Raw genomic sequence first — 50,578 nt, forward strand, 5'->3', positions numbered from 1 at the left:
CCCGCCCCCTTCACCACGACCCGCCCGGCAGTCTCCCTGTCCACCTCCCGGACCGCCCGGCACTCCTCCCGCGTCCACCACCCGGACCGAGATTCCCGGACCGACATCCTCGACGCGGCGTCCTCCCTCATCGCCGACGGCGGATTCGTGGCCGTGACGACACGCAACATCGCCGAGCTCACCGGCATGGCGTCGGGTGCTGTGGAACGGCAGTTCGGCAGTCACGAGGATCTGCTCGCCGAGATGTTCCAACGGCTCGCGGCCACGGAACTCGCCGCCGTCGACCACGCCTCCCGGACCCACGGCCCCTCTGCCATCGAACGGCTCACCGCCCTGGTCGGTACCTTCGCCACCCGTGCCCTGCACGGCCGGCACACCGCCGAGGCGCTGCTGTTCGAGCCGGTGGGCGCGCGGGTGAACCAGGAACGGCTGACCTGCCGGCGTCAGTACCACGCACTGATCGTCGGCATCATCGCCGACGGTGTCGGCTCCGGTGAACTCCCCGCCCAGAACCCCACGACCTCGGCGCGGGCCGTCACCGGCACCGTCATCGAGTCCCTCCTCGGGTATCTCTCCCCCACTGTCCCCGTCTCCGGCGACGGCCGGGACGCGAAGGACGCCACCCCCCTGATCGACGAGGTCACGGAACTGGTCCTGCGCCTCGTCGGAGCTCACTGCCGCTAGGCCGTGACCTCGGCGTCGTCATCGGAGTTGATGACCTCGACCGGCTCACGCTTGGCGTCGATCCTGAAGATCACCGTCATGACGAGGGCGATGACGGCCAGCGCCACACCGAACCAGAAGGCGATCTTCACACCGTCGGTGACGAAGCCCAGCGGATCCGGGAGACCCTCCGGCGTGGTGGCGTTGGAGTGGGACGCACCGATGCCCATGATCGCCACGAACAGGGCGGTACCGGCGGCACCGGCCAGCTGCTGCAGGGTGTTGAGGATCGAGGAACCGTGCGAGGACAGCTTCACGTTGATGGAACTCAGCGCGTTGGACATCAGCGGGGTCATCATCATCGCCATACCGGCGTTGAGCACCACACCGTCGAGGATGAGGTACCAGATCGAGGTGTCCTCGTTGACGAAGACCATCAGACCCATCGCGACGGCCAGCAGGGCGGCACCGGGGATGATCAGCGGGCGGGTGCCCTTGGCGTCGTAGGCACGGCCGATGAACGGCGCCATGATGCCCTGGAGGATGCCGCCAGGCAGGGTGACCAGACCGGTCTGCAGGGCCGACAGACCGAGGACCTGCTGGCCGAAGATCGGCATGAGGATGATGAAGCCGAAGAGGGCGCAGAAACCGACGAGCAGGATCGCGACCGACAGGTTGTACTCGCGGGACTTCAACGGGGAGATGTTCATCAGCGGGGCAACGTCCTCGCCGGCCTCCTGCGCCTTGAGCAGCGCAGACTGGCGACGGAAGAACAGGGTGAGGATGAGGACGCCGATGACCAGGAAGATCGCGGACTGGGTCGGGAAACCGTCGGCCAGCTCAGAGAGCTTGGACAGGCCGTAGATCGTCGAGGCGAAACCGAGCGCGGAGAGCACTGCGGAGAAGACGTCGAACGGGGGTCGGCTGGTCGGGGTCAGAGCGCGCATCTGGGCACCACCGAAGGCGAGCGCCAGGGCACCGAGGATGATCATGGTGCCGAAGATCCAGCGCCAGGACGCGATCTCCAGGACGACACCGGCGTAGGTCGGTCCGACCGCCGGGCCGACGGCCATGACGATGGCGACGACGCCCATCATGGCGCCACGCTTCTCGACCGGGATGAGGACCATGATCGAGGTCATCAGCATCGGCATGATGATCGCGGTACCGGCGGCCTGCACGATGCGGGCGATGAGCAGCACCCAGAACTCCGGGGCGAAGGTCGCGATGACGCTGCCGACGACAAAGAGGGACAGGGCCGTGATGAACAGCACGCGGCTCGAGATACGGGCCATGAGGTAGCCGGTCATCGGGATGATGACGGCCATGGTCAGCATGAACGCGGTGGTCAGCCACTGTGCGGTGTCTGCGCCGACGTTGAACTCGATCATGAGATCAGGCAGGGCGTTCGAGAGGGTCGTCTCATTGAGGATCATCACGAACGCCGCGGCGACGATGATGCCGATGAGGAAGCCGGGGCGGGCAGGTTTCTCCGGGACGGATGCTACCGCCGCGGTGGGATTCTGGGGTTCAGACATGGTCCGAGAGGGTCACGCTTTCGTTGCTCGGTCTGGGGCCGTGAACTGCGGCTCTTCAGTGTGGACAGTGCGGGAGGAAGTCACCGGTGACTGTCTTCAGTGCCCGCTCCGGACCGGTCGGAGGGGCAGCGACGAGGAGCCAGCATACACCGGTTTTCACCGGATGCAAACTTGCACCTGAGATGCAAAGACAGACAAAAGCACAGGTGAACATGCGTTTACCTGTGCTCGTCCGGGTGATGTCGGCCACCCCGGCAGCCGTTTCGGAGGCGCCTGTCTCAGGAGCGACCGAAGGGGTTCTCCGGGGAGGACGCCGCGGCGTCCTCGGTAGCCTCCGCGTCCGCCGCGTCCGCGTCAGCGGCCCCCACCCCCGCCTCGATCGCTGCGTCCCCGCCGGACCCGCCCGACGCAGACTCCACGGCCGCCTGCTCCCCGCCGCCCATCGATGCACGGATCTGCTCGAGTCGGTTGGCCGCGGCCATGTCCCTACCGGACTGCTCGATCTCCGCCATCCGGCCGGAGACACTGCTCTCGGTGAGCTCCTGGGCACCGAGGGCATTGGCGTAGCGGGCCTCGATCTTCGCGCGCACCCCGTCGAGGGTCGGCACAGAATCATCGGCCTGGATGCCCTGCATGGACTCCATCGCCTGGTTGGAGGCCTCCTGCATCTTCGCCTGGTCGACCTGGGCGCGCAGCTGGTCGATCTGGGAGAGCTGCTCCTCCAGCTTCGCGGCGGACTGCGCCTGCTGCTGCTGTGCCTGCTCGGCGGCCTGACTGGCCTGCGCGTGGAGCTGCTTGGTCTGCTCGATCTGCTGCTCGACGGTGACCAGCTGGGTGGCGAAGATCTCCGCGGTGGACGCCAGATCGTTGGCCTTCGCCTGATCTCCTGAGGCGGTGGCGGCGTCCGCCTGCTGGATGGCGGTACGTGTATTGGCCTCCAGCGACTCGCGGTCCTTCGCCAGCCGGTTGAGCTGCATCTCGAGCTGGTTCCGGTTGCCGATGACCTTCGCGGCGGACTCGGTGATCTGCCGGTGCTGCTTCTTCGCGGCCTCGGTCGCCTGCTGGATCTGGACCTTCGGATCGGCGTTCTCGTCGATCTTCATGTCCAGAGACTGCATGAGGTACTTCCAGCCCTTGGAAAAAGGATTCGCCATGGTGACTCCCGGTGGTCGGTGGTAAGGTCAGTGCTGTCCAGCATAAACACTTCCTGCACGTCGCGTCAGCGACGATCACCGGCAGTCACCGGGACCGACCGGTCATTCCGGCCGGGAGATCAGCCCTCCTGGGACTGCTGCTCAGCGACCTTCTGGCGGACCTCGTCCATGTCCAGGCCCTCGACCTGCGTGATCAGGTCCTTGAGCGCCTTGGGGGGCAGGGCACCGGCGTCGCGGTAGACGAGGATGCCGTCGCGGAAGGCCATGAGGGTCGGGATGGACTGGATCTGCAGACCGGCGGCGAGCTCCTGGTTGGCCTCGGTGTCGATCTTGCCGAAGACGTGGTCCGGGTACTCCTCGGAGACCTGCTCGTAGACCGGGCTGAAGCGCTTGCAGGGACCACACCACTCGGCCCAGAAGTCGAGGAGGACGATGCCCTCCTTGTCGATGGTGTCCTTGAAATTGTCGTTGGTGATCGTCTGGGTGCTCATGTCTGGTCCTTTCGGGAAAAGCTGTTCAGGTCGTGCAACGCGCGGGTCCGGCGCCCTATTCCGCAGGCGGGGTACGGGTACTCCCGCCCACCGTACCGGCACTTTCCACCGAACGTCGGCGGAGTACGGCCCCACCCACTAGGCTGACCGCACATGAGCGACTCCACACCTCCCCTGCTGAAACTCTGGAAGAAGTTCAACGGCTCCGCCCCGCAGCGCGGCCTGTTCTCCCTGGGTTACGCCCTCAAGGCCCCCTACTTCCGCACCGTCGCCCCGCGTGTCCGCGAGGTCGAGCCCGGTCGTGCCGTGCTGCGCCTCGGCAAGTGGTGGGGCGTGCAGAACCACATCGGCACCTTCCACGTCATCGCCGCCCTCAACGGTGCCGAGGCCGCGATGGGCCTGGTCTGCGAGGCGACCGTGCCGAACACCCACCGCTGGATCCCCCGCGGTATGCGCGCCGACTACCCGGCGAAGTCCACAGGTGGACTGACCATCACCGCGACCCTCGACGACGTCGACTTCTCCGCCATCACCCGCGAGTCCGGCGGTGAACTGCACACCATCACCTTCCAGATACTCGACGACGCCGGCGTGGAGCCGGTCACCGCCGAGATCGACGTCTGGATCACCGCCAAGAAACCCCGCTGACCGCAGCTGACCGCACCCACCCCCTGTCCGGGTCCGACCCGGTGGTGGGCCCGGTATCGGTATCGGCGAGGCCGTCGCCCTCGGGCCCGTACCACCTCATCGACGGCGGTTACACCGCGCTGTAGCTGCGTCTCTCCAGTCGTCGGTGTAGTCTGACCGGCAGTACTTCAGGTTCCCGGGACGCGGTGACGCGGACCGGTGCCACGGCGGTGGGGCTCGCCGTACCCAACCTCGCCACCTCCCGTCCGGGAGGTACCACGACAACAGTCCCTACCGACCGCACGTCCGGTGTCCCTCCGGCGTGCCCGAAGGTAGGAGGACCCTGTGCCAGAACAGCCCCGTCAGCACCATCTGCGGCCCGGCTTCATCCTCATCGTCGTCCTCGGCGGCATGGTCGGCGTCGCCGCGCGCGAAGGGCTCGTTCTCGCGTTCCCCTACGACGACGTGCCCTGGGTCATCGGCGCAATCAACATCGGCGGCGCGTTCCTCCTGGGGTTCCTGCTCGATCTGCTCCCCCGGCTCGGTCCGGACACGGGAGGACGCCGCGCCCTCCGTCTGTTCGTCGGCACCGGCATGCTCGGCGGGTTCACCACCTACAGCGCCCTGGCGACGGACGCCGCGTCCCTCACCTCGGGCGGTCTGCCGGTTGCTGGACTGGGGTACGCGCTGGTCTCGGTGGTTCTGGGCGTTCTCGCTGCGGCGGCGGGCATTCGGACAGCTGCGGCGGTACGCGTCACCCCGCGGGTCGAACTGACCGGGGAGGAGGACGCCTGATGACTGCCCTGCTCTTCTGCGTCCTCTGCGTCGCCGGTGGTGCCGGTGCCGGATCCCGCTTCGTCCTCGACGGAGTGGTCAAGGCACGGCTCGCCCACCGATTCACCGACAGCGACGTCGCCGGCCTGCCGTGGGCGACGTTCCTCATCAACGCCACCGGTTCACTGCTCCTGGGCCTGCTCACCGGGCTGGTCACCGCCGGTGCTCTGCCGGAGGACTGGCAGTCTGTCGTCGGAACCGGATTCCTCGGCGGCTACACGACCTTCTCCACGGCGACGGTGGAGACCGTGAACCTGATACGGCAGAACCGTCACCGGGCGGCGGCGCTCAACGGGGTGGGCGTACTGGTGGTGACGGTTCTGCTCGCGGGTCTCGGCCTGTGGGCCGGGACGCAGCTGGCCGGTTGACTCTGCCGACTAGGCGTTCTTCGTGGCGGAGATGTCGAAGTTCAGCTTGATCTTCTCGGAGACGAGGACGCCGTCGGTCTTCAGCGGGGCGTTCCAGGTCAGGCCGAAGTCGGAGCGGTTGATCTCGGTGGAACCCTCGAAGCCGACGCGGGTGTTGCCCCACGGATCCACGACCTCACCGTCGAACTCGAAGTCGACGGTGACGGACTTCGTGACGTCCTTGATGGTCAGGTCACCGGTGATCTCGAGCTCGTCGTCGCCCTTGGCAGCGACGGAGGTGGAGGTGAAGGTGATCTTCGGGAAGTTCTCGATGTCGAAGAAGTCGGCGGACTTCACGTGACCGTCGCGGTCGGCGTTACGGGTGTCGATGGAGCCGGCCTCGATTTCGATGGAGATGGTGGCGTCGGAGAGGTTCTCGCCGGTGGTGGCGGTGCCGGTGAAGTCGGTGAAGGAGCCGCGGACCTTGGTGACCATCGCGTGGCGGGCGGTGAAGCCGATCTCGGAGTGGGCGGGGTCGATGGTGAAGGTGCCGGCGTAGTCGTTGACGGAGCTCATGGTGTGAACCTTTCGGTTGGCTTTCTGTGATGTTCTGTGACGTCCCACGGTCTCCCGCGGTGATGGGGACCAGTGTAGACCCATTTAGTTGACGTGTCAACCATCAGTCCGATGTGATTGAATGGTGGACATGACCCGCACTGATGACCAGGACCCCCAGGAACCCCGCTGGCTCTCCGATGAGGAGCAGCAGCTCTGGCGTCGGTGGCTGCTGGCAGGTACCCGGATCCAGGCCAGTCTGGCGCGTCAGATGCAGCGTGACAGCGGGATCTCCATGGCGGACTACGAGGTGCTCGTCAACCTCTCCGAAGCCCCCGGTCACCGGATGCGCATCGCCGCACTCGCCGACCGGCTGCAGTGGGACCGCTCCCGTCTCTCCCACCAGATCACCCGCATGCGCAACCGTGAGCTGGTCGACCGGGAGGCGTGTGGCGACGACCGTCGCGGCGCCTTCATCGTCCTCACCCCGACCGGTCTCGAAGTCATCGCCGAGGCCGCTCCCGGCCACGTGAAGACCGTCCGGGAGCTGTTCATCGACCGCCTCTCCCCCGCCCAGGCCACGGAACTCTCCGCAATCCTGGGCGATCTCCTCACCCAGTTCGAGATCCCCCCGGAGTGCCTCGGCGAGAAGTGACTCCCCCGGCTCACGCCCCCGGCGACAGCTCCGAGAAGCGCGAGTAGTGCAGCTGGTGGGCCACCCGCACCGTGCCGATCGGACCACCACGGTGCTTCGCCAGGATCAGATCCGCCTCACCGGCCCGCTCATGGTCACGGTTCTGTGAGTCAGGACGGTTGATGAGGATGACGATGTCGGCGTCCTGCTCCAGCGAACCGGACTCACGCAGGTCGGACACGCGCGGCAGCGCGTCGTCACCACGAGCCTCCACACCACGGTTGAGCTGCGAGATCGCCACCAGCGGCACGTCGACCTCCTTGGCCAGCAGCTTGAGCTGACGGGAGAACTCCGACACCTCCTGCTGACGCGACTCGACCTTCTTACCCGAGCTCATCAGCTGCAGGTAGTCGACCACGATGAGGCCCAGGTTGTGCTTCTGTGCCAGGCGACGGGCCTTCGCCCGGATCTCGGTCATCGTGAGGTTCGGTGAGTCGTCGATGAAGATCGGCGCATTCTCGATCTGGGTGACGCGACGGGTGAGCTTGTCCCACTGCCCGTCATCCATCTTGCCACCGCGCATCGCCGACAGCGGCACCGCCGCCTCCGCCGAGAAGACACGCATCATCACCTCGGACTTGCTCATCTCGAGGGAGAACAGCACCGAGGCCTTGTTCTGCTGGACCGAGACCGAGCGCATGAAGTCCAGCGCCAACGTCGACTTACCGACGCCGGGACGCGCCGCGACGATGATCATCTGACCACCGCGGAAACCGTTGGTCATCTCGTCGAGGTCATGGAACCCCGACATCACGCCACCCTCACCGCCGGCACCGGACGCCAGGTCGTCGAGCTCGTCCATGGTGGACTCCAGCAGGTCCGCCAGGACCATGTAGTCCTCGCTGGCGGACTCGTTGGTGATGTTGAACATCTCCTGCTGGGCGCGGTCCACCACGCTCTCCAGCTCCGCGCCCTCCAGGCCCGAGTAGCCGTACTGGACGATGCGGGTGCCCGCCCCCACCAGACGACGCAGCACCGCCTTCTCGGCGACCAGGTCGGCGTAATAGCCCGCGTTGGCGGACGTCGGCACCTTACTTGACAGCTCGTGGAGGTACGGCAACCCACCGACCTCGTCAATGAGACCGTTGTTGTCGAGCCGGCCACCGAGGATGACCGGGTCGACCTCCATACCCTCGCCGTAGAGCTCGAGTATGGTCTCGTAGATGGTGCGGTGGGCCGGACGGTAGAAGTCCTCCGGCTTAAGACGCTCGACGACATCGGCGATGGCGTCCTTGCTCAGCATCATGCCGCCGAGGACGCCCTGCTCGGCCTCCACGTTCTGAGGCATCTGCCGCATCGGCTCACCGAGACCGGAGAAGTCGGCGTTGCCGTTGTCACGGCCGCGCCCCTTCCCCTTGCCCCGGAAGTTCCCGCCGGACCGGCCGGCAGTACTCCCGCCACCGCCCCCGAAGCTGTCGCCGGGCCCCTCGTCCCAGGCCGACGGCTCGGGCGGCAGCGGGGTATCCCCGAAAGTCGTCGCGAAGTTCTCCCCGGAGCTTCCCCCCGGCACGTCGGTCCCCATGTTCTCCTGTGCACTCATGAGCCCACTGTAGACGCGTCCGAGGGGGTGGTCCAAGCGCGGGGGAAGTGCACTGTGCTCCAGCTCTCCACAGAGTTATCCACAAGCCGTTGTGGACAACTTGTGGACACGGGGTGCATAGCTGGCAATGGTGCAGGTCGCATTGTGGACAACCTGTGGACAACTCCCTCCCGCAAGGTAAGGTGACCATCATTTACGCAGGTCAACGAGCTATGGCGCTGTGGACTGTATGGAAACCGTGCGTGGACAACTTCGCGCCCGTCCGCCGAACAGCAGGTGAACGTAGGTCTGTTTCCATCACCGCAGGTCGCATATGCGCATATTTACCCTACTTTATGCATCGGGCTGTACGTGAGTTGTCCACAGGTACGGAAACCGGCCGGGACGCGCCCCGGGGCCAAAGGGCGCCCTCCCGGAGAACCCCCGGTGGCCCCGGATCACGGACACGTCGAAAACACGACACGGACCTGCCCCGGTGTCTGGCCGGGAAGGTCCGTGTCGTGTGCTGTTGTCGAAGTATGTTCTTCGGGGTCGCCCTCGTTCCCTGGGCGCAGTGGATGACGGAGACCGGGTGTCTGGGCCGGTCGTCCCCGGTTGTCTGGGCCGGGGCCGTCCCGCGCTGCGGTTCACCGTGACGGTGTACTGCGGGGAGGGCGGATAACGGTGGTGACGCCAGTTACTTGGCGACGACCTTGAAGTTCAGGGAAGCGACAACCTGCGGGTGCAGCTTGACGTCCACGTTGTAGGAGCCGGTCGCCTTGATGTCGCCCTGGTTGAGGACGATGGTGCGCTTGTCCAGCTCGCGACCGCCGGCAGCCTTGACGGCGGCGGCGATATCGGCGGCGTTGATGGAGCCGAAGAGCTTGCCCTTGTCAGAGGTGCGGACCTTGACGGTCACACCCTGCAGGTGGTCGATCTCGGCCTTGACCTCGTGAGCGTGGTCCAGGTCGCGGATGACCTTGTCAGCCTGCGCGCGACGGATGTTCTCGACCTGTGCCTCAGCACCCTTGGTGGCGGTGATCGCCAGGCCGCGGGGGAGCAGGTAGTTACGGCCGTAGCCGGCCTTGACCTCGACGATGTCGCCCGGGACACCGAGGTTGTCAACGGCAGCGGTGAGGATCAGCTTCATTGATCCGGTGCCTTTCGTTGTTCTGTGGGTTTGCGGAAGTGTCTGTGAACGCGTTCACACGACAGATCAGAACGGGGGCTCGTCGCCACCGTCGAAACCGGAGGACTGCGGAGCGGAGCTCCAGGGGTCGTCGTCAGTGGACGCGTTGCGTCCGCCGAAGCCGCCCTGGTTACCCTGCTGCGGGGCAGCGGAGCGGTTCTGGTTCCCACCGAAACCGCCCTGGTTGCCCGCGTTGCCCTGGCCGCCCTGGTTGCCACCGGAGTAGCCGCCCTGGTTGCCCTGGTTGCCCTGGTTTCCACCATTCCAGTTCCCCTGACCACCCTGACGGGGAGTCTTGGTGACCTGGGACGTCGCGTACCGCAGAGACGGACCGACCTCGTCGACCTCGACCTCGTACACGGTGCGCTTCTCACCTTCGCGCGTGTCGTAGCTGCGCTGTCGCAGACGGCCCTGGACGATCACCCGGTCACCCTTGGTGAGCGAGTTCGCCACATTCTCGGCCGCCTGACGCCATATGTTGCAGGCCAGGAAGAGAGCTTCACCGTCCACCCACTGGTTCGACTGTGAGTCGAACCGGCGCGGGGTGGAGGCGACACGGAAGTTCGCCACGGCAGCGCCCGAAGGCGTGTACCGGAGTTCAGGATCAGCAACGAGGTTGCCGACCAGAGTGATCGGGGTGTCTCCCTGTGCCATGTGGTGTCTTTCCTGTCTTCGCTGGCGATGATGAGGTGGTGGAACCGGGAATCCGGTTGACCTGCGCCGTGAGGAGCCTTACTTGGCGTCCTTGCGCAGCACCTTGGTGCGCATGATGGTGTCGTTCAGGTTCAGCAGACGGTCAAGCTCCTGGACGGTAGCCGACTCGCAGTGCATGTCGACGACGGCGTAGATGCCCTCGGCCTGCTTGTTGATCGGGTACTCCAGGCGACGCTTGCCCCAGATGTCAACGTTGTCGACCGTACCGTTTTCCTTGCGAACCGTCTCGAGGAACTTATCCAGGGACGGGGCAACGGTGCGCTCGTCCTGGGACGGGTCGATGATGATCATCATCTCGTATTGACGCACGGACCTCATCACCTCCTGTGGTCTAGTGTTTCGGCCGTGCCCCTGTTGGGCGCGGCAGGAGGGTTCGTTGCGTCAGCAACCGGTCCAGCATACTCTACGAGGCCCAGAACACCGCAATCCCCACCGGCACGAGTGTGATGAACACGACCGCGGCGGTGAACAGCCCCCACGTCACCGCCGCCCGCCGCCGTGCCATGAAGCTCTTGAAGGACGCTCCGAAGAGCACGAATCCGATGAAGACACTCACCATCGTGACGATGAGCCCGGCGTCCGACACGGTCAGTTTCCTCCGTTGAGGAAGTCGTCGATCATCTGCCCGACATCCGGCAGTTCACCGCCACCGTTGTCGGCCCCGCCACCGTTGTCCTCCGGCGCCGGAGCTTCCTCTGCCGGACTGTCCTGCGTATCCTGCTGCGGGGTGCTGTCGTAGCCACCCGTCCAGCCACCGGTGCCACCGGAGCTGCCGGTGGAGGTGTCGGCGGACACGCCGCCCTCGAAGTTCTCCGCCGGCTCATCGACCAGCGCGGCGTCCATGAAGGTCTTCCAGATGTCCGCCGGCGACTTCGAACCGTACATGGACCCGCCGTAGGTCATGTCGACCAACGGCTGACCGTTGACGTTGCCCATCCAGACCGCCGTGGCGAGCTGCGGGGTGGAGCCGATCATCCAGGCGTCCTTGTTGGCGCCCGTGTCACCCAGCTGGGCGGTACCGGTCTTCGCGGCGGACTGGCGTCCACCGGCCAGGTCATGGTTGTTGGAGTAACCGGCGATCGGGCCCATGGCCGAGATCACGGCGTCCGCGGTATCCGGGTTGATGACCTGGGTACCCTCCATCCCGGAGTTGTCCAGCAGTACTTCACCGGACTGGGTCTCGACCTTCTCGACGAAGTGCGCCGGGATGTACTTGCCCTGGTTGGACAGGGTCGCCAGGATGGACGCCATGTCCAGCGGACGGGACTGGTACTGACCCAGGGTGATGCCCTCGTAGGGGGTTCCACCGTTCTCTGTGAGTGTCTGGTCGATGCCCGGGATGGACTCGGCGGCACCCAGTCTGTGGGCCATGTCCGCGACGTCCTGGGCACCGTTGTCGAGGCTCTGGGTCAGTCGGATGAAGGACGTGTTCAGCGACATCTTCAGTGCCTGGGCCAGGGAACAGGTACCGCAGGCCTCGCCCGAGTCATTGGTGACCGTGTTGTCACCGGAGGTGACAGGGGAGGAGTCGTACATCGCACTGGTGGGGATTCCCTGCTCCACCGCGGCGGCCAGGGTGACGATCTTGAAGGTCGAACCGGTCTGCAGGCCGGCATTCGCCCAGTCGTAACCGTTCGGGTCATCGCCGCCGTAGTAGGCCTCGATGCCACCGGTCTTCGGGTTGACGGAGACGCCGGCGGACCGGACGTCGTCCCCGTAGGAGTCCAGGCGGGAGTGGACCGCGTCCACCATGGCCTGCTGCTTGGCCGGGTCGATGGTGGTGGTGATCTTCAGACCACCGGTGTTCACCGCCTCCTCCGAGATGCCGTTCGCCGCGAGCTCGGCGAGGACCTGCGACTTGATCAGGCCGTTCGTGCCCTCGGCGATCGAGCCCTGGTCGACGGTAGCCGGGTCGATGGTCTCGGGGTAGACCGCCGCCGCCCGCTGGTTGTTGTCGATGCTGCCCAGCCCGACGAGCCCGTCCATCACGTAGTTCCAGCGGTCCTCGGCCTCGGGACGGTTGGTCCACGGGTCGAGCTGGCTGGGCCGCTGGATGGACGCGGCGAGCACCGCACCCTCCTCGACGGTGAGTTCCTGGACCGGCTTGTTGAAGTAGGCCTTCGCCGCAGCACTGATGCCGTAGGCGTTACGTCCGAAGTAGATGGTGTTGAGGTAGGCCTCGAGGATCTCGTCCTTGGACCACTCCCGCGTCATCTTCGCGGAGATGACCAGCTCCTTGCCCTTACGGACCAGGGAGCGCTCGTCACCGACCACCGCGTTCTTCACGTACTGCTGGGTGATGGTGGAACCACCACCGGCGGAGTCGTTACCGGTGAGCTGGCCGATCGCCGCACGCCCGAAGCCGGTGACCGAGAAGCCGCTGTTCGAGTAGAAGTCGCGGTCTTCGGCGGAGATCACGGCGCTGCGGACATGCTCGGGCACCTCGCCGATGTCGATGTTCTCGCGGTTGCCCTCCGGGGGCACGATGCGGGCGAGCTCCGAGGAGCCGTCCGCCGCGTAGATGTTCGAGATCTGGTTGTTCTGGAGCTCTTCAGGCTGCGGAACCTTCGTCACCGCGTAGGCGGCGAAGAAGGCGACGAGCGGCACGATGATGAGGACCGCGATAACCGAGCAGACGGTCGTGACGACCCGCCGCCACCGCGGACGGCGACGCCGGGTCCGGACGCGGAGATTCTCCCCGGCGTCACCCGACGACGCGGCCGCGCCGTTCACGTCCTCGTTCGAACTGTTGTCGTTAGTCACCTAGCTGGTCTTCCCGTCGATGGCCGGGCCCGTCGTCGTACGCTGTGGGATACTCCACGGGCCCGGATTCTGGCAGAACTTTCCCGGCAACTCCCCGGTACCTGTCCTCCCGGAGAAGATGGTTCCACCCGCACCGCAGGCAGACCTCCACCGTGTGGACGGTGAGTTCCTCACCGCCCCGGAGGACAGACAGAAGCTGTCGTATCTCCGCAAGACTACGCGCTGTGCCTGACTTTTCCCCTATTGCAGTGCCATGGATCCACTGAGTTTCCCGCAGGTCCGCACCACACACCGGACATGTCCGACCAGTGGAGACGCCGAGTACCTCAGCACTGGACCGCGCCTCACGGGTCGCATCACATGCCTCGGCCCGGGAGATTTCGCCGCGGGACAGGGCACGCAGCGTACGACGCCGGTCCAGTTCGTGGTCCACCGAACGATAGGGGACAGGGGAGTGGGTCATACCCACCATTCTAAGGAGCGCCGGACACAGGCCGGGGCACCCGACCGGCACCCCGACTTGATCGGTCAAGCAATCCGGTGAACCGGTCAAGAGCCGTTCAGACCCTTTTCGACGTGCAGGTTTTCACCGGAACGGGTCTATGGTCCAGAGCCATGACCGAGAACACCTCTTCCAACATCAAGCTCGCCATCGTGGGCCTGGGCAACTGTGCCACCTCTCTCGTCCAGGGCCTCGAGTACTACAAGGACACCCCGGACGACGACACCGTGCCCGGCCTCATGCATGTCCGCTTCGGTGACTACCACGTCCGAGACATCGATCTCGTCGCCGCCTTCGACGTGGACGCCGACAAGGTCGGCAAGGACGTCTCCGTCGCCATCGAGTCCGGCCAGAACTGCACCATCAAGATCTGCGACGTCCCGGAGACCGGCGTCACCGTCCAGCGCGGACGCACCCTCGACGGCCTGGGCAAGTACTACCGCGAGTCGATCGAGGAGTCCGCCGAGCCGGACGCCACCCACGACGACATCGTCAACACCCTCAAGGAGACAGGTGCCGACGTGCTGGTCTGCTACCTCCCGGTGGGTTCCGAGGAAGCAGACAAGTTCTACGCGCAGTGCTGCATCGACGCCGGTGTCGCCTTCGTCAACGCCCTCCCCGTCTTCATCGCCTCCGACCCCGAGTGGGAGAAGAAGTTCGCCGACGCCGGCGTCCCGATCGTCGGTGACGACATCAAGAGCCAGGTCGGTGCGACCATCACCCACCGCGTCCTCGCGAAGCTCTTCGAGGACCGCGGCGTGACCGTGGACCGCACCTACCAGCTCAACGTCGGCGGCAACATGGACTTCAAGAACATGCTCGAGCGTGAGCGTCTCGAGTCCAAGAAGGTCTCCAAGACCCAGGCCGTGACCTCCAACCTGCACGGCGAGCTGGCCGGCAAGATCTCCGACCGCAACGTCCACATCGGCCCGTCCGACCACGTCGAGTGGCTCGACGACCGCAAGTGGGCCTTCATCCGCCTCGAGGGTCGCGCCTTCGGCGATGTCCCGTTGAACCTGGAGTACAAGCTCGAGGTCTGGGACTCCCCGAACTCCGCCGGCGTCATCATCGACGCGGTGCGTGCCGCGAAGATCGCGAAGGACCGCGGCATCGGCGGCTCCGTCGACCCGGCCTCCACCTACCTCATGAAGTCCCCGCGCCGCCAGGTCAACGATGACCAGGGCCGCAAGGACCTCGAGGTGTTCATCGCCGGCGAAGATGGCGCTGACCTGCAGCAGGACGTCACCGAGTCCCTCGCCCGTCTCTGACCGACCCGCTCCACCCGCTGACCGTCACACTGTGACGGTCAGCATATTCTTCCAGAACATTCCGCCCCGGTGAACAATTCGTCCGTAGAACAGGTAGGTTAGAGAGCATGACCGTCTCTTCCCTCGGCGTCGCGAAGCAGCTCCGTCCGGTACTCACCCGTCTGTACCTGCTCTACTTCCGCCAGACCGCCACCTCCGCCATCAGCATGGCCCAGCTGTCGATCATGATGAACCTGCAGGACAACGGCCCCCTGCGCATCAGCCAGATCGCCGACCTCGAAGCCATCCGGATGCCCACCGCCTCCAACGCGGTGAACCATCTGGAGCAGATGGGCCTCGTCTCCCGCGTCCGCGACGTCAGCGACCGTCGTGGTGTGCGTGTCCGTCTCACGGACGAAGGCACCCGCCAGCTCGAGAAGATCACCGAGGAGCGCGTCGAGCAGCTCGCCACGCTGCTCAACGGACTCACCGGCGAGGAACTGCAGCAGGTCGAGGACGCCCTGCCGCTGTTCGACCGGGTTCTCTCCACCTTCGGCCCCCACGTCACCGGCACCTCGACCGAGGCCGACGCGGAGACCACCGACGGGGACGCCGCGAAGTAACCCGTGGCCGCCGTGAGCACCACCCGGATTCTCCTGGCCTGGCGTCCCGGCGACGGGACCCCAGGCTCCGCCGGTGCGGACACCGCCGCTGTCGCGGCATGGATGTCCCGTAGCGGACCGCTGTCGATCCGTCCCGTCTGCGTCATCCCGCGCATCTGGCCGGGAAGCCCCGCTGGCGGCAGCGTCGTCGACCCGGACACCCTGGACAGGGTCAGAGACTGGGCGCGCGCCGAGACCGCCGCCTGCCTGGCGGACGCCTGTTCCGCACTCCGTGAGGCCGGTGTCCCCGACGAGTGCATCGACACCGGCGCATCCGGCTCCGACGGGACGGACACCCCGCTGGTCAGCCATTCCGAGACCACGGCCCTGATCACCGCCGCCACCGACTTCGGTGCCGACCTGATCCTCATCGGTTCCCGCGATGACGCCCCCGAAGGGCGGTTCCGGGCCGGTGCCACCGCAGATGCCCTGCTGCACTGCTCCCCGCTGCCGGTGCTCGTCGCGCCGCACCTGCCGACCCTGTCGAGCCACGGTGTGACCCGGGTGAGCTGCGCCTACGTGGACACCGAACAGTCCCAGCAGGCACTGCGCCACGCCGCGGACCTCGCCGCCCGGTGCTCGGTGCCGCTGCGCCTCGTCGCCTTCAGCCCGGTCGGGGCCACGATGTACCCGACCCGCGTCCCCCTGCCCGACAGCGCCGATGCGCTGGAGCGGTGGCGGACCCAGGCGGAGGCCATCCTCGCCCGTGGCCGGAACCGCGCGCTGGAGCGTCATCCGGGGCTGGAGGTCCAGACCGGGGTCGGTACCGGCGACGACTGGGCCGGCGCCATCAGTGACCTGCGATGGAAGAAGGGCGACCTGCTGGTCGTCGGTTCCTCCGTCCTCGGTTCCTTCAACCGGGTCTTCATCGGCCCGTCGACGAACCAGATCCTGCGTCATTCCCCCGCCCCGGTACTCGTCAGCGCCGTGTGACCCCCTGTGGTCGTGGGGTGTGGCTGGGTTACGCTGGAACCATGGATTCGATGGACAGTTCCGAGGACCTGATCTCCCATCTGGAGCAGGAGGACCACCGCGCCACCGTCCGGTTGGCGTGGCGGCTCGGTCTCGGCGTACCAGTCCTCACCCTGCTGACCCTGCTGGTCTTCTGGCTGATCACCGGCGATTCCGTGGCGACCCACATCGCGCCGATCGTCGTGGCCCTCGTGGGTGTGGTGGGGACCTGTGTCATCACCAGCCGCAAGTGGAGCCGCTACCATGCCTGGGCGCCGCTGATGGGCGCCGTGTGGGCGCTGGTGCCGTGGTTCCTCCTGGTGGCCACGACACTCCTGCCGAAGCTCATCCTGGGGGAGTAGCGGGCACCTGCGTCCGGGCCCCTACCTGGCGACGATGTTGACCATCTTGCCGGGGACCACGATGATCTTCGCCACCGTCTTGCCCTCGATGTGCGCCTGTACGTTCGGCTCGGCGAGAGCGGCGGCCTCGACGGCGTCACGGGCGGCGTCCACCGGGACGGTGATGCGGCCACGGACCTTGCCCATGACCTGTACCGGCAGCTCGACAGAGTCGTCGACCAGCCACTTCTCCTCGAAGGTCGGGAAGTCGACGTGGGCCAGTGACCCCTCGTGGCCCAGACGGGTCCACATCTCCTCGGCGATGTGCGGGGCGACCGGGGCCAGCATGAGCACCAGCGGCTCGACCGCGGCCCGGGGCGCAGACGCACCGGCGTAGGCCTTGGTGAGGTAGTTGACGTACTCGATGAGCTTGGCGACGGCGGTGTTGTCCCGCAGGTTCGCGTAGTCGTCACGCACGCCGGCGACGGTGCGGTGCAGGGCACGGCTGTCATCGTCGGTGAGGGCGGCATCTCCGACTGCGACGTCCCCGGTGGCCTCGTCGACCGCCAGACGCCAGGCACGCTGCAGGAAACGCTGCGCACCGACGACGTCCTTCGTCGCCCAGGGGCGGGAGGTGTCCAGCGGGCCCATCGACATCTCGTAGACGCGGAGGGTGTCTGCACCGTAGTTGTCGCAGATCTCATCGGGGGAGACGGCGTTCTTCAGGGACTTGCCCATCTTGCCGTACTCCTGGGTGACCTCTTCGCCGTTGTAGAAGAACTTCCCGTCCTTCTCCTCGACCTCGGCGGCCGGGACGTAGACGCCACGGGTGTCCGTGTAGGCATAGGCCTGGATGTAGCCCTGGTTGTAGAGGCGGTGGTACGGCTCGTAGGAGCTGACGTGCCCCAGGTCGAAGAGGACCTTGTGCCAGAAACGGCTGTACAGCAGGTGCAGCACGGCGTGCTCCACACCACCGACGTAGAGGTCCACGCCGCCGGAGGGCATGCCCTCGCGCGGGCCGGTCCAGTACTTCTCGTTCTCGATGTCGACCAGCGCGTCCGAGTTCGTCGGGTCGATGTAGCGCAGCTGGTACCAGGAGGATCCGGCCCACTGCGGCATGACGTTCGTGTCGCGCCAGTAGGTCTGCTCGCCGTCGCCGAGGTCCAGGGTGACCTCGACCCACTCCTTCGCCTTCGCCAGCGGCGGCTGGGGCTCGGTGGAGGCGTCGTCCGGGTCGAAGCTGACCGGCTTGTAGTCCTCGACCTCGGGCAGCTCGACCGGCAGCATGGACTCGGGCAGAGCGTGGGCCACACCGTCGGCGTCGTAGACGATGGGGAAGGGCTCGCCCCAGTAGCGCTGACGGGCGAAGAGCCAGTCACGCAGCTTGTACTGGATCTTCTCCTCACCGAGGCCCTGCTCCGCGAGCCAGGCGATGGTCGCCTCGATAGCCTCGGCCTTGTTCTTCCCGTCGAGGGTCAGCCCGCGATCGTTGCCCGAATTCACGAGGACGCCGTCGCCGGTGTACGCGGCGTCCTGAACGTCATCCCCACCGGACACGACCTCGTGGATCGGCAGGCCGAAGACGGTCGCGAACTCGTGGTCGCGCTCATCGTGGGCGGGCACGGCCATGATCGCGCCGGTGCCGTAGCCGGTCAGCACGTAGTCTGCGATGAAGACGGGGACCTGCGCGCCGTTGACCGGATTGGTCGCGTAGGCGCCGGTGAAGACGCCGGTCTTCTCCTTGTTCTCCTGACGCTCCAGGTCGGATTTCGCGGCGATGGCCTTCCGGTAGGACGCCACGGCGTCCTTCGGGGAAGCCTCACCGTTGGTCCACAGCGGGTTGGTGCCCTCGGCGTAGGGGGCGTCGGTGACCAGCGCATCCACCAGCTCGTGCTCGGGTGCCAGGACCATGTAGGACGCACCGAAGAGCGTGTCCGGGCGGGTGGTGAACACCCGGATCCGGGCCTCGGACCTGGGTGCGGCCAGCTCGACGGCGAAGTCGACCTCGGCACCGCGGGACCGGCCGATCCAGTTGCGCTGCATGGACTTGACCTTCTCCGGCCAGTCCAGGTCGGCGAGGTCGTCGATGAGGCGGTCGGAGTAGGCGGTGATGCGCATCATCCACTGCGACAGACGCTTGCGGAAGACGGGGAAGTTGCCGCGCTCGGAGCGTCCGTCCGCGGTGACCTCCTCGTTGGCGAGCACGGTGCCCAGGCCCGGGCACCAGTTCACGGTGGAGTTCGAGCGGTAGACCAGGCGGTGCTCGTCGAGCGCCTCCTGCTGCTGCTTCGGGGTGAGGTCGGCCCAGGCGGTGCCGTCGACACCCTCGGCGATGAACTTCTCCTCGAGTTCGGCGATGGGGCGGGCCTTCTGGGCATCCGTGTCGAACCAGGAGTTGTAGATGCGCAGGAAGATCCACTGCGTCCACCGGTAGAAGTCGGTGTCGGTGGTGGCCACGACGCGGCGGCGGTCGTGGCCCAGACCCAGGCGACCGAGCTGACGCTCCATGTTGTCGATGTTCGCCTGGGTGGTGGTGCGCGGATGGGTACCGGTCTGCACGGCGTACTGCTCGGCGGGCAGGCCGAAGGCGTCGTAGCCGAGGGTGTGCAGGACGTTGCGGCCCAGCATGCGGTTGTAGCGGGCGTAGACGTCCGTGGCGATGTACCCCAGGGGGTGGCCGACGTGCAGGCCGACACCCGAGGGGTAGGGGAACATGTCCTGGACGAAGAGCTTGTCGTCCGGCAGCGCCTGGTCCGGGTCAGCGAGGTCCCCGACGGGGTTCGGGGCGTTGAAGGTGCCCTGCTCCCGCCAGGTGTTCTGCCAGCGGGCCTCGATGTCGCCGGCGAGCTCCGGGGTGTAACGGAAGGGGGTGGACTCGCTGGAATTACTCATGGCTGCTCATTGTAATAGACTGCTGGTCATGATCGTTCTCTCTGTCCTGCTGTTCGTCCTCGGTGTTGCGGTGCTGGTCACTGGTCTGATGGGGCTGACGGGGAGACTGCCGGGCAACAGGTGGGTGGGCCTGCGTATCCCGGAGGTCCGCAAGTCGAAGGACATGTGGGTCACCGGGCACCGCATCGCCGGCCCGTTCTGGACCGGTGCTGGCATCGCCCTGCTGCTCGGTGGGCTGGTCAGCCTGCAGGGAGGCTGGCTGTGGGCCGTTGCCGGTGTACTGGCCGTCGGAGCTCTGGCGCTCATCGGCACCGGTGCGGCGAATGCGGCGCACATCATGGCGCAGATCGACCTGCGCAAGGGTCAGGAGGCGGAGCAGAGGCGTGCGGCGGCCGGATGCTGCTCCTCGGGGAGCAGTGCTCCTGCCGCGTCTGCCGCATCTTCGCAGGACGCCGGCCTGGTCATCCCGCCGGTGAAGGACGCCACCGGTACCGTCTCCGCGGCCGGTGACTCCTGTGGCGGGTCCTGCGGCGACTGCGGTGCCTGCGACCACGGGGACGACGACCTGTCCGGAACCACCACCTCGCTGAATGCCCCGTCGCTGGACATGGACGCCGCCCGCCGTGCCATGGCCGCCCAGGACGGGAAGTAGGACGCAGCTCCGGCACCACCTGCAGATCCACGGTGGGGACCGGGGAAACCGGCAGTCCCTCGCAACCCTGCTACGCCAGCGAGGTCACCCGGAGAGAGCACACCGGCAGCTACCGGGATGCCGATCGCGTTGTAGATGAACGCGAACACCAGGTTCTCCCGGATATTGCGCATCGTGGCGTGCGGCAGGGGCGTCGGGTATGGTCTCCTTGACCGGATCGACGACGGCGAGGGCCGCGGAGATCCAGAACCGGCGGGTCATGTCCGTCAGCTCGGGGTCGGGGCCGGTGGCGTCACCGGCCTCTTCACCGGCTCCAGGGCCCTCCCGCACCTCAGGGTGCATGGGGCAGGTGTACTCCCTCGTGGGCATCGTCTCCTCCTTCCACCTGCCACCGTAGGCGTCGCGCGGCGCATGTCGCGTGGACCACCGCCGACCACCGCCGACCACCGCCGACCACCGCCGCGGGTACCGTCGCAGGTACGACAACCGCACCGGATGAGGAAGAGGCTGCCCCATGCGAACCATGACGATCACGAGGACCGCCACCCTGCTGGCCGCGGCCGGCATTGCCCTGGCGGGCCTGGCCGCCTGCTCCGGCGAGGAGCGCAGCGAGGAGAACTTCTGCTCGACCGTCAACGACCACCGCGACCAGTTCACCGCCGCGATGGACACCGTCACCTCCAGCGCCGATATCGGCGACGGCCTGAACCAGGCCGGAGACGCCTTCAACAATCTCGGTGACATGTGGTCTGAACTGGCGGACGTCGCTCCCGAGGACATCCAGGACGACGCCGAGACCATGGACAAGGCCTTCGGCTCCGACTCCGACGAGACCGAGGAGACCGAGGAGACCGAGGGCTCCGGTGGTCCGCTCGCCGGTCTCTCGGACGCCCTGGGCACCGCGAAGTCCGCAGTGAACATCAACAACTACGTCAACGAGCACTGCAGCTGATGGCCACCGGCTCCGTCGTCTTCGTCTGCGGCACCGTCAACATCGACACCTTCGTCCGTGTCGATGCCTTCCCGACCGCCGGGGAAACGGTCATCGCCACACCCGGCGCGCTGCCCGACGGCGGGAACCAGGCTCTCGGTGGCAAGGGCGCGAACCAGGCCGTCGCCGCCGCAAGATTCGCTGTGACCACGGGAGATGACACGGACACCACGGTCCGGCTCATCGCCACAGTGGGCGAGGACGCCGCAGGTGAAACCGCTCTCGGCGTCCTCCAGGATGCCGGTGTCGACATCTCCGGGGTGGCGCGCACCTCGGTTGCCCCGACCGGCCAGGCATTCATCATGAATGACGCGGCCGGGGAGAACATCATCATCGTGACCTCCGGGGCGAACACGGTGACCGACCCGGCGTCCTTCCCCGGCAAGGAGGGCGAGGAGCGGGCGGACGTCCTGCTCGCGCAGGGCGAACTGACCCCGGAGCACTCCGCGTCGCTGCCTGCGCTCGCGGAGCGACTGGGTGCCCGGTTCGTGCTCAATCTCGCACCGGTGACGACCCGGAACCCGGACCTCGTCGCCGCTGCCGACCCGTTGATCATCAACGAGACCGAGGCGGCGGATGTCCTGGGCGTCCCCCGGGACATCGGACTGGACGAGGTGCTCGACGGGCTCGCCGCGGCGGTCGGACGGGGACTTGCTACAAGTGCCGTGGTGACGCTCGGGGCGCAGGGCGCGCTGGTCATCGAGGGTGACGGGGAGGATCAGCGCACGATGGTGGCGTCCTCTCCCGTCCCGGAGGTGGTGGACACCACCGGTGCCGGCGATGCGTTCGCCGGCACCCTGGCCACCGCGTTGGCGCAGGGAATGTCCCTGGTGGACGCCGCACGGTACGCCGCTGCGGCCGGTTCACTGGCGGTGCGTGCGGCAGGGGCGGCGTCCTCGTATGCGCGGGGCGATGCTGTGCGGAATCTCGCAGAAAACTGTGTCGACCGATAAGGTGTCTCACTATGAGGAACTTCATTGACCGCATCCTGGGATACCGACCCGATCTGCTGATCGTTCTCATCATCCTCGGCGTGGTACTGGCGCTGATCTTCCCGGCCGACGGCGCCTTCGCCGACGTCATGGACTGGGTCGTCAAGATCGTCATCGGCGTGCTGTTCTTCCTCTACGGTGCGCGCCTGTCCACGCGCGAGGCCCTCAACGGACTGATGCACTGGCGGCTGCACCTGCTCATCCTCGCCTTCACCTTCCTGCTCTTCCCGCTCATCGGGCTGGCATTGATGCCGTTGCAGCATGCCATCGGCGAGGACCTCTACCAGGGCATCCTGTTCATGTGCCTGGTGCCGTCGACGGTGCAGTCGTCCGTGAACTTCACCTCGATCGCCCGCGGCAATGTGCCCGGCGCGATCATCAGCGCCTCGGCGTCCAACATGATCGGAGTCATCGTCACCCCGGTGCTGGTCCTGCTGCTGATGACCTCAGGCGACGGCGGCCTGACCATCGACACCTCGGTCTTCCTCGACATCGCCCTGCAGCTCCTGGCACCGTTCATCATCGGCCAGATCGCACGTGCCGTCTTCCCGGCGGTGCAGACCTTCGCCAAGGCCAAGCCGACGAGCTACGTCGACAAGATCTCCATCGGCCTGGTGGTCTACGTGGCGTTCTCCGAGGGCATCGTCATGGGCGTGTGGTCCTCGGTGAGCTGGGGCGCGATCGTCGGCATCTGTGTCGGCTCGGTGGTGCTGGTGTGGATCATGCTGACGGTGACCTCGTGGGTAGCGAGGAAGCTGGGCTTCAACTACGCCGACCAGGTAGCGATCCAGTTCTGCGGCACGAAGAAGTCCCTGGCCTCCGGCCTTCCGATGGCGACGGTGATGTTCAGCGGGGGAGCGGGGCTGATCATCGTGCCGCTGATGATCTTCCACCAGGTGCAGCTGATGATGTGTTCCTTCCGGGCCTCGAAGTACGAGCAGAAACGCCCGGAGAACACCTGGTAGGACGCGGGGCGCCAGCTCACCCCACCACCACGGCCAGCGTCCGGTCGGACAACCGCCACTCGTCACGACGCTTCGATGTGCGGTGCAGCAGCTCCCGCTGGGCCAACCAGGTCATCAGCGTCCTGGCGTCCGCCTCGGTGGACTGCTGCAGGGCCGCCGCCCGCGCCAGCGTGATCACCGCGGTGCCGGCTGACCCCGCACCACCCGCACCACCGGAACCGCCCAGCAGGTAACGCAGCACGACCAGCGTCGCGGCGTCCCGCGTGATGCCCCGGCCGAACTCCTCCCGGATCGCCGAGAGCGCCGCGACAAATGCCTGGTCGGCGACACCGTCGAAGAGCACCACATCCACCGAGTCCGCCCGCACGTCCACCGTCGGCGGCTCGAACCCCGCCGCGAGCATCGACACCCACATCCGGTCGAAACCCCGCGAGGACCATTCCACCAGTCCGAGGATCTGCATCGCATTGACCAGCGACGGGTTCCTCGGCTGCGACGGCCCCGACAGCAGCCGTTCCGCGGCCACACCCGGCGCGAGCCCGCCCGGCGAGGAGACCCGTAACATGTCGGTCGACTGGTACACCACCACCGGTTCCGGCCGTGACCAGTCCCGGTGCAGCAGCGCATTGTTCAGCGCCTCGGCCTGCGCCGGCACCGGCATCACCGTGTCCGCATGGGACCTGACCAGGCGTTGCAGCGCCGGCGCGGCAAGGATCAGCGGGTCATGGATCTCCGTCTCCGCGACCATGTCCCCGCCCGAGTCCCGGAACAGGTGCCGGGCCACCGGACGCTCCGGGTCCGGTCTGCCGAACAGGATCCGCGCGGCCAGAGTGGGGGAGCCGTCGGGAGTCAGCAGGTCCAGCGCATGCAGCACCGGTTCCGGCGCACCGTCACCCACGGCCTCGGCGAACCAGCCACCCCGCTCCTGGAGGACGCCGCACGCCACCGACAGCCCGTGCGGATCAAGGGCGGACGCCGGCATCGCGACCGCCCGTGCCGTCGGATCCGGATTGTGACGCACCCGCCCCAACGCCACCCGCTCCTCCCCGTCGAGCGGCAGGCACGCGTCCCCGACGCGGTGCTTCACCACCCCGTCGAAGCCGGTGTACACGGCCATACCTGCGGCGACGCGGATGATGACCAGGCGGGCGCCATGGACCTCGGCGGACCAGGCGTCCACGGTGAGGTGGGGACGCGTGTTCGCGAAGATGGTGTGGGCGATGTCCGCCGGATCCCGGTCGGTGCCGTTGAAGGCGTCCGGGCCGGGGGTGCGGTCGGCGATGCCGAAGACGATGAAGGCGCGCCCCGCCGAGCCGTTGGCGAAACAGGTCGCCGTCCTGACCAGCATGTCCACGACCTTGGCCGTGGCATTGCGGGTGGGGGTGTGCGCCGGATCCTCCTTGAAGTCGAGGACGGCGGACTCCAGGTCGTCAGCGGTCGCGCCCTCCCAGATGCGCTCCAGCGCATCCGCGACAACATTGGGCAGCGCCCGCTTCCGGCTCATGGTTCAGTGCTCAGATTCAGTGTCCGGACTCAGTGCCAGGCCGGCCGGTCGCGCTTGACGTAGCCCATCCGCGGCCGGAACCCGGACGGATGTTTGAGCTGGGCGACAGCGTCCGCGATGACCAGGCGGAACCGCGGGTCCAGGGGAGGAAGCTGGGCGATCTGGAACCAGCCGACCTCGGTGGATTCCTCGTCGTTGACGCGCGGGGTCCAGGCGTCCTCCGAATCCCCGGTGACGACGCAGCGCAGCGTGGTGTCCATGTACCGGCAGACGTCGCCGTTGGGGTAGGTCACCGGACCGACGGCGCCGACGCCGATCAGCGCGTCCACCTCGACGGTCAGGCCGGTCTCCTCGCGGACCTCACGGACCGCGGCGGCATGGGGCTCCTCACCAGGGTCGACGATGCCGCAGACCGGCGTCCACCGGCCGTCGTCGGCCCGACGGACCAGCAGGACCTCCGGGGTGGCGAAGGCGGGAGCGTCGGGGGCGACGTCCTTGACGACGATCGCGGTGACGCCCGGGAGCCACAGCTCGGCGTGGCCGATGTGCTCACGGAGTTCGGTGATGAACGGCGGTGTTCCCATGGGGTCCGAGTCTAACGCGGTACGCAATTCAGGGCTGTTCAGTTCCCCGGGCTAACGGTAGGCTCACCTGCATGACCTCCAGGATGATGCGCATCAGCGCGGCCGCCATGGCCCTCACCACCGCAGTCGCTCTCGCGGCCTGCTCCTCCGACGACGACGATGACGACACCTCCTCGTCATCGTCCTCCTCCGAATCCACCGCCACCGACTCCTTCCCGGTCTCCGTCGACACCAAGTTCGGCGAGGTCGAGATCGAGGAGCAGCCGCAGAAGGTCGTCGCCCTGGGCTGGGGCGACGCCGAGATCGCCACTGAGCTGGGCGTCCAGCCCGTCGGCGTGAGCGACTGGCTCGACTTCGGCGACGACGGTCTGAGCCCGTGGGCGGAGGCGTCCTATGACGAGGCCCCTGAGCTGCTCGGCACCATGGAGCTCGACTACGAGAAGATCGCCGCGCTGGAACCGGACCTCATCATCAACGTCCGCTCCGACGGCTCCGAGGACACCTACAAGAAGCTCTCCGCTGTCGCGCCGACCGTCTCCGCACCCGAAGGTGCCGACAACTGGACGACCCCCTGGGACACCCAGGTCGAGATGATCTCCACCGCCCTCGGCGAGAGCCAGAAGGGCGAGGACCTGGTCACCTCTGCTAACGACCGGATCACCGAGGTCAGGGACGCACACCCGGAGTGGTCGGAGAAGACCGGTACCGTCCTGGCGAAGACCAGTGAGGAATGGGGCGCGTACGTCACCGGTGACGCCCGCGCTGACCTGTTGGCGGACATCGGCTTCCAGCCGAACCAGGAAATCACCGATCTCGCCGGCGACACCTTCTACGTCTCCCTGTCCGAGGAGAACATCGACAAGGCCGACTCCGACGTGGTCATCGGCTTCCCGATCATGCTCTCCGCCGACGAGCTCACCAAGGACACGGCCTGGAACTCCCTCACCGCAGTGAAGGAGGGCCACGCTGTCGTCGCCGACGACGAGCTCGCCAACGCGATTTCCCTGGGCACCCCGGCCTCCATGCTCCACGCGCTCGACCTGCTGGTCCCGCAGCTGGAGGACGCCACGGAATAGCCCTCCACGGAGGTCCCGTAAAGGTCTCCGTCCGGGTCTCCGTCGCAGAGATGTCGGCATCACGCACCGTGAGGCGGGTTCTGAAGAGTCAGAACAGCCTCACGGTGCGTGATGCGTACACGGCCAGGGTGCCCGGCTCGGGTGCTTGGGTGGGAGCCGCCGGGGTCAAGCGGCTGTGTGCGGGGTGATGTCCGACATTCGAGGGGTTACGCAGACACAATCCCCCGCGGTACTCCGGCGACATGGCCATGGATGCCGTTGAGATCGAGCGCGCACTGCTGACCCTGAGCAGGGAAGAACGTGCCGCTGTGATCCACCGTGGCCTCCTGAGCCTGGATTCCCCGAACTCCAGTGCCGACCAACCGGCCGGCCGCGAAGGCGAGGCAAGGAAGGGACGGGAGCGAGGACCCGGAAACGACTCGGGAGGGTGGCCTGAAGATCCAGGACCAACCACCGGAGTCGCTCAGAGCCACCCCAGGCTCAGAACACCCAGTTCACCAGCACCACGTACAGCGCCGTGCCGAGCAGGATCGACCACGTCGCCGAGCGCTTCCACAGGTGCAGCCCCACGGTGAACGCCACGGCGATGAGCGCCGCCCCCACCCCGCCGGGCTTGTCGGTGCTGTCGACCAGCGTGTACATGACCAGCACGATCATCACGCCGACCGGCATGGCGATTCCCAGCCACGCCACCAGCGCAGACTCGCGGAAGAACTTCATCGCCGCGAAGGGCAGGGCACGCAACACCACGGTCACCACGCAGATCCCGGCGAGGATGAGCAGGGTGTTCGTCAGGTCCACGCCCTCAGGCAGGCCGGCGGACGCCAGGGTCGGTGTGGACGGGGACAGGGGGACGGACCCGGCGCTCATGACGCATCTCCCTTCTCCGGGTCTCCGTCGGCGGATGCAGACCCCGGAAATGAAGACCCCGGGGACGCAGCACCGCAGCCTGCGTCCTTCCGCCGGTCCCACAGGAACCGCCCGACCAGGAAGGCGAAGTACAGCGTCAGCCCGATGAGCAGCATCTGGTCCCGGCTGATGAGCAGCCCGACCACACCGGTCACCACGGCGACGACCGGCAGCAGCACATCACGCCGGGCGGACATCGCCTCAATTGCCAGCACCACGAACAGGGCGGTCAGCGCAAAGTCGAGCCCCTCGATGTCCATCGGCAGGGCCGCGCCGACCAGCGCGCCGACGATGCCGGGAAGCACCCAGGACGCCTGGCAGAACGCCTGCACCGCCATGACCTTCGGCTGCGTCCACGTCGCCCCACGGTGGGACGACAGGATCGCATAGGTCTCGTCGGTCAGCGCGTAGACACCGTAGGCCTTCGCCACCGGCGAGCGCACCGCAGAAACCGGGTAACTCAGCCCGTAGAAGATGTGCCGGAAGTTCACCAGGAACCCTGTCACCGCGGCCGACAGCGGAGCCACACCCCCGGTGACCAGGGAAATCGCCAGGAACTCCATGGAACCGGCGTAGATGACGAAACTGAAGACCGGCGTCCACCACCAGGCGAAGCCGGACTGACTCACGAGCAGACCGAAGGCCAGACCCAGCGGCAGCAGTCCCAGGCCCACCGTCCAGGACGCCCGGACGCCGGCGGCCACCTCAGAGCGGGTAGTCGGGGACACTAGAGGTCCCGGTTCTTCCACCAGGCCTTGAGCTCGGCGACGGCCTCGTCGTGCTCCATCGGGCCGCGGTCCAGCCGCAGTTCCTTGAGGAACGCCCAGGCCTTGCCGACCTCGGGTCCCGGCGCGATGCCGAGGATCTCCATGATCTCGTTGCCGTCCAGTTCAGGACGCACCGCCGCAAGGTCCTCCTTCTCCTTCAGCTCGACGATCCGGGCGTCCAGGTCGTCGCAGACCCGCTGCAGGCGCGCGGCCTTGCGCTTGTTGCGCGTGGTGCAGTCGGCCCGGACGATGAGCTGGAGCTGGGGGAGCAGGTCGCCGGCGTCGGTGACGTACCGGCGCACCGCGGAATCGGTCCACGTGCTCTCGCCGTAGCCGTGGAAGCGCATGTGGAGGAAGACAAGCTGGCCGATCTCCTCGGTGGTCTTCTTCGGGAACTTCAGCGCCTTGAGCCGCTTGCGCGTCATCCGCGCACCGACGACCTCGTGGTGGTGGAAGGTCACCGCACCGGACTCGGTGAAGGCACGGGTCGCGGGCTTGCCGCAGTCGTGCATGAGCGCGGCCCAGCGAAGCACCAGCCGGCGGTGCTCCAGCTCTTCCGGCTCACCCGCCAGCCGCCCCTCCAGCTCCGTGACATTGCGCAGCACCTGCAGGGAGTGGGCGTAGACGTCCTTGTGCTGCCGGTGCTCGTCCTGGGTGAGCTGCAGCGCAGGCAGCTCGGGCAGGACATGTGCGGCGATGCCCGTGACGACCATGAGGTCCAGGCCGGTCCACGGCTCAGCCCCGAGCATGAGCTTGTCGAGTTCGGCGGCAACGCGCTCGGCGGTGATCCGGTCGATCTCGGCGGCCATCCGCGTCATGGCCTCCTGCACCCGCGGGGCGACCTCGAAGCCGAGCTGGGAGGCGAAACGGCAGGCCCGGAGCATGCGCAGCGGGTCGTCGTGGAAGGACTGCTCAGGCGCAGCCGGCGTATCGAGCACGCCGTTGACCAGGTCCTCGAAACCGTTCAGCGGATCCCGCAGTTCGTGGGCACCGTCAGCGGACAGCTCCAGGGCGATGGCGTTGCCGCGGAAGTCCCGGCGCACCAGGTCCTCCTCCAGGGAGGTGCCGTAGGTGACCTCGGGGTTCCGCGATGAGCCGTCGTACCGGTCGGCGCGGAAGGTGGTGATCTCCACGGTCATCCCGTGGATCAGACCGGAGACGGTACCGAAGGCGATACCGGTGTCCCAGACGGTGGACGCCACCTCGTCGAGGATCTCCGTCACCACGTCCGGACGCGCATCGGTGGTGAAGTCGAGGTCGTGGGAGAGTCGACCGAGGAGTGCGTCCCGGACGGAACCGCCGACAAGGAACAGGGAATGTCCACGGGTGGCGAAGGCGCCGGCGAGGGCGGTGAGTGTCCTGTCGTGGACTTTCACGGCGTCCTGCGCGGTCGCGAGCATGGTTCCGGCATCTCGTTGCATTCCCACAATGGTACAGCCGGGTCCCCCTTTCACAGTCGCAGGCACTACGCTGGTCAACCATGAGTCAGAGGCGTCGTCGAAGCATCCCGGACCCCCGGCGGTCCCCGGCGCGCCCGGTTCACCAGCGTGACCACCACGAACTGCCGACCTCGGTCGAGACCAGCGCCGGTGGCCTGGTGCTTTCGGGCATGCCGGAGGCCGTCCGTGGCGACGGTTCCGTGGATCTGTCGAAGATGTACGTCGCCCTCATCGGGCGTCTTGACCGGCGCGGACGCCTCCTCTGGTCCATCCCCAAGGGACATATCGAGGACGCCGAGGACGCCCACACCACCGCCGAGCGCGAGGTGTGGGAGGAGACCGGGGTGCACGGCCAGGTCTTCTCCGAGCTGGGCACCATCGACTACTGGTTCGTCTCCGAGGGCAAGCGGATCCACAAGACGGTGCACCACCATCTGCTCCGCGTGGTCGACGGGGAGCTCAACGACGAGGACCCGGAGGTCACCGAGGTGGCCTGGCTGCCGGTGAGCCATCTCGTGGAGAAGCTGGCGTACGCCGATGAACGCAAGCTCGCCCGGCAGGCCCTCGACCGGCTGCCCGACCTGGCCCGCGCCGAGGCGAAGGCCGGGCGTCGGACGCTGCGGTAGGTGGTCGTGTGCGCCTGCCCCGTCCGCTCCCCAGACTGGTCCCCCTCGCCGTCAGCGCGGCGCTGGGGGTCTGTCTGGCATGTCCGGTCTCTCCCGCGGCCGCCCAGGTACCCACCACCTCTGACCTGCTGTGGGCCAATCCGGACGCCCGCTCGGCCGAGCCGGAGTCCGGGGTGACCGCGCAGGTCACCGCCCAGTCCGCGGCCCGGGCCGTGGAGGACGACGAGCTGGAGGTCACCGTCTCGGTCACCAACGGCTCGGACCAGACGCTCAGTGGACTGGAACTGCGCGCCCAGCATGCCGAGACGGTCACCGAGCCGGACGGTGTGGCGACCTCACTGCTGGCCAACCAGGGAGAGTACCCGTGGGTCGGCCCGTTCCAGACGCTCGACGCGACGGTGCAGCCGGGGGAGTCCCTCGACATCACCGTGCGGGTGCCGGTGGGGCAGTCGGATGACTGGTACCGGGACAACACCGACGGGGACGTCGCGCCCGTCGACGACGTGACGTTGCCCGGTCTGGGGCTGACCGGCGCCGGTGTCCACCCCCTGCTGTTCAACCTCAACGGCAGTCTCGGGGGCGCCGACACCTCCTACCTCGCCGGGGCGCGCACGACCCTCACCGTCACCGACGACCGGCCCGATGACGACGAGGGCGCAGAAGACACGGAGGAGACCACCCCGGGTCTCACGGTCCTGTGGCCGCTGTCCTCGGCGTCGGTCGCCGTCGCGGGTCAGGTCGGCGACGCCCCGGACCCCTCCGAGCTCTACCTCCCCGACGAGACCCTCGCCGGTGAGCTCTCCGAGGGCGGACGCCTCCGCGGCCTGCTGGACACCTGGCGCGACGCCACCGACGGCAGCGACGGTGACCGGGTGAAGGCGTCCACCTGCCTCGCCATCGACCCTGACCTTCTCGAGACCGTCGACCGGATGACCGACGGCTACCGCGTGGGCGCCTCGGTGCCCTCGCCGGTCGAGGAACCCACCCGGCTGCGCGACCGCTGGAACCGCCACGACGATGACACTCCCTCGGAGTCCGGCACCGGGGCGGACGCCGCCTCCGCCTGGCTCAGTGACCTGCGCGACGTGGTGGAGGACGCCTGCGTGGTGCCCCTGCCCTACGCCAACGCGGACATCAACGCCGTCGCCACCGGCAACGACCCGTGGCTCGCCGAGGAGATGACCGACCGTGGCGTCTCCGTGGTGGAAGACGTCCTCGACATCACCCCCGCCACCGGGGTGCAGATCCCCGGCTCGGGCTACATCGAACCCGCCGCCCGGTCGCTGATGGACGGTGGGGATGACAGTGCCCCGTCGACCGCCGTCATCGCCGACGCGACGCTCACCCGTGAAGCAACGGAGGAGGACATCCCCGGTGCACGCAGCGCCACCGGCACCCTCCCGGATTCCCCGGTGCGCACCCTCCAGTTCCCCGCCGCCCTCGGCGCGGCTCTCGCCGCGACCGGTGAGCGCCCCGAGACCGCCGCCTACTCCGACACCGACTCGCGCCGGGATCTCTCGGCGGACGGGGCGGCGTCCCGCATGGCGGCGGCGGTGGGCGTCCTCGACCGGGAACTGGACGCCGCCCGCACGACGACCGGCCAGGTTCTCGCCGTCCCGCCGGCCGCATGGTCGGTGGATCCGCAGGACGCCACGGCCTTCCTCGACGCGGTACAGGCACACTTCGCCGACGGGTCGGCCGAGCCGGTGAGCTTCGGTGACGCCCTGTCGGCCCCCGCCGCACCGGTGACCCTCGACGACACGACCGAGAACATCGACCCGGCCCCGGTCGACGACGGTGCGGCACGCAATGTCGCCCAGGTCGCCGGGCACCTGCGCAACCTGACCAACATCATGGAGGATGTCCCGAACATCGCCCTGACCCGCCGGATCTTCACCCGGCCGATGTTCGATGACCTGCTGCGTGCGGTGAGCGACACCGGGCGCCGCTTCCGGGCGGACGCCGCGGCGGTGCGTGACCGTGGTTCGGAGCGCACCGGGCGGGTCACCGGTCTGGCCTATGCGCTGCGGACCTCGGTCTCCCTGCTGCCGCCGGGCAATGTCTTCACCCGCACCAGTGACTCCTCCCCGCTCATCGTGGTGGCCCGCAACGGGCTCCCACTGCCGGTGTCGGTGCGGGTGCACTATGCCGGAGCGCCCGGCGTGACACTGAACACGCCGGGCGTGCAGCAGATCCCCGCACAGGGCAGTGTGACCCTCCAGATGACCTCCGAGATACCGGCCGAGGCCGAGCAGTCTGATCTGACGATGTATCTGTCGACCCCCGATGACGTGCGGATATCCGACGAGGTGACGATCAGGCTGGCGTCAGTCCCCGGGCTGAACTGGCGTCTGGTCGGCATCGTCGCCGCCTGCCTCGCGCTGATCTTCGTCGCCGCGAGAACACTACGGAAGCGGCGACGCGCCGTGGACGGTTCGCCAGACAGCCGCCGAGTAAAGAATGATGGTGCACGTGACTGATTCCAACGAGGACCCCGAGCAAAAGCCCGGTCAGCGCCACCGGTTCCGCGCGACCGGTGGACCGTCGAAGCCGACCCGGCGTCCGGCGTCCGCGGCCGCGGCATCCACCGGGTCTTCCCGTGCTGTTCCGGGTTCCGCCGCCGAGGCGGACGCCGCGGTCTCGGCCGAGTCCGCTCTCTCGGGCCGGTCGAAGGCCACGACCGTCACCGTGGACGCGGACGGTGCAGTGGACGGGAAGCCGAGTGACGCCGACGTGGTGCGCACGACCGGTTCCATGGCCTTCGCCACGCTGTTGAGCCGTATCACCGGCTTCCTGCGCACCGTACTCATCAGTTCGGCACTGGGCGGGGCGATCGCCTCGGCCTTCAACACGGCCAACGTCCTGCCGAACCTCATCACCGAGCTGGTGCTCGGTGCGGTGCTCACCAGTCTGGTGATCCCGCTGCTGGTCCGGGCCGAGAAGGAGGACTCCGACCGGGGCGAGGCGTTCATCAGACGACTGGTCACGCTGACCTTCACCCTGATGATGACCGTGACGGTCGTCGCTGTCTTCGCCGCGCCACTGCTGACCAGGATGTCGCTGGGTGGAGACAGCAAGGTCAACGTAGGCATGTCCACGGCCTTCGCCTACCTGGTCCTGCCGCAGATCGTCTTCTACGCGATGTTCGCGGTGTTGATGGCTGTCCTCAACACGAAGGGCTACTTCAAACCCGGTGCCTGGGCCCCGGTCGTCAACAACGTGGTGACGATCGGGGTACTGAGCCTCTACTGGCTGCTGCCGCAGGACTCGAAGCTCTCCCCGAATGACTCGGTGACCATCACCGATCCGCACATCATGCTGCTGGGTCTGGGCACCACCTTCGGTGTCGTGGTGCAGGCACTGATCATGGTGCCGTACCTGAAGAAGGCCGGCGTCAACCTGCGTCCGCTGTGGGGCCTGGACGACCGGCTCAGGCAGTTCGGTGGAATGGCCCTGGCCATCGTCGTCTACGTGGCGATCTCCCAGGTCGGATTCATCCTCAACAACCGCATCGCGGCGGGCTCGGACGACACCGCCCCGACCATCTACACGCAGGCGTGGCAGCTGCTGCAGATGCCCTACGGCATCATCGGCGTCACCCTGCTCACCGCGTTCATGCCGCGCCTGTCTCGCAATGCCGCCGACGGCGACGACAAGGCCGTGGTGAAGGACCTGACGACGGCATCGCGGCTGACGATGCTGGCGATGGTGCCGGTGATCATCTACCTCACCGCCTTCGGCACGGTCATCGGCCCGGCCCTGTTCGCCTACGGTTCCTTCTCCCCGGACGCGGCGAACGTCCTGGGCTGGACGGTCAGTTTCTCCGCGTTCACCCTGATCCCCTACTCCCTGGTTCTGCTGCACCTGCGCGTCTTCTACGCCCGCGAGGAGGTGTGGACACCGACCTTCATCATCGGTGGAATCACGGTGACCAAGCTGGTGCTCGCCTATCTTGCGCCGCACATCGCCAGTGAACCGCGCCTCGTGGTGGTCCTGCTGGGTGCGGCGAACGGCATGGGTTTCGTCACCGGTGCGATCATCGGCCACCGGCTGCTCAAGCGTTCCCTGGGGCACCTGGGCATGCGCAGCGTGGCGAAGACCGCACTGTGGGCCCTGGGTGCGTCCGTCATCGCGGCACTCATCGCCTGGCGGGTGGACGCCCTGCTCACCGCCTTCGTTGTCAGTGACTCCTCCTCCATCGGCTACATCGTGCGCCTGCTGATCACCGGAGTGGTCTTCCTGATCCTCGCCGGCATCATGCTGTCATTCTCGAAGCTGCCGGAGGTCCTCACCATCGGTGCGGCCCTGGCGAGGCTGCCGCTGGTCGGCCGGTTCTTCCGCAAGGCCGCGGTCGCCGCCGCCCAACTGGAGGAGAACGCCCCTGCCACCGGCTCCACCACGAGGATCACCGACATGTCCTTCGGCGACAACTCCGGAATGGGCACCGGCCTCGTCGGTGCGCTGCCGCCGCTGTCCGCCGGGCGGGTCCGCGGGCCGCGCCTGGTGCCGGGTGCGCCGATCCTGCAGGGCCGGTTCCGGCTGCTCGCCGACCACGGTGGCTCGCCGACCGCCCGACTGTGGCAGGCCCGCGACAACGCCGACGGTGACCTGGTAGCCCTGACCGTCATCGACACGCTGAAGTCTGGCCGGTCGGCCTCCGAGATCGTGGCGGCGTCCGCCCGGCTCGCCGACGCCACGGCAACCTCGCCGGCGGTCGCGCTGGTCCGGGAGATCTGCAACGCGGGTTCCGTGGTGGTCATCGTCTCGGACTGGACCCAGGGTTCCCCGCTGACCCGGGCCGCGGAGTCCGGTCCGGATCCGCTGGCGGCGGGCTACGCCATGGCCGATCTGGCGGACGCCGCAGGTGCCGGCTGTTCGCTCGGTATCGACCACCGCAACCGGCTGCGGATCAGCACCGAGGGCCGCGCCGTCCTCGCCTTCCCGGGCCTGGTCCCGACCGATGCGGGAACGGACGCCGGCCCGGGCGACGTGCATGCCATCGGCGTCTCCCTTGACCTGCTCCTTGCCGGGGTACCCGGTGCACCGGAGTCCGTCCCTGCCGAGCTCACCTCGATCGTGGACGCCGCCCGGTCCGGCGGAATCACCGACGGCCATGAGCTGGCCCGGCAACTGCGCAGTGCCACCCGTCCGTCGGACGACCCGCACACCGGCCCGCACCTGGCGGCCACCGCAGACGTCACCCCGGAGGTCACCGACCGGGCCGGTTTCGGCGCCGCCCCGGAGAACCGTGGACGCCTGGCGGCCATCGGTGTCGCGACCGTCGCCGGTGTCATCGCGGTCGTCGCGGTGATCGTCATCGCCCTGGCCTTCTTCGGTGGTGACCGGAAGGATTCGCCGGTGACCACGGACTCGATCCTCGGCGGCCCGGGGCTGGGCACCATCGGTGTGCAGCAGCCGACGGAGGCAGTGGAATGGTCCCCGGTCGACGGCCGCGGCACCCCGGACAATCCGGAGGACGCCCCACTGGCGATCGACGGGAACCCGGACACCGCCTGGGCGAGTGCCCAGTACCAGGTGCAGTTCGGTCCGACGGACTCCTCGGTGAAGGAGGGTATCGGCCTGCTGCTGACCCTTCCGCAGGCCACGGCCCTGACCGAGGTCCAGCTGACCGGAGTCAACCCGGGGATGACCGTCGAACTGCGCACCGGGTCCGGTGACATCACCTCACTGGACCAGACCACACTGCTGGCCACCGGCATCTCGGAGGGCGACACGCTGAGCCTGGCGCCGGACGGGGACGGTGTGACGGCCGACGGTGAACAGGGGACGAAGGACCTGCCGGATCCGGAGGACCGGGTGCTGCTGTGGATCACCGGCCTTCCGATGCCGGATGCCGCGCAGGTCGCGGAGATCACGGTGCACGGCGCACCGAAGGTGACGAAGGAGGACGGCGCCGCGGAGGGTACCGGGGCACCCTCTGCCGGGGAGACCGTCCCGGCAGAGTAGGGGCGCCAGGGGGAGCAGGTCCGGTTACAGCCGGGCCTGCGTCCAGGCCTCGATCTCGTCGGTGCCGAAGGGCATGAGGTCGGCCGAGAGGTTCTCGTGGCCGTCGGCGGTGATGACGAGGTCGTCCTCGATACGCACGCCGATGCCGCGGAACTCCGGCGGCACGGACAGGTCGTTGACATGGAAGTACAGGCCGGGCTCGAGGGTGTGGACCATGCCGGGTTCGAGCATGGCGTCCTGGTAGTCCTCGTAGGGGGAGTGGCTGCAGTCGTGGACGTCGAGGCCGAGGTGGTGGCCGACGCCGCAGACGATGTAGCGGCGATGGTGCTGGCCGTCGGCCGACAGTGCTTCGTCGACGGAGACCGGCAGCAGGCCGAGGTCGTCGAGACCTTCGGCGAGGACCTGCATCGAGGCGAAGTGGAAGTCACTGTAGCGGTGGCACGGAGTGCAGACGGCCAGGCCGGCACGCTGGGAGGCGACGACGATGTCGTACACGGCACGCTGGGCGTCGGTGAACGTCCCTGAGACCGGGATGGTGCGGGTGACGTCCGCGGTGTAGCGGGACTCCATCTCGATACCCATGTCGAGCAGGGCGAGGTCACCGTCGCGGACGGGCCCGTCGTTGCGGGTCCAGTGCAGGTGGGCGGCGTGGCCGGCGGCGGCGACGATGGTCGCGTATCCGACGTCGACACCGTAGGTGCGCGCCGCCCGGTCGAAGGTGCCCTGGAGCCAGCGCTCGCCGCGCTCCATGGTCTTCGCGGTGGCGATCTGGCCGACGGTCTGCTCGAAGCCGAGGACGGTGGCGGAGACCGCGGCCCGCATCTGGTCGATTTCCCAGGCGTCCTTGATCTGCCGGAGCCGGTCGGCGACACGACGGGCGTCCGCGTCGGCACGGATGTCGAACCTGTGGGCCAGGGCGTCGGGGATCCGGCCGAGGCCACGGAACGGGCCGCCGAGGGTTGTCAGGTCGTCGTCGAGGTCGCTGAGCGGCCGGACGTCGATGCCCAGTGCCGTCGACCATTCGGCGGGTCCGGTCATCGCGCCGACCCACAGTTCGCCGTAGGCGGCGTTGCCGAAGAAGTCCGGGTCGGCGGGGCCGGCGGGCTGCTGGGTGTAGAGGGTGGTGCTGGTGTCCGTGAGGACCAGGTAGGACTCGTCGACCCCCATGCCGGTGAACCAGAGGAAGGTGGAGCTGGCGCGGAAGGCGTGGTCGTTGTCGTCGTTGCGCACACGCGGCAGTCCGGAACCGATGACGAAGACGCCGTCACCGGGGCGGTCCACGGCGGCGAGGAAGCGTTCACGGTGCGCCTGTGCTGCCTCGGCTGCCCCCGGTGTGAGGGTGGGGGTGCGGTCGAGCGGACCCCAGTTCTCCGAGATGACGGCGTTGAATCCGGACGCCTCGCGGATCTTCGGGATCCTGCGCTGACCTTCCATGGGGTGCTCTCCTGTCGTTCGCGGTGTTCTCGCGGTTCTCACTCTACGAGACCCCTTCTGTTCACAGCACTGCGCAGTCCCGGAGGAAGCCGGTGAGTTCTGTCGGGTCGCCGTGGTCGAGCGTTGCCAGGGCATGCTCCAGCTCGATCCGGCGCGACCGGGGGACCAGTGGGACACGGTGACCGGTGGGCAGCAGGTCCGCAGCCAGGCCGATCTGGGCGGACGCCAGGTCGCGGCGTCCTTCCTCGTCAGCGACGACACCGGCTGCGTAGCGGGCGAGGGCCTCGTCCACCGTGACCTGTCCACCCTCTTCGGTGTCTGCGCTGCCGACCGTACGGGCACACCGGGTGCATCGGGCGGCGAGATCGAGGACGCGACGTTCCTCGTCGAGCAGGTATCCGCCGACGGTCACTCCGCCGAGCAGGGTGTGGACCTCCGGCAGGGTCATCGTGCCGTCCTCGAGGGCGGTCATGTTCCACACCAGGCGGGGGACCGCCCCGGTGAAGGAGGCGACGGCCTCGGTGACGCCGACGTGGCGGATCCGGTCGCGGAGTGCTGTCGGCGGGACCAGGCGAGGGCCGACGGGTTCGCGGTGCGTCGGCGTCGTTCGCAGAGGTGTTCGTGTCATGTCCACCACGACCTGGCGATGTCGAGAGCATGTCGTTCCGCCACGGGACCGAGGCCGCAGGCGTCGATGACCTGTCGGACCGGGGCGACGAAGCGGACCCCGTCGTGCTCCGAGAGGTCGCGGAAGAGGCGGTCGTCGCCGGCCGCGACGATGACGTCGGCGCGGGCCGGGTCGCGGACGCTGCGGTGGGTGTCGGCGAGCGCTGCGACGGCAGCCGTCACATCACTGACCCAGAGGATGCCCGGCACCTCGGACACCCCGGAGAAAGAAGGTGCCGCTCCTCCGGAGACCGCCCAGAAGCCGTGTGCGGCGTCCCCGGCAGAGGCGAGTCGCAGGGGGTCCGACCGGCCCCTGAGGTAGGCGGCGCCTTCCCGGTGGCGCAGGTCCGAGGCCCGGCCGGCAGCGCAGAGAACCTGCAGTGTCGCCGCGGTGATCTGCTGGTCAGGAGCACTCTTCACGCCGGCCGCGATGCGTTCCAGCCGGTGCATCCAGGACCGTACGCCGGCGGGGATACTGTCCTGGGACTGCTCCTGGGACTGCTTCGGGGCGGCCAGCAGGAGGTCGGCGGCGATGGCGGCGTCCGGGTCGCTGAGTGGCCTGAGCTGCACTGTCATGTCCTTGCCGTGGACGATCGCGAGTTCCCTGAGCGTGGTCAGGGTGGGCTCGACAGCACCGTTGCTGATGCGGTGGAGCGTGGATCGGTTGATCCCGGCACGACGTGAGACATCGGTGGCGGTCCATCCGTCGGGGATGGACGCCACCTCCGTCACGACATCGTCCAGGGTGTGTTGCACGCATGCAATACTACAGGCATAGTGGTGCATGTATGCACCACCACTGGTCCGGACGGACGGGATTGCGGGCAATGCCCCGGTCGCGACCATTCGGATATATAGTGGAGATGTTCGAATATGTGCCGTAGGACGTCCGCCCGGATGACAGACTGGGCCCGTTCCGCATCCGGCACGAGAGGAGCCCCCGTGACAGACACCACCACCCCTACCGACCGCTACCGCTACGCATTCCCCGACGCCTTCGCCGGCCTCACTGCGCGCCAGGCCGATATCCTGGCCGACACCCTCACTCTCGGAACACAGCGGGGCACGTCGGTGTCCACGGCGACCGCCCGTGATATCTCCGCGAAGATCCGCGGTCTGCTCGCCGACTGATCTGGCGCACAGATGATCGGTTAGGTGACACTGACTGGTTTCATGTGCGGCGGCCAGCCGTCAGTTCCGGATGCCGGGGAAGGATCCGGAGCTGCCCTCAGATCACACGACGACCACCGGGAATATCGGCGGTTCCTTTCGCGCATCCGGCGGATATGCATGTCATGGCGTTCCACTTCTCATGGCCCCCTCCGGTTTCACGTGAAACCGGAGAACTTCGGGAGTGCGCATGACGCATTCAGCGCCACCGCGCCACCGCTCAGACATACCCGTTTCACGTGAAACACCTGCTACACCGACACGTCCCTGCACCGATTCGAACCCATATACCAAATATGTGATTACATGGTTCGTATTCGTAGTTCTACACAACTGTGGCCGACGGGACCCTCCCGGACCTCCGACTGACCATTCGCGACACCTCGCGGTATCACTGCAGGCCATCCGGCCCACTGTGGACAACTCATCCACAGGACCGGGCGCCCCGGGCCCCATTTCCACCCTGATCGCGGAAAACCCCGCTACACTGCGACTCACGGATACTCCACCAGCTTGAACAGAAGCATGGGGCGGTGGAGACGGGGATATCACGAGGGGATAGCCACAGTGACCGCTGTACTTCCGGCACAGATGCCGGCAATTGACCAGACCATCACCGACCACGACAAGCTCACCGACGCACAGCTACTGCAACGTCACTGTGACGGTTGCAGACGGTCCTACCGGGTTCTCATCACCCGTCATGAACGACTACTGACATGGACTCTCCACCACCTGCGGATAGCGCCTGAGCACCACGCGGACATTCTGCAGGACGCACTACTGAAGGTTCACCGCCAGGCGGCGTCTTTCCGGGGGAACGGGGGAGCGGGGCCCTGGCTCCGCACCATACTCACCAACACCGCACTGACCCATCTGCGCGACACCGGGCGTCGCCGCGAAGAGGTCGATGCAGGGGACGACGGACTCCTCGACAGACTCCGCCACACCCCGGACACCCGGGTCATGGACGCCGGTCGCACCGTCCAACGCCTCGTTCTCGTCGAGGCGGTCAACACCCTGCATCCGGGCCTCCGCGAGACGGTCGTCCTGTCAGATCTGCACGGTCTGTCGATGGAGGACGTGTCCTCCCGCACCGGTGTGCCGGTCGGCACCGTGAAGTCACGGCTGAGCCGCGCACGCCGCCAGTTGCGTAACCATCTCACCACCGCCGGGCTGGTCCCGACGGTCCGGGTTTCGCCCACAGCGGACACGCGTACAGCGTGAGCCTGTGGGGTCTAAGATCGGACCCCATGAGCGAGCAGAACCCCACCCTCCACGACGTCATCATCATCGGCTCCGGCCCCGCCGGCTACACCGCCGCCGTTTACGCGGCCCGTGCCGAACTCAAGCCCCTCGTGTTCGAGGGCATGGACTTCGGCGGACTGCTGATGCAGACCACCGAGGTGGAGAACTTCCCGGGGTTCCCGGAGGGCATCATGGGCCCGGACCTCATGGAGAACATGCGCAACCAGGCCGAGCGTTTCGGTGCCGACCTGCGCATGGAGGACGTCGTGCGCGTCGAGCTCGAGGGTGAGGTCAAGAAGGTCTTCACCGAGGACGAGGAGTTCCACGCGAAGTCCGTCATCCTCGTCACCGGCGCCGCACCGCGCTACCTCGGCGTCCCCGGCGAAGAGGAGCTGCTGGGTCACGGTGTGTCCGCCTGCGCCACCTGCGACGGCTTCTTCTTCAAGGGCAAGCAGATCGCTGTCATCGGTGGCGGCGACTCCGCCATGGAGGAGGCCGATTTCCTCACCAAGTTCGGTGAGAAGGTCACGCTGATCCACCGCCGCGATGAGTTCCGTGCCTCCGCGATCATGGAGGAGCGTGCCCGCAACAACCCGAAGATCGACATGATCATGAACGCCACCGTCGACGAGGTGCTGGGGGAGGGGACTGTCCAGGCCCTGAAACTCCGGGACACCGTCACCGGTGAGACCCGTGAGATCCCGATGGACGCCATGTTCGTCGCCATCGGCCACGATCCCCGCACCACCGTCTTCGAGGGACAGGTCGAGCTCCAGGACAACGGCTACGTCAAGGTCGCGGAGCCCTCCACCGCCACCTCGCTGCCGGGTGTCTTCGCCGCCGGCGACCTGGTGGACCACCACTACCAGCAGGCCATCACCGCAGCCGGTTCGGGCTGCCGCGCCGCGCTCGATGCCGAGGCCTACCTCGCCGCACTCTGACTCTGTTCCGGTGACCGCGTCAATGCCCGGATAGCACCCTTCCACGGGTATTCTCGGGGTATCGTCTGTCACTCCCACAACCCCAGGAGGATCTCCCATGACAGAAGCCGTCACCGTCACCCAGGACACGTTCCGCTCTTCCGTCATCGACGCCGATCAGCCGGTCATCGTCGACTTCTGGGCCAGCTGGTGCGGGCCCTGCAAGCAGATGGAACCGGTCCTCCGTGACATCGCCGAAGAGTACGACGGCCGTGCGACCGTCGCCAAGGTCAACGTGGAGGAGGAGCGCCTGCTCGCCTCCATGTACCAGATCATGTCCATCCCGGCCCTGCTCGTCTTCGACGGCGGCAAGAAGGTCGCGGAGTTCCACGGCAAGCAGTCGAAGGCGCAGCTCACCGACGCGCTCGACTCGCTGGTCTGAGCAGCAGGGCATCGCAGCAGTGTACGGCGAAGTGTACAAACTGGGTGACAGCGGACCCCGCGTCGCCGAGGTCCGGGGCACCCTGGCACGTCTGGGTTTCATCGACGGGTTCTCCGGGGACGCCACCGGCGAGTCGAACCAGCGGTGGCGCCCCGAGGACGAGATCTTCGACGAGCAACTGGACTCCGCCCTCCGCGGCTTCCAGCAGCACCGCGGCATCGTCGCCGACGGTCACATCACCGACGGCACGCTCCGGGCGCTGCGCGAGGCGTCCTACTCCCTGGGGGCCCGCGTCCTGTCCCTGCAGAGTCCCGGCCACTTCCTGGTCGGTGACGATGTCGGCGAGCTCCAGGAGCACCTCCACGACCTGGGTTTCTTCACCTCCCGGGTCGACGGTCACTTCGGCCCGCTGACCCATGAGGCACTGGCGAACTACCAGCTCAACGCCGGACTGAATCCGGACGGCATCGTCGGTCCCGCCACACTGCGCTCGCTGTCCTACCTGGGGCGGCGCATCACCGGCGGGTCCCCGCAGGCGATCCGTGAACGCGAACAGATCCGCGCCGCCGGCCCCCAGCTCACCGGTAAGCGGGTCGTCCTCGACCCCGGCTTCGGTGGCAGGGACAACGGCAGCATCGTCCGCGGACCCTACGGGGACATCGCGGAGGAGGAGATCCTCTGGGATCTCGCCACCCGCACCGAGGGACGCATGATCGCCGCAGGTGTGGAGACCATCCTCTCCCGGCCGCGGACGGACAACCCGTCGAACATGGAGCGCGCGTCGATGGCCAACGCCTTCGGTGCGGACCTCATGATCTCCCTGCGCTGCGACTGGTACCCCAACGACAAGGCCAGCGGGGCGGCGTCGTTCTACTACGGCTCGGAGGCCGGGGCGTCCTCGATGACCGGTGAACGCCTGGCGGGCCTCATCCAGCGTGAGGTGACCGCGCGTACCCCGCTGGGCGACAACCGCCCCCACGGGCGTACCTGGGACGTGCTGCGCACGACGAAGATGCCGACCGTCCAGCTGGACGCCGGATACATCACCAACCCCGGTGACGTCGCCCTGCTGACCAATCCGGACACCCGTGACGCGATCGCCGAAGCCCTCGTCGTCGCTGTCAAGCGGCTCTACATGTTCGACAAGGACGTCGCGGAGACCGGCCAGTACTCCTTCTCCGAGCTGCTGGCCGAGGAGGGGCGCCTCTAGCGCCTTGCGCTAGCGTCCGCCGCCCAGCACCGTGGCCAGGGGACCACGGTCATTGAGCATCTCGTGGGCGTCATCCCCGAAGGCGGAGAACAGGTTGGATCCGGCGTTGAGGTCCTTGCGGTACCGGGGGAAGCGACGGTGCGGGCCGATGACGTAGAAGCCCTCCTGCTCGAGGATGTCCGCGGAGAGCACCGGGGCGGCCTCCAGCGCGTCGTCCGCGCCCTCAGGACGCTCCTCCCAGCCGTGGTAGCCCTCCGGGATGTACATGTCCATGGCCTCGCCCGAGTCATTGCGCCCGAAGGCCTCCACGGCTTTCACACCGCGGCGTTCGGCCTCGGTGAGGACCGTCTCGATGAGGCTGTGCTCCAGGTAGAGGCCCATGTAGGGCTGGTCGACGAAGACGGTGGAGATGAGCACCGCATCAGAGGACGCCGGGCCCGAGGGGAGTGCGGCGGCACCCGGGAAGTAACCCGAGGGCGCGAAGAAGACGGTGGCGGCGGGACGCTCCACCGATCCCTCGTCCCCGGTGGCGACATAGGCCGTGTAGCCGCAGATGCCCCAGCGGTGAAGGACGGACTGCATCCACATCTGCTTGTCGAACTCCGGGTCGTCCGGACGCGTTCCGACCGGCAGTTCCCAGAAGATGTCGCGGGACGCCTGCTCCTCGAGCTGGGAGCCCCCGTCATGGCTCAATGCGCTGTACCTGATCTCCACCCGTACTCCTCACCGGCCGTCTGGTTCAGCCGAAGTCTACCGTCTGGGACTAGTCCCGGGGCAGCTTCAGCAGGTCAGTGATCCTTTCGAAGTCATCGGAGTCGCCGAACTCGACCACGATCTTCCCCTTCTTCGCGCCCATCTGCACGGTGACGCGGGTGTCGAGCGCATCGGCCGCGGACGTCGCCCATTCACGGACCGCCTCGGGCTGTTCCCGGGGCTCCCGCTTCTTCGGCTTCTCCTCGGCACCGTCGCCACGGTTGAGGAGTACCACGGCCTCCTCGGTGGCGCGGACGCTGAGGCCTTCGGCGACGATGCGTCCGGCAAGGGCCTCCTGGGCCGCCGCCCCGGCCTTCACACCGAGAATGGCGCGGGCGTGACCGGCACTGAGGACGCCGGCGGCGACCTTGCGCTGCACCGGTACGGGCAACTGGAGCAGACGGATCATGTTGGTGATCAGTGGGCGGGACCGGCCGATCCGACGGGCCAGCTCCGCCTGGGAGACGTCGAACTCCTCCATCAGCTGCTGGTAGGCGCTCGCCTCTTCCAACGGGTTGAGCTGGACGCGGTGGATGTTCTCCAGCAGCGCGTCCCGCAGCATGTCCTGGTCATCGGTCTCCCGCACGATCGCGGGGATGACCTCGAGACCTGCGAGCTCGGTGGCGCGCAGGCGACGCTCACCCATGATGAGCTCGAAGGCGGTGTCGGAACCCTGGGGGAGGGGACGGACGACAATCGGCTGCAGCAGGCCGAACTCGCGGATGGAGTGGACCAGTTCGCCGAGCGCCTCCTCCTCGAAGACCTGACGCGGGTTCTTCGGGTTGGTGCGGATGTCCGACACCGGGATCTCGCGGTAGGTTGCACCGAACTCGTTGACGGCACCGGTGTCCGCAGTGCCGGCCGCATCAGCCGTCGCTGCGTCGGCAGCGTCCACGACGGCTTTCTCCACCTCCGGGGACCCGGAAGTTGTCACCGCGGCGGACACCAGGGCGTCCTTGGCGAGGCCGAGTGCGCCGAGCGCACCACCGGCAGCGGCCTTCTCGGAGGTGACCGACCGCGTCGACGGACCAAGGATCACGTCGGCGGCACCTTCGCCGAGCCGCGGCCCCGAGGGTGCGGTGGGAATCAGCGCGGACAGCCCACGTCCGAGACCACCGCGGTGGGTGTCCATCTTCGGCAGCTGCGGGTGTGCAGGCTTCTTCGCCTTCTTCTTCTCGGTCATGACCGCTCCGCCTCCAGTCGCAGCTCCGGCGCCACGCCGATCGGCGCAGTGCTTTCCGTCGGAAGATAGTCACCTCGGGCCGCGAACTCCACCGCGGCATCGAAATAGGCCATCGCACCGCGGGATCCCGGGTCGTACTGCAGTACCGTCTGGCTGTAGCCCGGCGCCTCGGAGACCTTCACACTGCGCGGGATGAGATTGTCCAGGACCACCGACCCGAAGTGGGTACGGACCTCGTCGGCGACCTGCTCGGCGAGCTTGGTGCGTGCGTCGTACATCGTCAGCAGTACCGCGGAGACGTGGATCTGCGGATTGAGATGCATCCGGATCATGTTGATGTTGCTCAGAAGCTGTCCCACGCCCTCCAGGGCGTAGTACTCGCACTGGATGGGGATCAGCACCTCGGTGGCGGTGTTCATCGCGTTGATGGTGAGCAGGCCGAGAGACGGCGGGCAGTCGATGAAGACGTAGTCGAAGCCGTACTCCTCGAGGAAGTCGTCGTTCAGGGCGTCATGCAGCCGGTACTCGCGGCGCACCATGGAGACCAGTTCGATCTCCGCGCCGGCGAGGTCGATCGTCGCGGGGATGCAGTAGAGGTTGGGGTTGGACTCGCTCTGCTGGATGGTCTCCTCGGCCTTGTTCTGCCCGATGAGCAGCTCGTAGCTGGAGGGGGTGCCCATCCGGTGCTCGGCGTTGCAGGCGGTGGAGGCGTTGCCCTGGGGGTCGAGGTCGACGACGAGGACCTTCATGCCGTGCAGCGCGAGAGTCCAGGCGAAATTCACGGTCGAGGTGGTCTTGCCGACGCCGCCCTTCTGGTTCGCCACGGTGATGAGGCGGGTGCGCTCAGGGCGGGGGAGAGACAGCTTCGAGGAGTTCTGGATGATCGACGCACGACGTGCAGCCTCTGCGATCGGGGTCTCGTCCCACTCAACTGGACTCATGGAGTTCCTATCTCTTAGGTCTGCGTCGCGTCTGCTGCCCACCGGTGACGTGTTTCACGTGAAACAAGGGCAGCGGTCCCCTCGGTTACCGCCCCCAGCCTAGTCCCACTCAGTCACCGCGACAACGGCAGCCGACGCACGAGAGCACCCCACCGTTTCACGTGAAACCGGTCAGCGAAGAGTCAGCGCAGCCGCTCGACCTCGGCGACGAAGGTGGGCTGATCGAGCACGCCTTCACCCACGGTGAGGACGCGTCCTTCAGAACCGCCGGCCTTGCGGATGTCCAGGGCGTCCCGCTGGAACTCCTCGGTGACGCTGGACCCCTTGAGGGCACGGACGAACCCACCCTTGCGCGCCAGCGGCAGGGACCAGCCCATCAGGCGCCCCACCGGAGCCACGGCGCGGGAGGTGACCACATCGGCACCACCGACCGCCGTCACGATGGCCTTCTCCTCGGCACGCCCCCGGTGCACCTCGACATTGTCCAGCCCCAGATCCTCGACGACTTCGCTGAGGAAGGTCGCCCGTCGCAGCAGCGGCTCGACGAGCTGGACGCGCAGATCCGGGCGCGCGATCGCCAGCGGGATTCCGGGCAGTCCGGCGCCTGACCCGACGTCCACCACGCGTGCCCCCTCCTCGATGACCTCACCGATCACCGCACTGTTCAGGATGTGGCGGTCCCAGAGCCGACCGACCTCGCGGGGTCCGATGAGACCACGGACCACCCCGGCATCCGCCAGCCACCCGGCATAGCGCACGGCGAGGTCGAGCCGGTCACCGAAGACGCGGGCGGCGTTCTCCGGAGCAGCGGGGGGAGTAGGAGAGGAAGGCTCAGTCACGCCGTCCATCCTAGCCGGTGGCCCCTCCGGACAGACGACACCCCCGGCAGCGACCTGAGTGGGTCGCCGGCCGGGGGTGTCTGGGGAGACGGAAGCTACTGCTGCTCGTCGCGGTACTGCTTCAGCACTGCGAGACGCTTCTGCTTCTTCGCCCGCTTCTTCGTCTCCGGGTTCTTCAGCTGGGTCTCTATCTCGTCGATCGTGGAGTCCAGCTTCTCGGGACTCATGGCGGCCGCCTCGGAGCGGTAGGTCTTCACCTGCTCCTCGGTCAGCGGTGGGCCGGCCGGGGCTGCCTGGGACTCAGCCTCAGTGAAGGGGTTCACCGGGGTGGTGGCGTCCTTGGCGTCCTTCTCATCCTCGGCGTGCTCGAGGACCGCGGTGGAGGTCGCCTGCGCCTGTGCCTGACCCTTCGGCTTCTTGCCGGGCTTGGGGGCGTTCGTCCGCTTCGCGGCGAGCTTCGCCTCCTTCTCCTCGGCCTCCTCCCGGTCCATCTTGCGGTAGACCAGGATCTGCTGGCAGAAGGTCCAGGTGGTGTTGGTCAGCATGTAGACCGCGAGGCCGACGTGCCAGAAGTACGCACCGAGCAGGGACAGCACCGGCATGACCCAGACCATGAGCTTCTGCATCATGGCCATCTGGTTCTCCATCATGTCCTGCTGAGGAGTGCTGGCGCCCTTCTTCTTCGTCTTCGCCTGCTCCGCCTTCTTGCGGGCCTGGCGGGCCAGCGAGTGCTTCGCGTTGAAGTGCATGATGACCGCGGCGATGAGCATCATCGGAATGACCACGAAGGCGATGTTCGCCCGGGTGAAGTCCACCGAACCGTCATCGGTGAAGGCGCCGAAGGAATCCGTCGGCATGGAGATGTAGGAGGACAGCGGCGCACCGAAGAGACGGGCGTCCAGGAAGGACTGGACCTCGTCGACACCGAAGCCGTAGTTCGCGGTGTTACGCGTCTCCTCGATGGACATCCCCAGCTGGCCGGTACCGGTACCGGTGCGGTTGAACGAGCGCAGCACGTGGAACAGGCCGATGAAGATCGGGATCTGCACCAGCATCGGCAGACAGGACGCCAGCGGGTTGACGCCCATCTCCTTCTGCAGCTTGCGCATCTCCAGCGCCTGCTGCTGCTGGTCCTTGGCGTACTTGCGCTTGATCTCCTGCATCCGCGGCTGCATCTCCTGCATCTTGCGGCCGGAGCGGAGCTGCTTGATCATCGGCTTCAGCAGCAGCAGACGCAGCGTGACCACCAGGAAGATGATCGACAGGGCCCACGTGACGCCGGAGTCCGGGTCGAGGATGAGGCCCCAGGCCTTATGCCAGAACCAGAGCACCCATGAGATGGGGTAGTAGATGAAATTGAGCACTGCTTGTGGACTCTCCTTGCGTGGACGAGCTGGTTGTCTGCGGACGCCGGGGATGCGGCGGAGGGTATGGTGCTACCGCCGGTGACGCCGACTCCCCGCAGGCGGGACAGGGTCCCATCCGCCGGGGTGCCAGGGGCCGCATTTCGCCAGCCGCGCGGCGCTCAGGACAAAACCCTTCACCACTCCGAACCGGGCGAAGGCGGTGAGGGCGTAGGCGCTGCACGACGGCGTGAAACGGCACGACGGCCCCAGTTTAAGGGGTGAAAGGTAGTTCTGGTAACCGAGGATCATCCGCCGGAGGACGCGGGCCCGCCCGGTGGACACGTCGCCGGGGGCGGGGCCGTCAGCCTGACCGTCTCCCCGACCGTCAGCCGAGGAGGCGGCGGAGTGCGTGTCGCACATCCCGCTCCAGCTCCCCGGAGGTCGCGGTCGCGGCGGCCGGGAGGGCGCGCAGCACGATCGACAGGTCAGGACGCAGCGTCTTCGCCAGGTCCTCGTCAACGAGGACGCGGCCGGCGGTATGACGCAGGCGTCGGGAAACGGCGTGCCTGGTGACGGCGTTTCCCACCGCCTTGGAGACGACCAGGCCGACGCGCGGCCCCCCCACGGTCACGGGTGCAGCGGTCGGGCGTCCGGCACCGGGCCCCTCGAACTGCCCCTCATACACGTACACCACCGCAGTGCGACTTCCCTTTTTCCTGCCTCGGCGGACCGTCTCCCCGAACAGGGAGGTGGACCGGAGGCGGTGTTCTTCGGGAAGCACTGCGGTGGTGTGACTTCGTACCGCGCGATAGTTACGCGGTGAGGGACTTACGGCCCTTGCTGCGGCGCGCGGAGACGATGGCGCGGCCGGCGCGGGTGCGCATACGGGTACGGAAGCCGTGCTTGTGGGCACGACGGCGGTTGTTCGGCTGGAAAGTACGCTTGCCCTTGGCCACGGTACTCACTCCTTGTTCTGTCGTCCGCGCTCGGCGTTCCAGGGCGGGGCACCGGCCCCAGTGAGGGGAGAGGACGCCGCGTTCCGGTCGCCGACCGCGGTTCATGCGGTCATTGTTGGTGTGGCCGACGGCGACGGGGGAGACCCGTGCAGTGCCGACCGTCCGCCCCAGTAGTTCCGGGCGGGGGAGTATCGGGAGCGTCGGACAGGGTCCGTCGTTCAGTGACACTCAGAGACGATGGCCAATTTACAGGCTTGACCTCGCTGTGCAAAATCTGACACGCATCACAACCTTGTCATTTATCCACCGGGGCAGGGGGATGGTCCGGACACCGGTGGGACAGGCTCACAGCTGGCTCGCAGACTTCCCCGTGCAGGTCAGGCTTTTGCGTCACCAGCTCACAACGGTGGAACCCACAACCTGTGGACAACTTTTTCCGCCCCCGAACCGTAAAGGTGTAGTTTAGGGCGCATAAACGCAGGTCAGAGAGTTTTCCACAGTCATCTTGGGGTTGTCCACAACGGTGGAGTAGCCTGTTGACAACAACACGGGAAAAGTTATCCACAGGTGTGCACAAACCTGTGGATGCGCAGGCCACACCAGTGCCGGGTTATCCACATCCCGGTGGGTTTCTGTCCGGTGAACCTCTGGTGTCCCCTGTGTATCAACGCGGCGTCCGGAGCGTGTTCCACGCGCCGGGTACTCTTGCATTCTCTGCTCTCCGCTCTCCTGATCTGCCCGCCCTGCAATGAAAGGACCCGCCCACGATGACCACAGCCGAGGACTTTCCCACCGTCTGGGCGAACCTCGTCACACGGTGGGTCACGTCGGACGCCGCGTCCGCCGAGTTCCCCGAGGTCACACCCCGTTCCCGGTCCCTGCTCCAGCAGCTTGACCCGGTCGTCCTGGTCAACGGGATCGCCGTACTCACCGCACCGTCGAAGTGGGTACGTACGGAAACGGAGAAGAAGCTCAGCGCACACATCAGTGAGGTCCTCGAGCGCGAGATCGGTGTGCCGGTCACTCTCTCCCTCAGTGTGAAGGAACTCGCCGCCGAGGCTCCCGCGGAAAATGCGCCGGCTGCGGCGACCGCTGCAACCACTGCAACCGCCCGACCCGCGGATCCGCCGGCCCGGACACCCGAAGCCGTCGAGGCTGCCGGGTCCGTCGAGTCCGTCGAGGAACCGCGCCGTCCCTCCCAGTTCGGTGACCTCCCCTCCGTCCCCCCGGGGCCCGTGCACACCCCGGATCTCTGGGAGAACCTGGACGACGCCGCCTTCCCGCACCCCGAGCTCGGGGAGAAACCGCAGGTCAC

General features: G+C 67.4%; 49 protein-coding genes and 2 pseudogenes. 23 read left to right on the forward strand and 28 right to left on the reverse strand.

Going from position 1 to position 50,578, the window contains the following annotated elements; translation table 11 throughout:
* Positions 1–684: TetR/AcrR family transcriptional regulator (locus Q0A27_RS01980; RefSeq protein WP_367273300.1), on the forward strand; the 684-nt coding region annotated here is incomplete at its 5' end.
* Here the strand turns inward: Q0A27_RS01980 and Q0A27_RS01985 are convergent.
* The 3 genes from Q0A27_RS01985 to trxA (Q0A27_RS01995) all read right to left on the reverse strand — a co-directional run bounded on the left by Q0A27_RS01985 (position 681) and on the right by trxA (Q0A27_RS01995) (position 3,846).
* On the reverse strand, positions 681–2,201 hold the full coding sequence (locus tag Q0A27_RS01985) for an MDR family MFS transporter (protein WP_291473406.1): 1,521 nt from the start codon (positions 2,199–2,201) through the stop codon (positions 681–683). The genes Q0A27_RS01980 and Q0A27_RS01985 overlap by 4 nt on opposite strands.
* A 278-nt stretch (positions 2,202–2,479) precedes the next feature.
* Entirely contained in the window at positions 2,480–3,355 is an 876-nt protein-coding gene (locus tag Q0A27_RS01990; protein WP_291473407.1) for a PspA/IM30 family protein, read from the reverse strand.
* A 119-nt stretch (positions 3,356–3,474) separates the two neighbouring features.
* On the reverse strand, positions 3,475–3,846 hold the full coding sequence (gene trxA, locus Q0A27_RS01995; protein WP_014011454.1) for a thioredoxin: 372 nt from the start codon (positions 3,844–3,846) through the stop codon (positions 3,475–3,477).
* A gap of 153 nt (positions 3,847–3,999) precedes the next feature.
* On the opposite strand from trxA (Q0A27_RS01995), the gene Q0A27_RS02000 reads away from it, so the two are divergent.
* The 3 genes from Q0A27_RS02000 (at position 4,000) to Q0A27_RS02010 (ending at position 5,675) form a co-directional block, all read left to right on the forward strand.
* A complete protein-coding gene (locus Q0A27_RS02000) occupies positions 4,000–4,494 on the forward strand; it encodes a hotdog fold domain-containing protein (RefSeq protein ID WP_291473408.1) in 495 nt (164 codons plus the stop codon).
* A gap of 324 nt (positions 4,495–4,818) precedes the next feature.
* Entirely contained in the window at positions 4,819–5,268 is a 450-nt protein-coding gene (locus Q0A27_RS02005; protein WP_291473409.1) for a CrcB family protein, read from the forward strand.
* On the forward strand, positions 5,268–5,675 hold the full coding sequence (locus tag Q0A27_RS02010; protein ID WP_291473410.1) for a CrcB family protein: 408 nt from the start codon (positions 5,268–5,270) through the stop codon (positions 5,673–5,675). The genes Q0A27_RS02005 and Q0A27_RS02010 overlap by 1 nt, the downstream gene beginning before the upstream one ends.
* 9 nt (positions 5,676–5,684) lie before the next feature.
* Here Q0A27_RS02010 and Q0A27_RS02015 read toward each other — a convergent pair whose 3' ends face one another.
* Positions 5,685–6,230, reverse strand: a complete 546-nt coding sequence (locus Q0A27_RS02015; RefSeq protein WP_291473411.1) for a YceI family protein — start codon at positions 6,228–6,230, stop codon at positions 5,685–5,687.
* A gap of 130 nt (positions 6,231–6,360) precedes the next feature.
* On the opposite strand from Q0A27_RS02015, the gene Q0A27_RS02020 reads away from it, so the two are divergent.
* A complete protein-coding gene (locus Q0A27_RS02020) occupies positions 6,361–6,864 on the forward strand; it encodes a MarR family winged helix-turn-helix transcriptional regulator (RefSeq protein ID WP_367273301.1) in 504 nt (167 codons plus the stop codon).
* 10 nt (positions 6,865–6,874) lie between these two features.
* Here the strand turns inward: Q0A27_RS02020 and dnaB are convergent, their stop codons facing one another.
* From dnaB to Q0A27_RS02055, 7 genes are all read right to left on the reverse strand, one after another.
* Positions 6,875–8,443 (reverse strand): replicative DNA helicase, encoded by a 1,569-nt coding sequence (gene dnaB, locus Q0A27_RS02025; RefSeq protein ID WP_291473413.1) that lies wholly within the window; start codon positions 8,441–8,443, stop codon positions 6,875–6,877.
* Positions 8,444–9,119: 676 nt separating this feature from the next.
* Positions 9,120–9,572: a 50S ribosomal protein L9 gene (rplI, locus tag Q0A27_RS02030; RefSeq protein WP_291473414.1), complete on the reverse strand. Its 453-nt coding sequence runs from the start codon at positions 9,570–9,572 to the stop codon at positions 9,120–9,122.
* A gap of 66 nt (positions 9,573–9,638) precedes the next feature.
* On the reverse strand, positions 9,639–10,265 hold the full coding sequence (locus Q0A27_RS02035; protein WP_291473415.1) for a single-stranded DNA-binding protein: 627 nt from the start codon (positions 10,263–10,265) through the stop codon (positions 9,639–9,641).
* 78 nt (positions 10,266–10,343) lie between these two features.
* Positions 10,344–10,643, reverse strand: coding sequence for a 30S ribosomal protein S6 (rpsF, locus tag Q0A27_RS02040; RefSeq protein WP_291473416.1), 300 nt, complete (start codon positions 10,641–10,643; stop codon positions 10,344–10,346).
* 85 nt (positions 10,644–10,728) lie between these two features.
* Positions 10,729–10,911, reverse strand: a complete 183-nt coding sequence (locus tag Q0A27_RS02045; protein WP_291473417.1) for a hypothetical protein — start codon at positions 10,909–10,911, stop codon at positions 10,729–10,731.
* A 2-nt stretch (positions 10,912–10,913) separates the two neighbouring features.
* Positions 10,914–12,950 (reverse strand): transglycosylase domain-containing protein, encoded by a 2,037-nt coding sequence (locus Q0A27_RS02050; protein WP_291473450.1) that lies wholly within the window; start codon positions 12,948–12,950, stop codon positions 10,914–10,916.
* 130 nt (positions 12,951–13,080) lie between these two features.
* Positions 13,081–13,560 (reverse strand): DUF5318 family protein, encoded by a 480-nt coding sequence (locus Q0A27_RS02055; protein WP_367273302.1) that lies wholly within the window; start codon positions 13,558–13,560, stop codon positions 13,081–13,083.
* Between the two features lie 143 nt (positions 13,561–13,703).
* Here Q0A27_RS02055 and Q0A27_RS02060 point away from each other — a divergent pair, with 143 nt between their 5' ends.
* The 4 genes from Q0A27_RS02060 (at position 13,704) to Q0A27_RS02075 (ending at position 16,812) form a co-directional block, all read left to right on the forward strand.
* Positions 13,704–14,858: an inositol-3-phosphate synthase gene (locus tag Q0A27_RS02060; protein ID WP_291473419.1), complete on the forward strand. Its 1,155-nt coding sequence runs from the start codon at positions 13,704–13,706 to the stop codon at positions 14,856–14,858.
* A gap of 107 nt (positions 14,859–14,965) precedes the next feature.
* Complete coding sequence (locus Q0A27_RS02065; protein WP_291473420.1) at positions 14,966–15,460, forward strand: MarR family winged helix-turn-helix transcriptional regulator; 495 nt, start codon at positions 14,966–14,968, stop codon at positions 15,458–15,460.
* 12 nt (positions 15,461–15,472) lie between these two features.
* Positions 15,473–16,432: a universal stress protein gene (locus Q0A27_RS02070; RefSeq protein ID WP_291473421.1), complete on the forward strand. Its 960-nt coding sequence runs from the start codon at positions 15,473–15,475 to the stop codon at positions 16,430–16,432.
* A 41-nt stretch (positions 16,433–16,473) separates the two neighbouring features.
* A complete protein-coding gene (locus tag Q0A27_RS02075) occupies positions 16,474–16,812 on the forward strand; it encodes a hypothetical protein (protein WP_291473422.1) in 339 nt (112 codons plus the stop codon).
* A gap of 21 nt (positions 16,813–16,833) precedes the next feature.
* On the opposite strand, the gene leuS is transcribed toward Q0A27_RS02075, so the two are convergent.
* Positions 16,834–19,683 (reverse strand): leucine--tRNA ligase, encoded by a 2,850-nt coding sequence (leuS, locus tag Q0A27_RS02080; RefSeq protein WP_291473423.1) that lies wholly within the window; start codon positions 19,681–19,683, stop codon positions 16,834–16,836.
* Positions 19,684–19,711: 28 nt separating this feature from the next.
* On the opposite strand from leuS, the gene Q0A27_RS02085 reads away from it, so the two are divergent.
* The 4 genes from Q0A27_RS02085 to Q0A27_RS02100 all read left to right on the forward strand — a co-directional run bounded on the left by Q0A27_RS02085 (position 19,712) and on the right by Q0A27_RS02100 (position 23,283).
* A complete protein-coding gene (locus Q0A27_RS02085) occupies positions 19,712–20,335 on the forward strand; it encodes an SdpI family protein (protein WP_291473424.1) in 624 nt (207 codons plus the stop codon).
* A gap of 514 nt (positions 20,336–20,849) precedes the next feature.
* Entirely contained in the window at positions 20,850–21,287 is a 438-nt protein-coding gene (locus Q0A27_RS02090) for a hypothetical protein (protein ID WP_291473425.1), read from the forward strand.
* Positions 21,287–22,279: a ribokinase gene (locus Q0A27_RS02095; protein WP_291473426.1), complete on the forward strand. Its 993-nt coding sequence runs from the start codon at positions 21,287–21,289 to the stop codon at positions 22,277–22,279. Before Q0A27_RS02090 ends, Q0A27_RS02095 begins: the two co-directional genes overlap by 1 nt.
* Positions 22,280–22,290: 11 nt before the next feature.
* On the forward strand, positions 22,291–23,283 hold the full coding sequence (locus tag Q0A27_RS02100; protein ID WP_291473427.1) for a bile acid:sodium symporter family protein: 993 nt from the start codon (positions 22,291–22,293) through the stop codon (positions 23,281–23,283).
* Between the two features lie 16 nt (positions 23,284–23,299).
* Here the strand turns inward: Q0A27_RS02100 and Q0A27_RS02105 are convergent, their stop codons facing one another.
* Together Q0A27_RS02105 and Q0A27_RS02110 are read right to left on the reverse strand one after the other, a co-directional pair.
* Positions 23,300–24,787, reverse strand: a complete 1,488-nt coding sequence (locus Q0A27_RS02105) for an ATP-binding protein (RefSeq protein WP_291473428.1) — start codon at positions 24,785–24,787, stop codon at positions 23,300–23,302.
* A 29-nt stretch (positions 24,788–24,816) separates the two neighbouring features.
* Positions 24,817–25,371 (reverse strand): NUDIX domain-containing protein, encoded by a 555-nt coding sequence (locus Q0A27_RS02110; protein ID WP_291473429.1) that lies wholly within the window; start codon positions 25,369–25,371, stop codon positions 24,817–24,819.
* Positions 25,372–25,442: 71 nt separating this feature from the next.
* Here Q0A27_RS02110 and Q0A27_RS02115 point away from each other — a divergent pair, with 71 nt between their 5' ends.
* A complete protein-coding gene (locus tag Q0A27_RS02115) occupies positions 25,443–26,447 on the forward strand; it encodes an iron-siderophore ABC transporter substrate-binding protein (RefSeq protein WP_291473430.1) in 1,005 nt (334 codons plus the stop codon).
* Between the two features lie 480 nt (positions 26,448–26,927).
* Here Q0A27_RS02115 and Q0A27_RS02120 read toward each other — a convergent pair whose 3' ends face one another.
* From Q0A27_RS02120 to Q0A27_RS02130, 3 genes are read right to left on the reverse strand one after another with little or no spacing between them, the layout of a single operon-like run.
* On the reverse strand, positions 26,928–27,317 hold the full coding sequence (locus Q0A27_RS02120; RefSeq protein ID WP_291473431.1) for a branched-chain amino acid transporter permease: 390 nt from the start codon (positions 27,315–27,317) through the stop codon (positions 26,928–26,930).
* The gene (locus tag Q0A27_RS02125) at positions 27,314–28,060 is read right to left on the reverse strand and encodes an AzlC family ABC transporter permease (RefSeq protein WP_291473432.1); all 747 of its coding nucleotides are present in this window, start codon (positions 28,058–28,060) and stop codon (positions 27,314–27,316) included. The genes Q0A27_RS02120 and Q0A27_RS02125 overlap by 4 nt, the downstream gene beginning before the upstream one ends.
* 23 nt (positions 28,061–28,083) lie before the next feature.
* Positions 28,084–29,544, reverse strand: coding sequence for a CCA tRNA nucleotidyltransferase (locus Q0A27_RS02130; protein WP_291473433.1), 1,461 nt, complete (start codon positions 29,542–29,544; stop codon positions 28,084–28,086).
* Positions 29,545–29,684: 140 nt separating this feature from the next.
* Between Q0A27_RS02130 and Q0A27_RS02135 the strand changes: the two are divergent.
* From Q0A27_RS02135 to Q0A27_RS02145, 3 genes and pseudogenes are all read left to right on the forward strand, one after another.
* Positions 29,685–30,188 (forward strand): annotated as a pseudogene (locus Q0A27_RS02135) (NUDIX hydrolase); the annotation flags it as partial.
* A gap of 8 nt (positions 30,189–30,196) precedes the next feature.
* Positions 30,197–32,668, forward strand: coding sequence for a hypothetical protein (locus tag Q0A27_RS02140; protein ID WP_291473434.1), 2,472 nt, complete (start codon positions 30,197–30,199; stop codon positions 32,666–32,668).
* Positions 32,652–36,155 carry a murein biosynthesis integral membrane protein MurJ gene (locus Q0A27_RS02145; protein ID WP_291473435.1) on the forward strand — a complete coding sequence of 1,168 codons (3,504 nt, stop codon included), beginning with the start codon at positions 32,652–32,654 and terminating at the stop codon, positions 36,153–36,155. The genes Q0A27_RS02140 and Q0A27_RS02145 overlap by 17 nt, the downstream gene beginning before the upstream one ends.
* Before the next feature lie 24 nt (positions 36,156–36,179).
* Here the strand turns inward: Q0A27_RS02145 and Q0A27_RS02150 are convergent, their stop codons facing one another.
* From Q0A27_RS02150 to Q0A27_RS02160, 3 genes are all read right to left on the reverse strand, one after another.
* Positions 36,180–37,589, reverse strand: coding sequence for an aminopeptidase P family protein (locus Q0A27_RS02150; RefSeq protein WP_291473436.1), 1,410 nt, complete (start codon positions 37,587–37,589; stop codon positions 36,180–36,182).
* Between the two features lie 61 nt (positions 37,590–37,650).
* The gene (locus Q0A27_RS02155) at positions 37,651–38,217 is read right to left on the reverse strand and encodes a hypothetical protein (RefSeq protein WP_291473437.1); all 567 of its coding nucleotides are present in this window, start codon (positions 38,215–38,217) and stop codon (positions 37,651–37,653) included.
* Positions 38,214–39,011, reverse strand: coding sequence for a helix-turn-helix transcriptional regulator (locus tag Q0A27_RS02160; protein WP_291473438.1), 798 nt, complete (start codon positions 39,009–39,011; stop codon positions 38,214–38,216). Before Q0A27_RS02160 ends, Q0A27_RS02155 begins: the two co-directional genes overlap by 4 nt.
* A gap of 186 nt (positions 39,012–39,197) precedes the next feature.
* Between Q0A27_RS02160 and Q0A27_RS02165 the strand changes: the two genes are divergently transcribed.
* From Q0A27_RS02165 to Q0A27_RS02185, 5 genes are all read left to right on the forward strand, one after another.
* Entirely contained in the window at positions 39,198–39,386 is a 189-nt protein-coding gene (locus Q0A27_RS02165; RefSeq protein ID WP_291473439.1) for a hypothetical protein, read from the forward strand.
* Positions 39,387–39,992: 606 nt separating this feature from the next.
* Positions 39,993–40,652 carry an RNA polymerase sigma factor gene (locus Q0A27_RS02170; RefSeq protein ID WP_291473440.1) on the forward strand — a complete coding sequence of 220 codons (660 nt, stop codon included), beginning with the start codon at positions 39,993–39,995 and terminating at the stop codon, positions 40,650–40,652.
* 26 nt (positions 40,653–40,678) lie between these two features.
* Entirely contained in the window at positions 40,679–41,614 is a 936-nt protein-coding gene (gene trxB, locus Q0A27_RS02175; RefSeq protein WP_291473441.1) for a thioredoxin-disulfide reductase, read from the forward strand.
* Positions 41,615–41,711: 97 nt separating this feature from the next.
* Positions 41,712–42,035, forward strand: a complete 324-nt coding sequence (trxA, locus tag Q0A27_RS02180) for a thioredoxin (protein WP_291473442.1) — start codon at positions 41,712–41,714, stop codon at positions 42,033–42,035.
* Positions 42,036–42,054: 19 nt separating this feature from the next.
* Positions 42,055–43,245, forward strand: a complete 1,191-nt coding sequence (locus tag Q0A27_RS02185; protein WP_291473443.1) for an N-acetylmuramoyl-L-alanine amidase — start codon at positions 42,055–42,057, stop codon at positions 43,243–43,245.
* Positions 43,246–43,254: 9 nt separating this feature from the next.
* Here Q0A27_RS02185 and Q0A27_RS02190 read toward each other — a convergent pair whose 3' ends face one another.
* The 8 genes from Q0A27_RS02190 to rpmH form a co-directional block, all read right to left on the reverse strand.
* Positions 43,255–43,959 (reverse strand): hypothetical protein, encoded by a 705-nt coding sequence (locus Q0A27_RS02190; protein WP_291473444.1) that lies wholly within the window; start codon positions 43,957–43,959, stop codon positions 43,255–43,257.
* 49 nt (positions 43,960–44,008) lie between these two features.
* Entirely contained in the window at positions 44,009–45,130 is a 1,122-nt protein-coding gene (locus Q0A27_RS02195; RefSeq protein WP_291473451.1) for a ParB/RepB/Spo0J family partition protein, read from the reverse strand.
* 47 nt (positions 45,131–45,177) lie between these two features.
* Positions 45,178–46,122, reverse strand: coding sequence for a ParA family protein (locus tag Q0A27_RS02200; protein ID WP_291473445.1), 945 nt, complete (start codon positions 46,120–46,122; stop codon positions 45,178–45,180).
* 182 nt (positions 46,123–46,304) lie between these two features.
* Positions 46,305–46,970 carry a 16S rRNA (guanine(527)-N(7))-methyltransferase RsmG gene (gene rsmG / locus Q0A27_RS02205; protein WP_291473446.1) on the reverse strand — a complete coding sequence of 222 codons (666 nt, stop codon included), beginning with the start codon at positions 46,968–46,970 and terminating at the stop codon, positions 46,305–46,307.
* An 86-nt stretch (positions 46,971–47,056) separates the two neighbouring features.
* Positions 47,057–48,325, reverse strand: a complete 1,269-nt coding sequence (yidC, locus tag Q0A27_RS02210; protein WP_291473447.1) for a membrane protein insertase YidC — start codon at positions 48,323–48,325, stop codon at positions 47,057–47,059.
* Between the two features lie 72 nt (positions 48,326–48,397).
* On the reverse strand, positions 48,398–48,649 hold the full coding sequence (gene yidD, locus Q0A27_RS02215; RefSeq protein ID WP_291473452.1) for a membrane protein insertion efficiency factor YidD: 252 nt from the start codon (positions 48,647–48,649) through the stop codon (positions 48,398–48,400).
* A gap of 43 nt (positions 48,650–48,692) precedes the next feature.
* A complete protein-coding gene (locus Q0A27_RS02220; protein WP_291473448.1) occupies positions 48,693–49,088 on the reverse strand; it encodes a ribonuclease P protein component in 396 nt (131 codons plus the stop codon).
* A gap of 31 nt (positions 49,089–49,119) precedes the next feature.
* Positions 49,120–49,263: a 50S ribosomal protein L34 gene (gene rpmH, locus Q0A27_RS02225; RefSeq protein ID WP_014011503.1), complete on the reverse strand. Its 144-nt coding sequence runs from the start codon at positions 49,261–49,263 to the stop codon at positions 49,120–49,122.
* A 767-nt stretch (positions 49,264–50,030) separates the two neighbouring features.
* Between rpmH and Q0A27_RS02230 the strand changes: the two are divergent.
* Positions 50,031–50,578, forward strand: a pseudogene (locus tag Q0A27_RS02230) (chromosomal replication initiator protein DnaA); the annotation flags it as partial.

The sequence above is a fragment of the Corynebacterium sp. genome, from assembly GCF_022712275.1.
In the GTDB taxonomy this organism is placed as follows: domain Bacteria; phylum Actinomycetota; class Actinomycetes; order Mycobacteriales; family Mycobacteriaceae; genus Corynebacterium.

Bases quoted from the DNA above. Each gene is read 5' to 3' on its own strand.
- Q0A27_RS01985 (WP_291473406.1), bottom strand. From the start codon at position 2,201: ATGTCTGAACCCCAGAATCCCACCGCGGCGGTAGCATCCGTCCCGGAG.
- Q0A27_RS01990 (WP_291473407.1), bottom strand. From the start codon at position 3,355: ATGGCGAATCCTTTTTCCAAGGGCTGGAAGTACCTCATGCAGTCTCTG.
- trxA (WP_014011454.1), bottom strand. From the start codon at position 3,846: ATGAGCACCCAGACGATCACCAACGACAATTTCAAGGACACCATCGAC.
- Q0A27_RS02000 (WP_291473408.1), top strand. From the start codon at position 4,000: ATGAGCGACTCCACACCTCCCCTGCTGAAACTCTGGAAGAAGTTCAAC.
- Q0A27_RS02010 (WP_291473410.1), top strand. From the start codon at position 5,268: ATGACTGCCCTGCTCTTCTGCGTCCTCTGCGTCGCCGGTGGTGCCGGT.
- Q0A27_RS02015 (WP_291473411.1), bottom strand. From the start codon at position 6,230: ATGAGCTCCGTCAACGACTACGCCGGCACCTTCACCATCGACCCCGCC.
- Q0A27_RS02020 (WP_367273301.1), top strand. From the start codon at position 6,361: ATGACCCGCACTGATGACCAGGACCCCCAGGAACCCCGCTGGCTCTCC.
- dnaB (WP_291473413.1), bottom strand. From the start codon at position 8,443: ATGAGTGCACAGGAGAACATGGGGACCGACGTGCCGGGGGGAAGCTCC.
- rplI (WP_291473414.1), bottom strand. From the start codon at position 9,572: ATGAAGCTGATCCTCACCGCTGCCGTTGACAACCTCGGTGTCCCGGGC.
- Q0A27_RS02035 (WP_291473415.1), bottom strand. From the start codon at position 10,265: ATGGCACAGGGAGACACCCCGATCACTCTGGTCGGCAACCTCGTTGCT.
- rpsF (WP_291473416.1), bottom strand. From the start codon at position 10,643: ATGAGGTCCGTGCGTCAATACGAGATGATGATCATCATCGACCCGTCC.
- Q0A27_RS02055 (WP_367273302.1), bottom strand. From the start codon at position 13,560: ATGGTGGGTATGACCCACTCCCCTGTCCCCTATCGTTCGGTGGACCAC.
- Q0A27_RS02060 (WP_291473419.1), top strand. From the start codon at position 13,704: ATGACCGAGAACACCTCTTCCAACATCAAGCTCGCCATCGTGGGCCTG.
- Q0A27_RS02065 (WP_291473420.1), top strand. From the start codon at position 14,966: ATGACCGTCTCTTCCCTCGGCGTCGCGAAGCAGCTCCGTCCGGTACTC.
- Q0A27_RS02075 (WP_291473422.1), top strand. From the start codon at position 16,474: ATGGATTCGATGGACAGTTCCGAGGACCTGATCTCCCATCTGGAGCAG.
- leuS (WP_291473423.1), bottom strand. From the start codon at position 19,683: ATGAGTAATTCCAGCGAGTCCACCCCCTTCCGTTACACCCCGGAGCTC.
- Q0A27_RS02085 (WP_291473424.1), top strand. From the start codon at position 19,712: ATGATCGTTCTCTCTGTCCTGCTGTTCGTCCTCGGTGTTGCGGTGCTG.
- Q0A27_RS02090 (WP_291473425.1), top strand. From the start codon at position 20,850: ATGCGAACCATGACGATCACGAGGACCGCCACCCTGCTGGCCGCGGCC.
- Q0A27_RS02095 (WP_291473426.1), top strand. From the start codon at position 21,287: ATGGCCACCGGCTCCGTCGTCTTCGTCTGCGGCACCGTCAACATCGAC.
- Q0A27_RS02100 (WP_291473427.1), top strand. From the start codon at position 22,291: ATGAGGAACTTCATTGACCGCATCCTGGGATACCGACCCGATCTGCTG.
- Q0A27_RS02105 (WP_291473428.1), bottom strand. From the start codon at position 24,787: ATGAGCCGGAAGCGGGCGCTGCCCAATGTTGTCGCGGATGCGCTGGAG.
- Q0A27_RS02110 (WP_291473429.1), bottom strand. From the start codon at position 25,371: ATGGGAACACCGCCGTTCATCACCGAACTCCGTGAGCACATCGGCCAC.
- Q0A27_RS02115 (WP_291473430.1), top strand. From the start codon at position 25,443: ATGACCTCCAGGATGATGCGCATCAGCGCGGCCGCCATGGCCCTCACC.
- Q0A27_RS02120 (WP_291473431.1), bottom strand. From the start codon at position 27,317: ATGAGCGCCGGGTCCGTCCCCCTGTCCCCGTCCACACCGACCCTGGCG.
- Q0A27_RS02130 (WP_291473433.1), bottom strand. From the start codon at position 29,544: ATGCAACGAGATGCCGGAACCATGCTCGCGACCGCGCAGGACGCCGTG.
- Q0A27_RS02145 (WP_291473435.1), top strand. From the start codon at position 32,652: ATGGTGCACGTGACTGATTCCAACGAGGACCCCGAGCAAAAGCCCGGT.
- Q0A27_RS02150 (WP_291473436.1), bottom strand. From the start codon at position 37,589: ATGGAAGGTCAGCGCAGGATCCCGAAGATCCGCGAGGCGTCCGGATTC.
- Q0A27_RS02155 (WP_291473437.1), bottom strand. From the start codon at position 38,217: ATGACACGAACACCTCTGCGAACGACGCCGACGCACCGCGAACCCGTC.
- trxB (WP_291473441.1), top strand. From the start codon at position 40,679: ATGAGCGAGCAGAACCCCACCCTCCACGACGTCATCATCATCGGCTCC.
- trxA (WP_291473442.1), top strand. From the start codon at position 41,712: ATGACAGAAGCCGTCACCGTCACCCAGGACACGTTCCGCTCTTCCGTC.
- Q0A27_RS02195 (WP_291473451.1), bottom strand. From the start codon at position 45,130: ATGGACACCCACCGCGGTGGTCTCGGACGTGGGCTGTCCGCGCTGATT.
- Q0A27_RS02200 (WP_291473445.1), bottom strand. From the start codon at position 46,122: ATGAGTCCAGTTGAGTGGGACGAGACCCCGATCGCAGAGGCTGCACGT.
- rsmG (WP_291473446.1), bottom strand. From the start codon at position 46,970: ATGGACGGCGTGACTGAGCCTTCCTCTCCTACTCCCCCCGCTGCTCCG.